A 57,671-nucleotide genomic window follows, 5' to 3' on the forward strand; every position below is an offset into this window, starting at 1 on the left:
ATGCTTTGCCCCCCCCCAGCTCATTACAAGAGGGGGTCTGTGCAGCCCGGGATCGGCCCGGGAAGGGTCGTTCCACCCGCCCCCCTCCGCCTGCGCCCCCCCCCCGTCCGTGCCTCGCGCTCTAGGGAAAACCGGGGCCGTCCGTGGCGAGACTGGGCGGGCGACGGGTCGGACCCGACGTCAGGAGTTCGCGCGCGGCGCCGGACCGGGCGTCCGGCAGGGCCCTTCCCGCACGGCGTTCCCTGGCAGATCCCCGGAGAGGTTGACGTCCCGATGTCGAACGAAGACAAGCTCCGCGACTACCTGAAGCGGGCGATCGCGGACCTCCACGAGACCCGCGAACAGCTCCGCGAGGCGACCGAGCAGCACCGGGAGCCGATCGCCGTGGTCGGCATGGCCTGCCGGCTGCCGGGCGGGGTCGCCTCCCCGGAGGAGCTGTGGGACCTCGTGCGCGACGGCGTCGACGCCGTCTCCGCCTTCCCCGCCGACCGCGGCTGGGAGCTGCCCGAGGGTGCCGTCACCTCCCGCGAGAGCGGGTTCCTGCACGACGCGGGCGAGTTCGACGCCGCCTTCTTCGGCATCTCCCCGCGCGAGGCCCTCGCCATGGACCCCCAGCAGCGGATCCTGCTGGAGACCGCCTGGGAGGCCGTCGAACGCGCCGGCATCGACCCCGGGACGCTGACCGGCACCCCGACCGGCGTGTTCGTCGGCGCCGGGCACGGCGGTTACGACAGCGCCTCCACCGTCGGCGGCCAGGTCGCCGAGACCGCGGCCGGACACCTGCTGACCGGCAACACCGTCAGCGTCGCCTCCGGCCGCATCTCCTACGTCCTCGGCCTCGAGGGCCCGGCCATCACGGTCGACACCGCGTGCTCCTCCTCCCTCGTGGCCCTGCACCTCGCCGTCCAGTCGCTGCGCCGCGGCGAGTGCTCGCTCGCGCTCGCGGGCGGCGTGACGGTGATGTCGAGCCCGCAGATGTTCACCGAGTTCTCCCGGCAGGGCGGCCTCGCCGCCGACGGCCGGTGCAAGCCGTTCGCGGCGGCGGCCGACGGCACCGCGTGGAGCGAGGGCGCGGCCGTCCTCCTGGTCGAGCGGCTGTCCGACGCGCAGCGCCTCGGACACCCGGTGCTGGCCGTCGTGCGCGGCAGCGCCGTCAACCAGGACGGTGCCTCCAACGGGCTGACGGCGCCCAACGGTCCGTCGCAGCAGCGGGTGATCCGGGCCGCCCTGGCCGACGCAGGTCTGTCGCCCGCCGAGGTGGACGTCGTCGAGGCGCACGGCACCGGCACCCGCCTCGGGGACCCGATCGAGGCCCACGCCCTGCTCGCGACCTACGGGCAGGACCGCGAACAGCCCGTCCTCATCGGCGCGTTGAAGTCCAACACCGGCCACACCCAGGCCGCCTCCGGGGTCGCCGGGGTGATCAAGACGGTGCTCTCGATGCGGTACGGCCTGCTGCCGCGCACCCTGCACCTCGATGCCCCGACCCCGCACGTCGACTGGACCTCCGGCGCCGCCGAACTCCTCGGTGAGGCCCGGGAATGGCCCGCCAACCCGTGGCCCCGGCGGGCGGCGGTGTCCTCCTTCGGCGTGAGCGGCACCAACGCGCACGTCGTGCTGGAGGCGGCGCCGGCGGTCGAGCACGACGAGACCGACGGGAACCCCGGGGCGGTCCTGCCGTGGGTGCTGTCCGCGCACGACGAGACGGCCCTGCGGGCCCAGGCCGGCCGCTTGGCCGCCCACCTCCGGACGCGTGGGCCGCTCGACCCGGCCGATGTCGCGTACTCCCTGGCGACCGGCCGGACGGCCATGGCGCGCCGGGCCGTCGTCGTCCCGGCCGACCCGGAGCAGCGCCTGCGCGCCCTGGACGCACTGGCGGCCGGGGGCGGGGTCGCGGGTCTCGTGACGGGCGTGGCGGAGAAGGGGGCGACGGCCTTCCTGTTCTCCGGCCAGGGCTCGCAACGGCTGGGGATGGGGCGGGAGTTGTACGCCCGGTTCCCGGTGTTCGCGGCGGCGTTCGACGAGGTGTGTGCTGGGCTCGATCCGGTCCTGCGTGAGGTGGTGTGGGGTTCGGATGCGGAGCTGCTGAACCGGACCGCGTACGCCCAGGCCGGGTTGTTCGCCGTCGAGGTGGCGCTGTACCGGCTGCTCGAATCGCTGGGCGTGCGCGCGCAGTTCGTGGCCGGGCACTCGATCGGCGAGATCGCGGCGGCGCACGTGGCCGGGGTGTTCACGCTGGCGGACGCCTGCGCGCTGGTGAGCGCCCGTGGCCGGCTGATGCAGGCGCTGCCGGCGGGTGGCACGATGCTCGCCGTGCAGGCCGCGGAAGACGAAGTCCTGCCGCTGCTCACGGACTTCGTCTCGATCGCCGCCGTCAACGGCCCGACCTCCGTCGTCGTCTCCGGCACGGAGGAGGCCGTTGACGCGGTCCGCGCGCACCTCGCCGACCGCCGGACCACTCGGCTGCGCGTCTCCCACGCGTTCCACTCGCCGTTGATGGACCCGATGCTGGCGGACTTCCGCGAGGTCCTCGACGGGCTGACGTTCCACGCTCCTTCGATCCCGCTGGTCTCCAACCTGACCGGCGCCCTCGGCCTCGGCGAGTCCGTCACCACGCCCGAGTACTGGGTGCGCCACGTCCGGGAGGCCGTCCGCTTCGGCGACGGCGTCCGCACGCTGCACGAGGCCGGAGCGACCCGCTTCCTGGAACTCGGCCCGGACGGCGTCCTCACCGCGATGGCGGCCGGGTCGCTGCCCGCCGACGCGCTCCTCGCCGCCGTCCTCCGCAAGGACCGTCCCGAGGAGCCGGCCCTCCTGGAGGCCCTCGCCCGGCTGCACGTGCGCGGCGCGGGCCCGGACTGGGCGACGGTGCTCGCCGGCTCCGGCGGTCGCCGCGTCGACCTGCCCACGTACGCGTTCCAGCGGCAGCGCTACTGGCTGCCCGAGCTCCACCGCCGCGACGCGGGTGCCCCCACCGCCGACCCGGTCGAGGACGCGTTCTGGACCGCCGTCGAGGCCGGCGACCTGCGGGAGGCGTCGGCCGTCCTCGGGATCGCGGAGCAGGACGCCGAGGCCTCGCTGGACCGCCTGCTGCCCGTGCTGGCCTCCTGGCGCGGCCGGCGGCGCCTGCTCGGCACGCTGGACGGGTGGACGTACCGGACGAGCTGGGTGCCGGTGCGCGGCCTCACCGACGCCGTTCCGCCGGGCCGCTGGCTCGCCGTGGTGTCCGAGCAGACGGAGGAGTCGTGGCCCGACGCCGTCCTCGGCGCCCTCGCCGAGCGCGGCCTGCGCATCGAGCGGGTGCCGGGCACCGAGGCCCTGGCCGCGCTGCTCGCGGACGCCTCCGGCGAGCCGCCGGCCGGCGTCCTCTCCTTCCTCGCCGCCGACGGCCGCCCGCACCCCGCCCACCACCTCGTGCCCCGCTACCTGCCCGCCACCGTCGACCTGCTGCGCACCCTGGAGACCGCCGGCGGCACGGCGAGGCTCTGGTGCCTCACCCGGGGCGCCGTCGCCGCCGAGGGCGCGGACGGCGTGAGCGAGCCCGCGCAGGCGCAGCTGTGGGGCCTCGGCCGGGTGGCCGCGCTGGAGCACCCGCAGCGCTGGGGCGGCCTGATCGACCTGCCCGCCACGCCTGACGCCCGCACCGCCGCCCGCCTGGCCGGCCTGCTCGCCCAGACCGCCGAGGACCAGCTCGCCCTGCGCGGTCGCGGCGCCTACGCCCGCCGCCTGACCCGTCGCCACCTCCCGCCGCTGCCCGCGCGCGCGGATGCGCTGCCGCAGCCCGGGTCGGAGGAGCAGGCGGCGGTCGGCGCGGACCGGCTGGACCCGGCGCCCTCGCCGGACGCCCCCGACGGCTGGACCGCTCCCCGGGGCACCCTGCTCGTCACCGGCGGCACCGGCGCCCTCGGCGCCCACGTCGCCCGCTGGCTGGCCCGGGCCGGTGCCGAGCACCTGCTCCTCGTCGGCCGCCGAGGCCCCGAGGCCCCCGGTGCGCGGCAGCTGGCCGACGAACTCGAAGGCCTCGGCGCCCGCGTCACCGTCGCCGCCTGCGACGTCGCCGACCGCGCCGCGCTCGCCGCCCTCCTCGCCGCCGTGCCCGCCGAACAGCCGATCACCGGCGTCGTCCATGCGGCCGGTGTCCTCGACGACGGCGTCCTGGAAAGCCTCACGCCCGACCGCTTCGACGCCGTGCTCCGCGCCAAGGCCGTCTCCGCCCGCAACCTCCACGAGCTGACGGCCGGGCACGACCTCGGCCTGTTCGTCCTGTTCTCCTCGATCACCGGCGTCCTCGGCAACCCCGGCCAGGCCAACTACGCCGCCGCCAACGCCTACCTCGACGCCCTCGCCGAGCACCGCCGAGCCGCCGGACTGCCCGCCACCGCCATCGCCTGGGGCCCCTGGGCCGGAGGCGGCATGGCGGGGGACCACCCGGGCCTCACCGGGCGGATGCGGCGCAGCGGGCTCGCCCCGATGGACCCGGAGCGGGCGGTCGCCGCGCTGCGTCGGGCCCTGCTCGCGGACGCCTCCGGCCTCACCGTGGCCGACGTGGACTGGAGCGCGCTCGCCCCCGTGCTCACCGCCGCCCGTGCGAGCGCGCTGATCGCGGACCTTCCCGAGGTGCGTGGCGCGGTCCACCCGGGCCACGCCACGACGACCACCGACTCCCCGCTGGCCGATCGGCTGCGCGGCCGCGGTGCCGACGAGCAGGAGCGCCTGCTGCTGGAACTCGTCCGCACCGAGGCCGCCGCCGTCCTCGGGCACGCCTCCACCGTGACCGTCGACGCCGCCCGGGCGTTCCGGGACCTCGGGTTCGACTCGCTGACCGCCGTCGAGCTGCGCAACCGCCTCACCGCCGCGACCGGCCTGCGCCTGCCCGCCACCCTGCTGTTCGACCAGCCGACCCCGACCGCCGTCGCCGCGCACCTGCGTGCCGAACTGGCCGGTACGGCCTCGGGCGAGAGGTTCGCGGCCCCGGCGGTCGCCGCCGACGAGCCGATCGCGATCGTCGCGATGGCCTGCCGCTTCCCCGGCGGCGTCGAGTCGCCGGAGGACCTCTGGCGGCTGCTCGCCGAGGGCCGCGACGCGGTGGGCCCGTTCCCGGCCGACCGCGGCTGGGACACCGACCGCCTGCACCACCCCGACCCGGACCACGAGGGCACCAGCTACGTCGCCGAGGGCGCCTTCCTCACCGCCCCCGCCGACTTCGACGCCGCCTTCTTCGGGATCTCCCCGCGCGAGGCCCTCGCGATGGACCCCCAGCAACGGCTCCTGCTGGAGACGGTCTGGGAGGCCGTCGAGCGCTCCGGCATCGACCCCGGCGCCCTGCACGGCTCGCGCACGGGTGTCTTCGTCGGCTCCAACTTCCAGGACTACCACCAGCTGCTCGACCCGGCCCGCGAGGGCGTCGCCGGGCACGTGATGACGGGCAACGCGGCGAGCGTGATCTCCGGCCGCGTCGCCTACACCCTCGGGCTGGAGGGCCCGGCCGTGACGGTCGACACCGCGTGCTCGTCCTCCCTGGTCGCCCTGCACCTGGCCGCCCAGTCGCTGCGCCGCGGCGAGTGCTCGCTGGCGCTCGCGGGCGGCGTGACGGTGATGTCCACCCCGCAGGTGTTCGTCGAGTTCTCGCGCCAGCGCGGCCTGGCCCCCGACGGCCGCTGCAAGCCCTTCGCCGACGCGGCGGACGGCACGGGCTGGGCCGAGGGCGCCGGCGTGCTGCTCGTCGAGCGGCTCTCGGACGCGCGGCGCAACGGGCACCCGGTGCTGGCCGTCGTGCGCGGCAGCGCCGTCAACCAGGACGGCGCCTCCAACGGGCTGACGGCGCCCAACGGCCCCTCGCAGCAGCGGGTGATCCGGGCCGCCCTGGCCGACGCCGGCCTGACGCCGGCCGAGGTGGACGCCGTCGAGGCGCACGGCACCGGCACCCGCCTCGGCGACCCGATCGAGGCCCAGGCGCTCCTCGCCGCCTACGGCCAGGACCGCGAACACCCGCTGCTCCTGGGCTCGGTGAAGTCCAACCTCGGCCACACCCAGGCCGCCGCCGGCGTCGCGGGCGTGATGAAGACCGTGCTCGCGATGCGGCACGGCGAACTCCCCAAGTCCCTGCACATCGACGGGCCGACCGCGCAGGTCGACTGGACCGCCGGCGCGGTCGAGCTGCTGAGCGAGGCCCGCAGCTGGCCGAGGACCGGACGGCCGCCGCGCGCCGGGGTCTCCTCGTTCGGCGTCAGCGGCACCAACGCCCACGTGATCCTCGAAGCTGCCCCCGCGCCCGAGCCGCTGCCCGAGCGCCCGGCCGCCGGCCGCCCGCTGCCCTGGCTGCTCTCCGCCCGGACCCCCGAGGCCGTCCGCGAGCAGGCCCGCCGCCTCGCCGCCCACGTCCGGGCGGCCGAGCCGGCCCTCGACGACGTCGCCCGCTCGCTCGTCACGGCCCGCGCCGCCCTGGAGCACCGGGCCGCCGTCGTCGCCCCCGACCGCGCCGGGCTCCTGGACGGTCTGGACGCGCTCGCCGACGGCCGCGCCACCCCCGCCGTCCTGGAGGGCCGGGCCGCGGGGGAGGGCGCCCCGGTCTTCGTCTTCCCCGGCCAGGGCTCCCAGTGGGCCGGCATGGGCGTCGAACTCCTCGACGCCGCACCGGTCTTCGCGCAGCGCTTCGCCGAGTGCGCGGCGGCGCTGGAGCCGTACACCGACTGGTCGGCGACCGACGTCCTGCGCGGCGCGCCCGGGGCTCCCGGCCTCGACCGGGTCGACGTGGTGCAGCCCGTGCTGTTCGCCGTCATGGTGTCGCTCGCCGACCTGTGGCGCGCGCACGGCGTCGAACCGGCCGCCGTGCTCGGCCACTCCCAGGGCGAGATCGCCGCCGCCTGCGTGGCCGGCGCGCTCACCCTGGACGACGCCGCCCGCGTCGTCGCCCTGCGCAGCCGGGCGATCCGGCGGCTCGCCGGCCTCGGCGGCATGGTCTCGGTGGCCGAGCCGGTCGCCGCCGTCCGCGAGCGCCTCGCCCGCCGGGACGGGCGCATCTCCGTCGCCGCCGTCAACGGCCCCGGCTCGGTGGTGGTCTCGGGCGACCCCGAGGCCCTGGACGAACTGATGGCCGACTGCGAGCGGGACGGCGTCCGGGCCCGCCGCGTCCCCGTCGACTACGCCTCGCACTCCGCGCACGTCGAGCGCATCGAGCACGAGCTGCTCGATCTCCTCGCGCCGATCGCCCCGCGCACCGCCGACGTCCCGTTCTGCTCGACCGTCACCGGCGCCGTGATCGACACCGCCGCGCTGGACGCCGCCTACTGGTACCGCAACCTGCGCCACACCGTGGAGTTCGAGCAGGCCACCCGCACCCTGCTGGCCGCGGGGCACCGGGTGTTCGTCGAGGTCAGCCCGCACCCCGTGGTGACCACCGGCGTCCAGGAGACCATCGACGACAGCGGCCTGCCCGCCGCCGCCCTCGGCACGCTGCGCCGCGACGAGGGCGGTCCCGGCCGCTTCCTGCTCGCCCTCGCCGACGCGCGCAACCACGGTGCCCGGGTGGACTGGGACCTCCTGTTCACCGGCACCGGAGCGCGCGTCACCGAGCTGCCGACGTACCCGTTCCAGCGGCAGCGCTACTGGCCGCGTCCGGGCGGGACGGGCGGCGACGTCACCACGGCGGGCCTGGCCGCCCCCGAGCACCCGCTGCTCGGCGCCGCCGTCGAACTCGCCCAGGGCGGCGGGCTGGTGGCCACCGCCCGCTGGTCGCTGCACACCCACCCGTGGCTCGCCGACCACGCCGTCGCGGGCACCGTCGTGGTGCCCGGCGCCGCGCTGGTCGAGGCGGTCGTCCGGGCCGGCGACGAGCTCGGCTGCGGGCGCGTCGAGGAACTGACCCTGCACGCGCCCGTCCTGCTGCCCGAGCGCGGTGCGCTCCAGGTGCAGATCGAGGTCGGCGCCCCGGACGACACCGGCCGGCGCCCGGTCGCCCTGCACACCCGCCCGGCCGACGCGCAGGCGCCCGAGGGCTGGACCCGGCACGCCGACGGTGCCGTCGCCCCCGCCGGAGCCGAGCCCGCGCCGGCTGCCGCCGCCTGGCCGCCCGCCGGGGCGGAGCCGATCGACGTCGACGGGTTCTACCCGGGCCTGCGCGAGCAGGGCTACGGCTACGGCCCGGTGTTCCAGGGCGTCCGCGCGGCCTGGCGCCTCGGCGACGCCGTCCACGCCGAGGCCGAGCTGCCCGAACCGGCCCGCGCCGACGCCGCCCGCTACGGCCTGCACCCCGCCCTCCTCGACGCCGCCCTGCACCCCGCCGGCCTCGGCCCGCTGGCGGGCCGCCCCGGGCTGCCCTTCGCCTGGTCCGGCGTCACGCTCCACGCCACCGGGGCCACCGCGCTGCGGGTCACGCTCACCCCGGCCGGGCCCGACACGGTGTGCGTCGCGATGGCCGACCCGACCGGCCGCCCGGTGGCCGTCGTCGAGGCGCTGGCCGTGCGCCCGCTCGCCGAGGGTGCCCTCGACCCGGACGCCAGGGTGGCGCGCGAGGCGCTCCTCCACCTGGACTGGCCGGCCCTGCACCTCCCCGAGCCCGGGCCGACCGCCGCCCGCTGGACCGTCCTCGGCGACCCGCCCGCCCACGCGGCGGCCCTCGCCGAGGCGGGTGTCACCCTCGGCGCCGACGCGGACGTCACGCTCGTCGAACTCAGCGGCGCCGAACCACTCGACGCCCTCGACCACGCCCTCGCCGTCCTCCGGACGTGGCTCGCCGACGGCCGTCCCGACGCCACCCTGCTCGTGACCACCCGCCGCGCCGTCGCCGCCGACCCCGCCGAGGACGTCCGCGACCTGCCCGCCGCCGCCGTCCACGGCCTGGTCCGCTCCGCCCAGGGCGAGCACCCCGGCCGCATCGTCCTCGCCGACCTCGACGACGACCCCGCCTCCTGGCGCGCCCTGCCCGCCGCCCTCGCCACCGGCGAACCCCGCCTCGCCCTGCGCCACGGCACCGCCCACGCCCCCCGCCTGGCCCGCGCCCACACCGCCGCGCCGCTGTCGGCGCCCGACGGCCCGTGGCGCCTGGACATCCGTGCCAAGGGCACCGTCGACAACCTCGAACTCCTGCCCGCCCCCGACGCCGCCGCGCCGCTCGCCGAGGGCGAGGTCCGGATCGAGGTCCGCGCCGCCGGCCTCAACTTCCGCGACGTCCTCAACGCCCTCGACATGTACCCGGGCGGCGCCCGCTTCCTCGGCGCCGAGGCCGCCGGCATCGTCCGCGAGGTGGGGCCGGGCGTCACCGGACTCGCCGTCGGCGACCACGTGATGGGCATGGTCACCGGAGGGTTCGGCCCGCTCGCCGTCGCCGACCACCGGGTGCTCGCCCGCGTTCCCCGGGGCTGGACCTTCGCCCAGGCCGCCTCCGTGCCCGTCGTCTTCCTCACCGCCTACTACGCCCTGCGCGACCTCGCGGACCTCCGGGACGGCGAACGCCTCCTCGTCCACGCCGCGACCGGCGGCGTCGGCATGGCCGCCGTCCAGCTCGGCCGCCTCTGGGGCGCCGAGGTCTACGGCACCGCGAGCGAGGCCAAGCAGCACCTGCTGCGCGCAGACGGCCTGCCCGACACCGCCGTCGCCTCCTCCCGCACCCTCGACTTCGAGGAGCGCTTCCGCACCGCCACCGGCGGCGAGGGCGTGGACGTCGTCCTCAACTCCCTCGCGGGGGAGTACGTCGACGCCTCGCTGCGCCTGCTCGGGCCCGGCGGACGGCTGATCGAGATGGGCCGCACCGACGTCCGCGACCCCGCCGAGGTCGCCGCCGCGCACGGCGGCGCCCGCTACCGCGCGTTCGTCCTCCAGGAGGCCGGACCCGAGCGGATCGGCCGGATGCTCGCCGACCTGGTCGAGCTGTTCGAACAGGGCGCCCTGCGGCCCCTGCCGCTCACCTGCTGGGACGTCACCCGCGCCCGCGAGGCCTTCCGGTACATGGCCCAGGCCCGGCACACCGGCAAGATCGTCCTCACCGTCCCGCGCCCCTGGGACCCCGACGGCACCGTCCTGATCACCGGCGGCACCGGCACCCTCGGCGCCGAACTCGCCCGCCACCTGGTCACGACGCGCGGCGTGCGGCACCTGCTGCTCGCCGGCCGCCGCGGCCCCGACGCCCCGGGCGCCGCCGAGCTCGTCGCCGAGCTCGCGGCCCTCGGCGCCGAGGCCCGCGCCGTCGCCTGCGACACCGCCGACCGCGACGCGCTCGCCGCCCTCCTGGCCGCCGTGCCGGCCGAGCACCCGCTGACCGCGGTGGTCCACGCGGCCGGCGTCCTCGACGACGGCGTCGTCGAGGGCCTGACGGCCGACCGGCTCGCCGCCGTGCTGCGCCCCAAGGCCGACGCCGCCCGCCACCTGCACGAGCTCACCCGCGGGCTCGACCTCGCCGAGCTCGTCCTGTTCTCCTCCGCCGCCGGTGTCTTCGGCTCGCCCGGCCAGGGCAACTACGCCGCCGCCAACGCCTGGCTCGACGCCCTGGCCCAGCACCGCCGCGTCGCCGGCCTGCCCACCACCGCCCTCGCCTGGGGCCTGTGGGCGCAGAGCAGCACCATGACCGCCCACCTCGGCGCCACCGACCGGGCCCGCGCCGGGCAGTCCGGCGCGCTCCCCCTCAGCACCCCGGACGGCCTCGCCCTGTTCGACGCGGCCCTCGCCGACCGCCGCGCCCTCCTCGTCCCCGTCCGCCTCGACACCGCCACCCTGCGCTCGCGCGGTGCGGCCGAACTCCCCGCCCTGCTGCGCTCTCTCGTCCGGGCCCCGGCCCGCCGCACCGCGCAGGGGGCCCAGGCCGCCGACGGGCTGCGCGCCCGCCTCGCCGGGCTCACCGCGGCCGACCGTGCCGCGGCGCTGCTCGACCTGGTGAGCGGCTGCACCGCGGCCGTCCTCGGCCACACCTCGGCCGACCAGGTCCACGCCGCACGGCCGTTCCGCGACCTCGGCCTCGACTCCCTGACCGCCGTGGAACTGCGCAACCGCCTCAACGCCGCGACCGGCCTGCGGCTGCCCGCGACCCTCGTGTTCGACCACCCCAGCCCCGGGGCCCTCGCCGGGCACCTGGCCGACGGCCTCGCCGGCACCGGCACGGCGACCGCCGCCGCTGCGCCCCTCCGGACCGCCGACGAGCCGATCGCGATCGTCGGCATGGCCTGCCGCTTCCCCGGCGGCGTCGCGAGCCCCGAGGACCTGTGGGCCCTGCTGTCCGCCGGCACCGACGCGATCGCCCCCTTCCCCGCGGACCGCGGCTGGGACCTCGACAGCCTCTACGAGGGCATCCCCGACCACCCCGACTCCTCCCGCACCCGCGAGGGCGGCTTCCTCGCCGACGCCGCCGGCTTCGACGCCGCCTTCTTCGGCGTCAGCCCCAATGAGGCCCTCGCGATGGACCCGCAGCAGCGACTCCTCCTGGAGACCTCGTGGGAGGCCCTCGAACGCGCCGGGATCGACCCGGGCACGCTGCACGGCAGCCGCACCGGCGTCTTCGCCGGCCTGTCCTCCAGCGACTACCTGGACCGGGTCGCCACCATCCCCGAGGAGGCCGCGCCGTACGTCAGCACCGGCAACGCCGCGAGCGTGATCTCCGGCCGCGTCGCCTACACCCTCGGCCTGGAGGGCCCGGCCGTCACCGTCGACACCGCGTGCTCGTCCTCCCTGGTGGCGCTCCACCTCGCGGTCCGCGCGCTGCGCGGCGGCGAGTGCACGCTCGCCCTCGCGGGCGGCGTCACCGTGATGTCCACGCCGATGATCCCGGTCGACTTCGCCCGCCAGCGCGGCCTCGCCCTCGACGGCCGCTGCAAGCCCTTCGCCGAGGCCGCGGACGGAACCGGCTTCTCCGAAGGCGTCGGCGTGCTGCTCGTCGAGCGGCTCTCGGACGCGCGCCGCAACGGGCACCCGGTGCTGGCCGTCGTGCGCGGCTCGGCCGTCAACCAGGACGGTGCCAGCAACGGGCTCAGCGCCCCGAACGGCCCGTCGCAGCAGCGGGTGATCCGGGCCGCCCTGGCCGACGCCGGTCTGACGCCGGCCGAGGTCGACGCCGTCGAGGCGCACGGCACCGGCACCCGCCTCGGCGACCCGATCGAGGCCCAGGCGCTCCTCGCCGCCTACGGGCAGGAGCGCGAACACCCGCTCCTCGTCGGCTCGGTGAAGTCCAACCTCGGCCACACCCAGGCCGCCGCCGGCGTCGCCGGTGTCATCCGCACCGTCCTCGCCCTGCGGCACGCCGCCCTCCCGCGGAGCCTCCACATCGACCGGCCCACCCCGCACGTGGACTGGACCGAGGGCGCCGTCGACCTGCTCACCGAGGCCCGGGACTGGCCCGCCACCGGACGGCCCCGCCGCGCCGCAGTCTCCTCCTTCGGCCTCAGCGGCACCAACGCCCACGTGATCCTCGAACAGGCCCCGGACCAGGAGCCCACGGTGGCCGGACCGGAGCGCCCGGCCCTGCCCTGGCTGCTCTCCGCCCGCAGCGCCGAGGCCCTGCGCGGCCAGGCCCGCGCGCTGCTCGACCACCTCGCCGTCGGCACCGCCGCGCCGCTCGACCTCGCGCACTCCCTCGCCACCGGCCGCGCCCTGCTGGAGCACCGCGCCGCCGTCCTCGGCACGAGCACCGAAGACCTGCGCGCCGGGCTCGCCGCGCTCGCCGACGGCACGCCCGCAGCCGGTGTCGTCACCGGTCGGCACGGCGCCGGGCGCGACCGGAAGGTCGTCCTGGTCTTCCCCGGCCAGGGCTCGCAGTGGGTCGGCATGGGTGCCGAACTGCTTGACACCGCACCGGAGTTCGCCGAGCGGATCGCCGCCTGCGAGCGGGCCCTGGCGCCCTGGACGGACTGGTCCCTCGAAGCCGTCCTGCGCGGTGCGGCCGACGCGCCGTCACTCGACCGCGTCGACGTCGCCCAGCCCGCGCTGTGGGCCACCATGATCGCGCTCGCCGCCTGCTGGCAGGCCCACGGCGTCACCCCCGCCGCCGTCCTCGGCCACTCCCAGGGCGAGATCGCCGCCGCCTGCGTGGCCGGCGCGCTCTCCCTGGAGGACGGCGCCAAGGTCGTCGCCCTGCGCAGCCAGGCCATCGCCCGCGGCCTCTCCGGCCACGGCGGCATGGTGTCGGTGCCCCTGGCCCACGCCGACGTCCTCGCCCGCATCGAGCCCCACGGCGGCCGGATCTCGGTGGCCGCCGCCAACGGCCCGGCCGGCGTCGTCGTCTCCGGCGAGAACGCGGCCCTCGACGAGCTCCTCGCCGCGTGCGCCCGCGACGGCGTCCGTGCCAAGCGCATCCCCGTCGACTACGCCTCCCACTCCGCGCAGGTCGAACGGATCGAGGAGACCCTGCTCGCCGAACTCACCGGACTCGCCGGACTCGCCGGGCCGACCACGCGCGAGGCCCGCATTCCGTTCTTCTCCACCGTCACCGCCGACTGGCTCGGCGACGCCCCGCTCGACGCCGGCTACTGGTACCGCAACCTGCGGCAGACCGTCCGGCTGGAGGAGTCCGTCCGCGCCCTGCTCGCCCAGGGCCACGACGCCTTCCTCGAATGCAGCCCCCACCCCGTCCTCTCGATGGCCGTCGAGGACACGGCCGCCGACGCCGGGGCCCGGGCCGTCGTGCTCGGCACCGTCCGGCGCGAGGACGGCGGCCCGGTCCGGCTGCTCACCTCCCTCGCCGAGGCCCACGTGCGCGGCGTGCGGATCGACTGGCGGCCCGTCCTCGCCGGCGGCCGGCCCGTCGACCTGCCCACGTACGCCTTCCAGCGCCGCCGCTACTGGCTCGCCCAGGACGCCGCCCGCACCGGCGCGCCCGTCGACCCCTGCGGGCTGGACGCCGTCGTCCGGCTCGCCGACGGCTCGGGGAGCGTCCTGCTCACCGGCCGGATCGGCGTCACGACACACCCGTGGACGGCCGATCACCGCGTGCGCGGAACGGCCGTCGTGCCGGGCACCGCGCTGCTCGACTGGGCGGTGCGGGCCGGCGACGAGGCCGGCTGCCCGGTCGTCGCCGAGCTCACCGAGCTCACCCCGCTGACCCTGCCCGACCGCGGCACCGTCGACCTCCAGCTCACCGTGAGTGCCGCCGACGCCGACGGCCGGCGGACCCTCACCGTCCACGCCCGCCCGACCGGCGCGGCCGACGACGTCCCGTGGACCTGCCACGCCACCGCCACCCTGGCCGCCGGCAGCATCGGCGGCGCGTCCCTGACCGAATGGCCGCCGCCCGGTGCCCAGGCGGTGGAGGCGGCGGACGGCACCGGATACGGTGAGCGCTTCCGCACCGTCCAGGCGCGCTGGCGGCGCGGCGACGAGGTGTTCGCCGAGGTCTCCCTGCCCGAGGAGCACCGCACCGAGACGGCCGGCTTCCGCGTCCACCCCGGCCTGCTCCAGGCCCTGCTCGCCGCCGTCCCGGACGGCACCGGCCCGGCGCAGCCCGCCGACTGGCGCGGCGTCACCGTCCACGCCACCGGCGCCGCGCTGCTCCGCGTCCGGCTCACCCCGGCCGCCGACGGCAGCCACGCGCTGACCGCCGCCGACGCCGACGGCGCCCCCGTGCTCACCGCCGAGGCCGTCACCGTCCGCCCGATCGCGCCCGAGCACCTCGCCCCGGCGGCCGACCCGCTCTACGCCGTCGAGTGGGCCCCCGTTTCCGCCGGAGACCTCACGGACACCGCCGTCCTCGGCGCCGACGACGCCCTCGCCGCCGCCCTCGGCGCCCGCTCCTACGCCGACCTCGCCGAGCTCACCGCCGCCCTCGACGCCGGAGAGCCCGCGCCCGCCACCGTCGTCCACCGCCTCACCGCGGCCGACGACGGCGACCCCGTCACCGGCGCGCACCACGCCGTCCGGGCCGCCCACGACCTCGCCCTCGCCTGGCTCGCCGAACCCCGGCTCGCCGACGCCCGCCTCGCCCTGCTCACCCACGGCGCCGAGACCGCGGCCCCCGCCACCGACGCCACCGTCCTCGCCCAGGCGGCCGCCCACGGCCTCGCCCGCTCCGCCCAGTCCGAGAACCCCGGCCGCTTCCTCCTCCTCGACCTCGACGACGACCCGGCCTCCACCGCCGCCCTGCCCACCGCCCTCGCCGTCCCCGACGAGCCGCGCCTGGCCGTCCGCGCCGGCGCCGTGACGGCTCCCCGGCTGCGCCCGGTGCCGGGCGGCGAGGACGACCGGGCCTGGTCCTGGAATCCGGCCGGCACCGTCCTGATCACCGGCGGCACCGGCACCCTCGGCGCCCTCGTCGCCCGCCACCTCGTCACCGACCACGGCATCCGCCACCTCCTGCTCACCGGCCGCCGCGGCCCCGACGCCCCCGGCGCCGCCGAGCTCCTCGCCGAGCTCGCGGCCCTCGGCGCCGACGTCCGCGTCGCCGCCTGCGACACCGCCGACCGCGCCGCCCTCGACGCGCTCCTCGCCACCATCCCCGCCGAGCACCCGCTCACCGGCGTCGTCCACGCCGCCGGCGTCCTGCGCGACGGCCTGCTCGAAGGCCTGACGGACGAGCAGATCACCGAGGTGCTGCGCCCCAAGGTGGACGCCGGGTGGAACCTCCACGATGCGACCCGGAGCCTGGACCTCTCCGCGTTCGTCCTGTTCTCCTCCTTCGCCGCCACGGCCGGCGGCCCCGGCCAGGCCAACTACGCCGCCGCCAACGCCTTCCTCGACGCCCTCGCCCACCGCCGCCGGGCCGAAGGCCGCCCGGCCGTCTCCCTCGCGTGGGGATACTGGGGAGAATCGAGTGGAATGACGTCCACCCTGGACGCCGTGGACATCGCCCGCTTCGCGCGCTCCGGCATGCTGCCGCTCACGGCCGTCCAGGGCCTCGCCCTGCTCGACGCCGCGAGCGGTGTGGACCGACCGCACCTGGCCCCGATCCGGCTCGACCGGCACGCCCTCGCCACCGCCGGGGCCCCGCCACTGTTCGCCGAACTCGCGCCCCGCCCCGCCACCGCCCGGCGCACCGCCGCGGGGCCGGCCGGGAGCCGGGCGACCGGCGACCGAGGAGTGCTCGACCGGCTGCCCGGCCTCGCCGCCGCCCAGCAGGAGAAGCTGCTGCTGGACGTCGTCGTCGGCCACCTCGCCGCCGTCCTCGGCCACGGCTCGCCCGAGGCCGTCGAACCCGAGCGCGGCTTCCTCGACCTCGGCATGTCCTCCCTGACCGCCGTCGAGCTGCGCAACCGCCTCAACGCCGAATTCGGCCTGCGGCTGCCCACCACGACGATCTTCGACCACCCGTCGCCCACCGCCCTGGCCGGACGCCTGCGCGACCTGGTCGGCGCGCCCACCGGCACCGCGGCACCCGCCGCCCGGCCCGTCTTCGCCGAACTCGACGAGCTGGAGAGCGCGCTCGGCGCCACCGAACTGGACGCCGACTCCCGCACCCGCCTCCTCGCCCGCCTCAAGAGCCTCCAGTGGCGGCTCGACGGCGAGGCCGCGGAGTCGCCCGCGGCCGCCGACGGGCCGGACGACGCGCTCGACGGCACCACGGACGACGAGATGTTCGACCTGATCGACCGCGAACTCGGACTCGCCTGAGGACCGCCCCGGGGCCGGCGCGCCCCGGGGCCGTCCCACGGACCCGTACCACCCTTCCGAACTGCGAGGTTTCCCACCCATGGCCAGCACCTCCGAGGACAAGCTCCGCGACTACCTCAAGAAGGTCACCGCGGACCTGCGGCGCACGAAGCAGCGCCTGGAGTCCGTCGAGGCGAGGGACGCCGAGCCGATCGCGATCATCGGGATGGCCTGCCGCTACCCCGGCGGCGTCCGCACCCCGGAGGACCTCTGGCGGCTCGTCGCCGACGGTGCGGACGCCATCGGCGAGCTCCCCGAGGACCGCGGCTGGGACACCGGGAACCTCTACGACCCCACCCCGGGCACCCCCGGCAAGAGCTACGTGCGCCACGGCGGCTTCCTCGCCGGCGTCGCCGACTTCGACGCCGAGCTGTTCGGCATCGCCCCGCGCGAGGCCCTCGCCATGGACCCCCAGCAGCGCCTCCTCCTCGAGTCCGCCTGGGAGGCCGTCGAGCGCGCCCGCATCGCCCCCGCCGCCCTGCGCGGCAGCGACACCGGCGTGTTCATCGGCGGCGCCGACACCGACTACGGCTCCCTCGCCCGTCAGAGCGAGGAGACCGAGGGCCACCTCCTCACCGGCGGCGCCGTCAGCGTCCTGTCCGGCCGCATCGCCTACACCCTCGGGCTGGAGGGCCCGGCCGTCACCGTCGACACCGCGTGCTCCTCCGCCCTCGTCGCCCTCCACCTCGCGGTCCGCGCGCTGCGCGCCGGCGAGTGCTCGATGGCCGTCGCCGGCGGCGTCGCCGTCATGCCGACCACCCGCCTGTTCACCGAGTTCTCCCGCCAGCGCGGCCTGGCCCCCGACGGCCGCTGCAAGCCCTTCGCGGAGGGCGCGGACGGCACTTCGTGGGCCGAGGGCGTCGGCGTCCTGCTGGTCGAGCGGCTCTCGGACGCCCGGCGCCTGGGGCACGAGGTCCTCGCCGTCGTCCGGGGCACCGCCGTCAACCAGGACGGCGCGAGCAGCCGCCTGACCGCGCCCAACGGCCCCTCGCAGCAGCGCGTCATCCAGGCCGCGCTCGCCAACGCCCGCCTCACCCCCGACCAGGTCGACGCCGTCGAGGCCCACGGCACCGGCACGACCCTCGGCGACCCGATCGAGGCCCAGGCCCTGCTCGCCACCTACGGGCAGGACCGGCCCGCCGACCGGCCGCTCTACCTCGGCGGCGTCAAGTCGAACATCGGCCACGCGCAGGCGGCGGCCGGGGTCGCGGGCGTGATCAAGACCGTCATGGCGCTGCGCGCCGGCCTGCTGCCGGCCACCCTGCACGTCGACGAGCCGTCCTCGCACGTCGACTGGACGGCGGGCGCCGTCGAGCTGCTGACGGAGGCCCGGGACTGGCCGGAGACCGGCCGTCCGCGCCGGGCGGGAGTCTCGGCGTTCGGAATCAGCGGGACCAACGCGCACGTGGTCCTGGAGCAGGCGGACGAGTTCGTCGCGGAGGAGCCCGCGGAAGCCGCTCCGGCGCCGGCCGTCGTGCCGTGGGTGCTCAGCGGCCGGACGCCGGAGGCGCTGCGCGCCCAGGCCGCCCGACTGCGCGAGGCCGCGACGGGCCTGCCGGCCGCGGACGTCGCGGCGGCGCTGGCCACGAGCCGGTCGATGCTCACCCACCGGGCCGTGGTGGTCGGTTCGGACCGGGACGCGCTGCTGCGCGGGCTCGACGCGCTGGCGGCGGGCTCGGGCGGAGTCGTCGAGGGCGCGGTCCGGGGTGGCGGGACGGCGTTCCTGTTCTCGGGGCAGGGGTCGCAGCGGTTGGGGATGGGGCGGGAGTTGTACGCCCGGTTCCCGGTGTTCGCGTCGGCGTTCGATGCCGTGTGCGCGGAGCTGGATCCCGCTCTGCGGGACGTGGTGTGGGGTGACGATGCGGAGCTGCTGAACCGGACGGAGCATGCCCAGGCGGGGTTGTTCGCGGTCGAGGTGGCGTTGTTCCGGCTGCTGGAATCGTTGGGTGTGGTACCGGAGTTCGTGGCGGGGCACTCGATCGGGGAGGTCGCGGCGGCACATGTGGCGGGGGTGTTCTCGCTGGCGGACGCGTGCGCGCTGGTGCGTGCGCGGGGTCGTTTGATGCAGGCGCTGCCGGAGGGCGGTGCGATGCTGGCCGTGCAGGCGAGGGAGGGCGAAGTCCTGCCGTTGCTGGGCGAGTTGGTCTCGATCGCGGCCGTCAACGGCCCGACGTCCGTGGTCGTCTCGGGGGCGGAGGAGGCGGTCTCGGCGATCGAGGCGCACTTTGCCGACCGCCGGACCACGCGGCTGCGGGTCTCGCACGCGTTCCACTCGCCGCTGATGGACCCGATGCTGGAGGACTTCCGCGAGGTCCTGAACGGCCTGACCTACCAGGCCCCTTCGATCCCGCTGGTCTCCAACCTGACCGGCGCCCTGGATGGCGACCTCACGACTCCCGAGTACTGGGTGCGCCACGTCCGCGAGGCCGTCCGCTTCGCCGACGGGGTCCGCACGCTGGAGGCGGCGGGCGTGACGCGTTTCCTGGAGCTCGGCCCCGACGGTGTCCTGACGGCTCTGGCGGCCTCCTCTCTGTCCGACGAGGCCGTGCTCGCCTCGGTCCTCCGCAAGGACCAGGACGAGGACACGAGCGTCCTGACCGCCCTCGCCCGCCTGCACGTCACCGGCGCGCGAGTCGACTGGCCCGCCCTCTTCGCCGGCACTGCCGTCCGCCCGGTCGACCTGCCGACCTACGCCTTCCAGCGCCGCCGCTACTGGCCCGTCACGGCCGCCACGACCGCCGGTGACCTCGGCGCCGCGGGCCTTGACACCGCCGACCACCCGCTGCTCTCCGCCTCACTCGAACTCTCGGACGACGACGGCCTGTTGTTCACCTCCCGGCTCTCCCGGCAGTCGCACCCCTGGCTCGCCGACCACGTCGTGCGCGGCAACGTTCTGCTGCCCGGCACCGCGTTCCTCGAACTGGCCGTCCGCGCCGGGGACGAGGCCGGCTGCGACCGCGTCGAGGAACTCACCCTGGCCGCGCCGCTCGTCCTGCCCGAGCACCAGGGCGTCCAACTGCAGCTGCGCGTCGGCGCGACCGACGAGACCGGCCGGCGCACCTTCACGATCGCCTCCCGGCCCGAAGGCGCCGACGGCCGCGCCTGGGACCAGCACGCGACCGGCGTCCTGGCCGTGGGGGAGACGCGCACCGCGTTCGACACGTCCGTGTGGCCGCCGGCCGGAGCGGAGGCTGTCGACCTCACCGGGCTGTACGAGGGCATGGCCGAGGGCGGCTACGCGTACGGTCCGGTGTTCCAGGGCCTGCGGGCGGCCTGGCGGCGCGGGGACGAGGTCTTCGCCGACGTCGCCCTGCCGGAGGGCACCGAGGGCACGGGCTACGGCCTGCACCCGGCGCTGCTCGACGCCGCCCTGCACGTCACGGCCGTCAACGGGTTGCCGCACGGCGTCGTGCCGTTCTCGTGGGAGGACGTGTCGCTGCACGCCTCCGGCGCGTCCTCGGTGCGCGTGCGCGTGACCCGGACCGGCGAGGAGTCCGTCGCGGTGGCCGTCGCCGACGCCGAGGGCCTGCCGGTGGCGTCCGTGGGGTCGCTCGCCCTGCGCGCGGTGGCGGGCGGGGAGTCGGTGGCGGCCCGGGACGGGCTGTTCCGGGTGGACTGGGTGCCGGTGAAGGCTTCCGTTGCGCCGGAGTTCGTGGTGGTCGGGTCGTTGGCGGAGGTGCCGGAGGCCGTTCCGCCGGTGGTGGTGATCGAGACTGCCGTCGACGAGGTGCACGCGGGGACGGCCCGCGTGCTGGAGCTGGTGCAGGGCTGGCTGGCGGAGGAGCGTTTCGCCGGGTCGCGGCTGGTGTTCGTGACGCGTGGTGTGGTGGCGGGTGAGGACCTGCCGGGTGCTGCGGTGTGGGGTCTGGTGCGGTCGGCGATGTCGGAGGAGCCGGGCCGCTTCGGGTTGGTGGATCTGGCGGGCTCGGAGGAACTGCCCTCCGAGGCCCTGGGATTGGACGAGCCGCAGCTCCTCGTCCGGGACGGCGAGGTCCTCGCGGCGAGGCTCGTGCGCGCAGAGCCGACGGGCGAATCGGTCGGATGGGCCGGCGAGGGTACGGTCCTGATCACCGGCGGTACGGGCGGTCTGGGCCGGGTCATCGCCCGGCACCTGGCCGTCGAGCACGGCGTGCGCGACCTGCTGCTGGTGAGCCGCCGTGGTGCGGACGCCGAGGGCGTCGACGCGCTGCTGGCGGAGCTGGGCGCAGGAGCGACCGTCGAGGCCTGCGACGTGGCCGATCCGGCCGCCGTCGCCGACCTCTTCGCCCGGTACGAGATCCGCGCCGTCGTCCACACGGCCGGCGTGCTCGACGACGGCGTCATCGGCTCCCTGACCGCCGAGCGGGTCTCCGCCGTCCTGCGTCCGAAGACGGACGCCGCCTGGAACCTGCACGAGGCCACGAAGGACCGGGAGTTGGCGGCCTTCGTCCTGTTCTCCTCCGTCTCCGGCGTCTTCGGTGGCCCGGGCCAGGCCGGCTACGCGGCGGGCAACGCCTACCTGGACGCCCTGGCCGTCCACCGCCGCTCGCTCGGCCTGCCCGCCGTCTCGCAGGCCTGGGGCCCGTGGACCCGCGACGGCGGCATGATCGGCACGCTTGCCGAGGTCGACCTGCTCCGGATCGCCCGCTCGGGCATGCCGGAGCTCACCCCGGCCGACGGCGCTGCGCTGTTCGACGCCTCGCTCGCGGCGGGCGAGCCCGCGATCCTGCCGGTCCGGCTGGACCTCGCGGCGCTGCGGGCCCAGGACTCGGTGCCCGCCCTGCTGCGCGGACTGGTGCGCGGACGGGTCCGGCGCGCGGTGGTCGCGGGTTCGGCCGCTTCGGCCGGTCTGGCGCAGCGGCTGTTCGGCCTGGGCGAGGCCGAGCGGCGGGCGACCGTCCTGGAGCTCGTACGCGACCGGATCGCCGCAGTCCTCGGGCACGAGGGCGGCTCGGTCGTCGACCCGTCGCGGGCGTTCCAGGACCTCGGCTTCGACTCGCTGACGGCGGTCGAACTGCGCAACCGGCTGCGGTCGGCGACCGGTCTCCAGCTTCCGGCCACGGTGGTGTTCGACTACCCGACGGCCAACGCGCTGGCCGGCTTCGTCCTGGAGGGCCTGTTCGGCGCCGAGGAGGCCGACGAACTCCCGGCCGCGCTCCCGGTCCTGTCGGACGACCCGGTGGTCATCGTGGGCATGGCCTGCCGCTACCCGGGCGGCGTCGAGTCGCCGGAGGACCTGTGGCGGCTGGTGGCCGACGGCGTCGACGCGGTGTCCGACTTCCCGGTGAACCGCGGCTGGGACCTCGACTCGCTCCACAGCGAGGACCGGTCCGTCCCCGGCACGTCCTACACCCGGCGCGGCGCGTTCCTGCACGACGCCGGGGAGTTCGACCCCGAGTTCTTCGGGATGAGCCCGCGCGAGGCGCTGGCCACCGACGCGCAGCAGCGCCTGCTGCTGGAGACCTCGTGGGAGGCCTTCGAGCGGGCCGGCATCGACCCGGTGTCGCTGCGCGGCAGCCGGACGGGCGTCTTCGCGGGCATCATGTACACCGACTACCGCTCGCTGCTGGACGGCGAGGAGTTCGAGGGCTTCCGGGGCAACGGCAGCGCCCCCAGCGTCGCCTCCGGCCGGGTGTCCTACACCTTCGGCTTCGAGGGGCCGGCGGTGACGGTGGACACGGCGTGCTCGTCGTCGCTGGTGGCGATGCACCTGGCGGCGCAGGCGCTGCGCAGCGGTGAGTGCTCGCTGGCGCTGGCTGGTGGCGTCACGGTGATGTCGACGCCGAACACCTTCGTGGAGTTCTCGCGCCAGGGCGGCCTTTCGGCCGACGGCCGGTGCCGTTCGTTCGCGGACGCGGCGGACGGCGTGGGCTGGGGCGAGGGCGTCGGCGTCGTGGTGCTGGAGCGCCTGTCGGACGCCCGGCGGAACGGGCACCGGGTACTGGCGGTCCTGCGCGGCTCGGCCGTGAACCAGGACGGCGCGTCCAACGGTTTGACGGCGCCGAACGGCCCGTCGCAGCAGCGGGTGATCCGGCAGGCGCTGGCGAGCGCCGGGCTCTCGACGGCCGATGTGGACGCCGTCGAGGCGCACGGCACGGGGACGACGCTGGGCGACCCGATCGAGGCCCAGGCGCTGCTCGCGACGTACGGCCAGGACCGTGAACTGCCGCTGCTGTTGGGCTCGATCAAGTCGAACATCGGGCACGCGCAGGCGGCGGCCGGGGTGGCGGGCGTGATCAAGATGGTGCTGGCGATGCAGCACGGCCTGCTGCCGCGCACGCTGCACGTGGACGCGCCCTCCTCGCACGTCGACTGGACGGCCGGCGCGGTGGAACTGCTGGCCGAGGCCCAGGAGTGGCCGGAGGCCGGCCGTCCGCGCCGGGCGGGCGTGTCGTCCTTCGGGATCAGCGGGACCAACGCGCACGTGATCCTGGAGCAGGGCGAGCCCGAGGTGACGCGGGATACTGCGGAGGCGGCGGGGGCGATGCCCTGGGTGGTGTCCGCGAGGTCCGAGGCTGCGCTGGACGGGCAGGTGGCACGACTGGCCGGGATTGGTGAACTTCCGGCGGTCGATGTGGCGTTCACGCTGGCCGGGCGGACGGTCTTCCCGCACCGGGCGGTGCTCGTGGACGGCGTCGAGGTGGCCCGGGGAGTCGCGGCCGACGGCGGGACGGCGTTCCTGTTCTCGGGGCAGGGGTCGCAGCGGTTGGGGATGGGGCGGGAGTTGTATGCCCGGTTCCCGGTGTTCGCGTCGGCTTTCGACGAGGTGTGCGACGCGCTGGAGCTTTCTGTCCGGGACGTGGTGTGGGGTGACGATGCGGAGCTGCTGAATCAGACGGAGCATGCCCAGGCGGGGTTGTTCGCGGTCGAGGTGGCGTTGTTCCGCCTGCTGGAATCGTTGGGTGTGGTACCGGAGTTCGTGGCCGGACACTCGATCGGTGAGGTGGCGGCGGCGCACGTCGCCGGGGTGTTCTCGCTGGAGGACGCCTGCGCGCTGGTGCGTGCGCGGGGCCGTTTGATGCAGGCGCTGCCGGAGGGCGGTGCGATGCTGGCCGTGCAGGCGACGGAGGACGAAGTCCTTCCGTTGCTGGGTGAGTTGGTGTCGATCGCGGCCGTCAACGGCCCGACGTCCGTGGTCGTCTCGGGCGCGGAGGAGGCCGTCTCGCGGATCGAGGCGCACTTCGCCGACCGCCGGACGACCCGCCTTCGCGTCTCCCACGCCTTCCACTCGCCCTTGATGGACCCGATGCTGGCGGACTTCCGCGAGGTCCTGAACGGCCTGACCTACCAGGCCCCTTCGATCCCGCTGGTCTCCAACCTCACCGGCGCCTTGGACAGCGACTTCACGACCCCCGACTACTGGGTGCGCCACGTCCGCGAGGCCGTCCGCTTCGCCGACGGGATCCGCACGCTGGAGGCGGCGGGCGTGACGCGTTTCCTGGAGCTCGGCCCCGACGGTGTCCTGACGGCTCTGGCGGCCTCCTCCCTGTCCGACGAGGCCGTGCTGGCCTCGGTCCTCCGCAAGGACCAGGACGAGGACACCAGCGTCCTGACCGCCCTCGCCCGCCTGCACGTCACCGGCGCGCGAGTCGACTGGCCCGCCCTCTTCGCCGGGACCGGCGCGCGCTCTGCCAACGTGCCCACCTATGCGTTCCAGCACCGGCACTACTGGCCAGCCGTCACCCTCGCGCGCGGTGGCGACGTCCGGCTCGCGGGACTCGGTGCGGCCGAGCACCCGCTGCTCGGCGCGGCCGTCGAGCTCGTCAACACGGACGGCTACCTGTTCACCGGCCGGTTGTCGGCCGGGTCGCACGGGTGGCTCGCGGACCACGTGGTCATGGGTTCGGTCCTGGTGCCGGGCACGGCGCTGGTCGAGCTGGCCGTGCGCGCCGGGGACGAGGTCGGCTGCGACCTGGTCGAGGAGCTGACGCTGGCCGCGCCGCTGGTCCTGCCCGAGCGGGGCGGCGTGCGCGTGCAGGTGTGGGTCGGTGAGCCGGACGCGGCCGGGCGCCGCGCGCTCACCGTGCACGGCCGGCCGGACGACGCGGACGGGACGGACTGGACCCTGCATGCGACCGGTCTGCTGGGGACGGGCGCGACGCCCGCACCGTTCGAGGCGGCCGTGTGGCCGCCGGCGGGGGCCGAGGCGGTCGACCTGACCGGGCTGTACGAGGGCCTGGCGGAGGCCGGGTTCGGGTACGGCCCGGCGTTCCGGGGGCTCGGTGCGGCCTGGCGGCGCGGGGACGAGGTCTTCGCGGAGGTCACCCTGCCGGAGGGCACGGAGGGTGCGGGCTACGGCCTGCACCCGGCGCTCTTCGACGCGTGCCTCCACGCGTTCGCGCTCACCGGGTCCGACGAGCGCGGTGTGCCGTTCGGGTGGGAGAACGTGGCGTTGCACGCGTCCGGCGCATCGGCGGTCCGGGTGCGGCTGACGCCGGTGGCGGGCGGCGGGGTGTCGCTCGTGATCGCCGATACCGAGGGCCTGCCGGTGGCGTCCGTGGGGTCGCTGGTCGTGCGCGCGGTGGCGGGCGGGGAGTCGGTGGCGGCTCGGGACGCGTTGTTCCGGGTGGACTGGGTGCCGGTGAAGGTGTCCGTCGCGCCGGAGTTCGTGGTGGTCGGGTCGTTGGCGGAGGTGCCGGAGGCCGTTCCGCCGGTGGTGGTGATCGAGACTGCCGTCGACGAGGTGCACGCGGGGACGGCCCGCGTGCTGGAGTTGGTGCAGGGTTGGCTGGCGGAGGAGCGTTTCGCCGGGTCGCGGCTGGTGTTCGTGTCCCGTGGTGTGGTGGCGGGTGAGGACCTGCCGGGCGCTGCGGCGTGGGGTCTTCTCCGCTCGGCGATCACCGAGGAGCCGGGCCGCTTCGGGTTGGTGGATCTGGCGGGCTCGGAGGAACTGCCCTCCGAGGCCTTGGGATCGGACGAGCCGCAGCTGCTCGTCCGCGACGGTGAGGTCCTTGCGGCGCGCCTGGTCCGTACGGAAGCAGTGGCGGATGCGGTGGCGTGGCCGAGTGAGGGTGCGGTCCTGATCACCGGCGGTACGGGCGGTCTGGGCCGGGTCGTGGCCCGGCACCTGGTGGCCGAGCACGGTGTGCGCGACCTGGTGCTGGTGAGCCGTCGCGGTGCGGATGCCGAGGGTGTCGGGGAACTGCTGGCGGAGCTGGGCGCAGGAGCGGTTGTCGAGGCCTGTGACGTGGCCGACGAGGCCGTTGTGGCCGAGCTGTTCGCGCGTCACGACATCCGGGCCGTCGTCCACACGGCCGGCGTGCTCGACGACGGTGTGATCGGCTCGCTGACCGCCGAGCGGGTCTCCGCCGTCCTGCGTCCGAAGGCGGATGCGGCGTGGAACCTGCACCGCGCCGCCACGAACGTCGACGCGTTCGTCCTGTTCTCGTCGATGGCCGGTACGTTCGGCAGCGCCGGGCAGGCCGCCTACGCGGCGGGCAACGCCTACCTGGACGCCCTGGCCGTCCACCGCCGCTCGCAAGGTCTCCCCGCCGTCTCCCTCGCCTGGGGGCCGTGGTCGGACGTAGCCGGCATGACCGGCACCCTCACCGCCGCCGAGGCCGAACGCATCGCCCGGCTCGGCCTCCCGGCCATCGCCCCGGACCAGGGCGTCGCGCTCTTGGACACGGCGCTCGCCGCCGGCCACCCGGCCGTGCTGCCGGTCCGCCTCGACCTCGCGGCGGTGGCCGCGCACGGCGAGGTGCCCGCGCTGCTGCGCGGCCTGGTGCGGAGCCGGGTGCGGCGTGCCGTCGTCGCCGGTTCGGCCGTGTCGGCCGGCCTGGCACAGCGGTTGTCGGGCCTGGGAGCCGACGAGCGCCGGGCGACCGTCCTGGACCTGGTGCGCGACCAGATCGCCCTCGTGCTCGGCCACGAGGCCGGCTCGGCGGTCGACCCGTCGAAGGCGTTCCAGGACCTCGGCTTCGACTCGCTGACGGCGGTCGAGCTGCGCAACCGGCTGCGGACCGTGACCGGTCTCCAGCTCCCGGCCACCGTCGTCTTCGACTACCCGACGGCGAGTGTCCTGGCCGACTTCCTGCTGGAGGGCCTGTTCGGCGCCGAGAGCGTCGTCCACGCCCCCGAGGCGCTGCCGGCGTCGACGGACGACCCGATCGTGATCGTCGGCATGGCCTGCCGCTACCCGGGCGGCGTCGAGTCGCCGGAGGACCTGTGGCGGCTGGTGGCCGACGGCGTCGACGCGGTCTCCGGCTTCCCGACGAACCGTGGCTGGGACGTCGAGACCCTCTACGACCCGGACCCGGAGCACATCGGGACGTCCTACACGCGCTCCGGTGGATTCCTGCACACCGCAGGCGAGTTCGACCACGAGTTCTTCGGGATGAGCCCGCGCGAGGCGCTGGCGACGGACGCGCAGCAGCGCCTGTTGCTGGAGACCTCCTGGGAGGCCTTCGAGCGGGCGGGCATCGACCCGGTGTCGCTGCGCGGCAGCCGGACGGGCGTGTTCGCGGGTGTGATGTACGCGGACTACGCGAGCCTGTTGGGGGGTGGCGAGTTCGAGGGCTACCAGGGCAGTGGCAGCGCGGGAAGCGTGGCCTCGGGCCGCGTCTCCTACACGCTGGGCCTGGAGGGTCCGGCGATGACGGTGGACACGGCGTGCTCGTCGTCGCTGGTGGCGATGCACCTGGCGGCGCAGGCGCTGCGGGGCGGTGAGTGCTCGCTGGCGCTGGCTGGTGGCGTCACGGTGATGTCGACGCCGAACACCTTCGTGGAGTTCTCGCGCCAGGGCGGCCTTTCGGCCGACGGCCGGTGCCGTTCGTTCGCGGACGCGGCGGACGGCGTCGGCTGGGGCGAGGGCGTCGGCATGGTGGTGCTGGAGCGCCTGTCGGACGCCCGCCGGAACGGCCATCGAGTGCTGGCAGCTGTGCGGGGGAGCGCCGTCAACCAGGACGGTGCCTCCAACGGTTTGACGGCGCCGAACGGCCCGTCGCAGCAGCGGGTGATCCGGCAGGCGCTGGCGAGCGCCGGGCTCTCGACGGCCGATGTGGACGCCGTCGAGGCGCACGGCACGGGGACGACGCTGGGCGACCCGATCGAGGCCCAGGCGCTCCTCGCGACGTACGGCCAGGACCGTGAACTGCCGCTTCTGTTGGGCTCGATCAAGTCGAACATCGGCCACTCCCAGGCGGCGGCCGGCGTCGCGGGCGTCATCAAGATGGTGCTCGCGATGCAGCACGGCCTGCTGCCGCGCACCCTGCACGTGGACGCGCCCTCCTCGCACGTCGACTGGACGGCCGGCGCGGTCGAGTTGCTCACCGAGCGCACCGAGTGGCCGGCCACCGGCCACCCGCGCCGCGCGGGCGTGTCGTCCTTCGGGATCAGCGGCACCAACGCGCACGTGATCCTGGAGCAGGCCGAGCCCGAGGTGACGCGGGATACTGCGGAGACGGCCGGGGCGATGCCCTGGGTGGTGTCCGCCAAGTCCGAAGCGGCGCTGGACGCGCAGCTCGCGCGGCTGGCGGAGCTCGACGAACTTCCCGCTGTCGATGTGGCGTTCGCCCTGGCCGGGAGGTCGCTCTTCCCGCACCGGGCAGTGGTCGTCGACGGCGTCGAGGTGGCCCGGGGCACGGCGGCCGACGGCAGGACGGCGTTCCTGTTCTCCGGTCAGGGATCGCAACGGCTGGGGATGGGGCGGGAGTTGTACGCCCGGTTCCCGGTGTTCGCGCGGGCTTTCGACGAGGTGTGCGCGGGGCTGGATCCGGCTTTGCGTGAGGTGGTGTGGGGTTCGGACGCGGAGTTGCTGAACCGGACGGAGCACGCCCAGGCCGGGTTGTTCGCCGTCGAGGTGGCGCTCTACCGCCTCGTAGAGTCGCTGGGCGTGCGGGCGGAGTTCGTGGCGGGGCACTCGATCGGTGAGGTCGCTGCCGCTCACGTCGCCGGGGTGTTCAGTCTGGCCGACGCCGGCACCCTGGTGACCGCCCGAGGCCGGCTGATGCAGGCGCTGCCTTCCGGCGGGGCGATGCTCGCCGTGGAGGCGACGGAGGACGAAGTCCTGCCGCTGCTGTCCGACTGCGTGTCGATCGCCGCGATCAACGGCCCGACATCCGTGGTCGTCTCGGGCGCCGAGGACGCGGTCGCGGCGATCGAGGCTCACTTCGCCGACCGCCGGACGACCCGCCTGCGGGTGTCCCACGCCTTCCACTCGCCCCTGATGGACCCGATGCTGGCGGACTTCCGCGAGGTCCTCGACGGGCTGACGTACCACGCGCCGTCGATCCCGTTGGTCTCCAACCTGACGGGCACGCTGGCCGAAGGTGTCCAGGGGCCCGACTACTGGGTGCGCCACGTCCGCGAGGCCGTCCGCTTCGCCGACGGCGTCCGCACGCTCCACGAGGCCGGCGTCCGCCGCTACCTCGAACTCGGCCCCGACACCGTCCTCACCGCCCTCACCACGAGCGCCCTGCCCGAGGACGCGAACACCGAGGCCATTCCGGCGCTGCGCCGCAACCGGGCCGAGGAGCGCACCCTCGTCGACGCCCTCGCCCGCCTCCACGTCCACGGCGGCAGGGTGGACTGGGCCGCGCTGTTCGCCGGCACCGGCGCCCGGCCCGTCGACCTGCCGACGTACGCCTTCCAGCGCAGCCGCTTCTGGCCCGCGCCCCTGGCCGCCCGCGGCGGTGACGTCCGCTCCGCCGGCCTCGGTGCTACCACGCACCCGATGCTCGGCGCCGCCGTCGACCTGGCCGACGAGGACGGGCTGGTGCTCAGCGGACGCCTGTCGACAGCCGCCTTCCCGTGGCTGGCCGACCACACCGTCCAGGGCGCGGTTCTGGTCCCCGGCGCCGGTCTGCTCGACCTCGCGCTGCGCGCCGCCGCCGAGGTGGGCTGCGATCAGGTGGAGGAACTGACCCTGGCCGCGCCGCTGGTGCTGCCCGAGCAGGGGGCGCTCCAGCTCCAGCTCCGTGTGGGAACGCCGGACGCCGGCGGGAGCCGCGAGCTCACGATCCACTCCCGGCCGGACGGGGATCCGGATGCCGGGTGGGTCCGGCACGCGGCCGGTTCGTTGGCCGTCGGCGGAGCGGTGGCAACGGAGGCCTTCGAGGTGTGGCCGCCGGCCGGCGCGGAGCCGTTGCCGGTGGAGGGTGCGTACGAGCGGATGGCCGAGGCCGGGTTCGGCTACGGTCCGGTGTTCCAGGGCCTGCGGGCGGCCTGGCGGCGCGGTGACGAGCTGTTCGCCGAGGTCGCGCTGCCGGAGGGCGTCGAGGCCGAGGGCTTCGGCGTGCACCCGGCGCTCCTCGACGCGGCCATGCACGTCGCCATCGTGGACGCCGGGAGCGATGACACCGTGGTCCCGTTCGCGTGGACCGGTGCCGCGCTGCGCGCCGTCGGCGCGTCGGCCGTGCGGGTGCGGCTGCTCCGGCTCGACGGTGGCGGGCTGCGGCTCGACCTCGCCGATCCGGCGGGTGAACCGGTGCTGACGGTGGCCTCCGTGAAGGGCCGGGCCGTCTCGGCGGAGCAGCTGGGCTCGACCGACCCGCTCTACGCGGTCGAGTGGTCGGAGCTGCCGGCCGCCCCGGACGCGGGCGCGGGGTGGACGCCCTGGGACGCCCTGCCCGCCGAGGGCCCGGCTCCCGAGACCGTCGTCCTGGACTGCGCGGCCGTGCCCGCCCCGGACGACGACGTTCCGGCGGCCGTGCGCGAGGTGACACGGCACGTGCTGCGCGTGGTGCAGGCGTGGTTGGCGGAGGAGCGGTTCGCGGCGTCGCGTCTGGTGGTCGTGACGCGGGGCGCGGTGGCCGTGGGTGCGGGCTCGGTCGCGGATCTGGCGCAGGCTCCGGTGTGGGGCCTGGTGCGGGCGGCTCAGGCGGAGAACCCGGGTCGGTTCGGTCTGCTGGACACGGACGGCGAGGTGATCGTCACCGCCGAGCCGGAGTCGGCCGTCCGCGGCGCGGCCGTCCTTGTCCCGCGGCTGGTCCGGCTGGCGCAGCCGGAGGGTCCGTTGCCGGTCGGTGCGGATGACACGGTGCTGATCACCGGTGGTACGGGTGGTCTGGGGGCTGTGGTGGCCCGCTGCCTGGTGGTCGAGTGCGGCGTGCGTCGCCTGGTGCTGACGAGCCGTCGTGGTTCGGCAGCGCCGGGTGCGGTGGAGCTGGTGGCGGAGCTGTCCGCCCTCGGTGCTGCCGTCGAGGTCCGGGCGTGTGACATGGCGGACCGGGAGGCGGTGGCGGCGCTGGTCGGTGCGATTCCGGACCTGTCCGCAGTGATCCATGCCGCGGGTGTGGGTGGCAACGGTCTGGTGGGTGCGCTGACCCCGGCCCGGATGGATGCGGTCCTGGCCCCGAAGGCCGATGGTGCGTGGTTCCTTCACGAGCTCACGAGCCACCTCGACCTGGCCGCGTTCGTCCTCTTCTCCTCCGCGGGTGGCCTGGTGCTGACCGCCGGTCAGGGCAACTACGCGGCGGCGAACGTCTTCCTCGACGCCCTCGCCGCCCACCGCCACGCCGCCGGCCTGCCCGCCACCTCGCTGGCCTACGGCCTCTGGGACGTCGGCGCCGGCCTCGGCCGCGACCTCGCGGACGTCGACCGGGCGCGGATGGCCACCCAGGGCGTCCCCGTCCTCGACCACGCGACCGGCCTCGCCCTGTTCGCCGCCGGACTGCGCAGCGGGCGCGCCGCCGTCGTCCCGATCCGGGTCGACGCCGCCGCCCTGCGGGCCCGCACCGACGAGGTCCCCGCGCTCCTGCGTGCCCTCGCCGCCCCGCGCAGGCGCGCCGAGCTGCCCGCGAGCGGCCGCGCGGCCGAGACCGGGCTCGCCCGGCGCCTCGCCGGGCTGAGGGAGAGCGAGGGCCGGCGCCTGGCGCTGGAGCTCGTGCGCGCGGAGGTCGCCGCCGTGCTCGGCCACGCCTCCGCCGAGGCGATCGCGCCCGAGCGCGCGTTCCAGGAGCTCGGCTTCGACTCCCTCGCCGCGACCGACCTGCGCAACCGCCTCAACAAGCGCACCGGCCTGCGCCTGCCCGCCACGCTCGCCTTCGACTTCCCGAACGCCCGGGCCGTCGCCGAGCACCTCGTCGCCCTGGCCGGCGCGGGCACGGTAACGACGCCGACGACCGGCGCCGCCGTCCGCCCCCGCACCGCCGACGAGCCGATCGCGATCGTCGGCATGGCCTGCCGCTACCCCGGCGGCGCGACCACGCCCGAGGAGCTGTGGCGGCTCCTGGCCGACGGCGTCGACACCGTCACCGGGCTGCCGACCGACCGCGGCTGGGACATCGAGCACCTCTACGACCCCGAGCCCGGCAAGGAGGGCCGTAGCTACACCCGTCACGGCAGCTTCCTGCACGAAGCCGGCGACTTCGACCCCGGATTCTTCGGGATCTCCCCGCGTGAGGCCCTCTACATGGACCCGCAGCAGCGGCTCCTGCTGGAGACCTCGTGGGAGGCGCTGGAGCGGGCGGGCATCGACCCACTCTCCCTGCGCGGCAGCCGGACGGGCGTCTTCGCGGGCGTCATGTACCACGACTACGCGCTCAACACGAACCCCTCGGGTACCAGCGGCGGCAGTGTCGTCTCCGGCCGGGTGTCCTACACGCTGGGCCTGGAGGGCCCGGCGGTGACCGTGGACACGGCTTGTTCCTCGTCCCTGGTCGCCCTGCACCTGGCGGTCCAGGCGCTGCGCACCGGGGAGTGCTCGCTGGCCCTCGCGGGCGGCGCGACGGTGATGTCGACGCCGGGCATGTTCATCGAGTTCTCGCGGCAGCGGGGGCTGTCCGCGGACGGCCGGTGCAAGGCGTTCGCGGGCGCGGCGGACGGCGTCGGCTGGTCGGAGGGGGTCGGGGTGCTGCTCGTCGAGCGGCTGTCCGACGCGGAGCGGAACGGCCACCGGGTGCTCGCGGTGATCCGCGGTACGGCCGTCAACCAGGACGGCGCGAGCAACGGCTTCTCGGCGCCGAACGGGCCGTCCCAGCAGCGGGTGATCCGCCAGGCGCTGGCGAGCGCCGGGCTGTCCCCGGCGGACGTGGACGCCGTCGAGGCCCATGGGACGGGGACGACGCTGGGCGACCCGATCGAGGCCCAGGCACTGCTCGCGACGTACGGCCAGGACCGTGAACTCCCGCTGCTGCTGGGCTCGATCAAGTCGAACATCGGGCACGCGCAGGCGGCGGCCGGGGTGGCGGGCGTGATCAAGATGGTGCTGGCGATGCAGCACGGCGTGCTGCCGAAGTCGTTGCACATCGACCGGCCCTCGCCGCACGTCGAGTGGTCGGAGGGCGCGGTCGAGCTGCTGGCCGAGGCCCGGGACTGGCCGGTGACCGGCCGTCCGCGCCGGGCCGGCGTGTCCGCTTTCGGGATCAGCGGGACCAACGCCCACGTGATCGTGGAGCAGGGCCCCGAGTCCGTCACCGCACCTACCGCCGGCGGGCGGGAGTTGGGCACGCTGCCGTGGCTGCTCGCCGCCGCGACGCCGGAGGCCCTGCGGGTGCAGGCCGAGCGGCTCGCGACCTTCGTCGGCACGCGGCCGGAACTCGACGCTCTGGACGTCGCGCACTCGCTGGTCGCGACGCGTCCGGCGCTGGAGCACCGGGCGGTGCTGCTCGGCGCTGACCGGGACAAGCTGCTGGCCGGGCTGGACGCGCTGAGCCGGGGCGAACTCGCCCCGGGTGCGGCCACCGGGTCCGCCCGGGCGGGCGGGGCGACGGCGTTCCTGTTCTCCGGTCAGGGTTCGCAACGGCTGGGGATGGGGCGGGAGTTGTACGCCCGGTTCCCGGTGTCCGCGCGGGCTTTCGACGAGGTGTGCGCGGGGCTGGATCCGGCTTTGCGTGAGGTGGTGTGGGGTTCGGATGCGGAGTTGCTGAACCGGACGGAGTACGCCCAGGCCGGGTTGTTCGCGGTCGAGGTGGCGTTGTTCCGGCTGCTGGAATCGTTGGGTGTGGTACCGGAGTTCGTGGCGGGGCACTCGATCGGTGAGGTCGCTGCCGCTCACGTCGCCGGAGTGTTCAGTCTGGCCGACGCCTGCGCCCTGGTGACCGCCCGAGGCCGCCTGATGCAGGCGCTGCCTTCGGGCGGGGCGATGCTCGCCGTGCGGGCGACGGAGGACGAAGTTCTGCCTCTGCTGTCCGACTCGGCGTCGATCGCCGCTGTCAACGGCCCGACGTCCGTGGTCGTCTCGGGCGCGGAGGAGGCGGTCTCGGCGATCGGGGCGCACTTCGCCGACCGCCGCTCGACCCGGCTTCGCGTCTCGCACGCGTTCCACTCGCCGTTGATGGACCCGATGCTGGAGGACTTCCGCGAGGTCCTCGACGGGCTGACGTACCACGCTCCTTCGATCCCGTTGGTCTCCAACCTCACCGGTGCCCTGGACAGCGACGTCACGACCCCCGACTACTGGGTGCGTCACGTCCGCGAGGCCGTCCGCTTCGCCGACGGCGTCCGCACGCTCCACGAGGCCGGCGTCCGCCGCTACCTCGAACTCGGCCCCGACACCGTCCTCACCGCCCTGGTGCAGGGCGTCCTGGACGACCCGACCGCTGCCGGCACCTGCGTCGTGCCCGCCCTGCACGCGGACCGCGACGAGGAGGCGGGCCTGGTCGGCGCGCTCGGCCGGCTGCACACGGCCGGGACCGAGGTGGACTGGTCCGTCCTCTTCGCCGGCACCGGAGCCCGGACGGTGGACCTGCCCACCTACGCGTTCCAGCGCCGCCGTTACTGGCTCGACGCGACGGCCCCGCTCGGCGACCTGGGCGCGGTCGGCGTCGACGCCTTCGAGCACCCGCTGCTCGGCGCGGCGGTCGACCTGTCCGACACCGACGGTTTCCTCCTCACGGGTCGGGTGTCGCTGGACTCGCACCCGTGGTTGGCCGACCACCAGGTCCTGGACACCGTCCTGGTGCCGGGCGCGGCGCTGGTCGAGCTCGCGCTACGTGCCGCCGTCGAGGCGGGCTGTGAGCTGGTGGAGGACCTGACCCTGGCCGCACCGCTGGTGCTGCCCGAGCGCGGGGCCGTCCAACTGCACGTGCGGGTCGGTGGCCCGGACGCCTCGGACCGGCGTGCGGTCACCATCCACTCCCGGCCGGACGGGGATCCGGACGCCGGATGGGTCCGGCACGCGGCCGGCTCGCTGGCCGCTTCCGGAGCCCCCGAGGCCGGAGCGTTCGACGCTGTCGTCTGGCCGCCGGTCGGCGCGGAGCCGCTGCCGGTGGAGGGTGCGTACGAGCGGATGGCCGAGACGGGGTTCCGCTACGGACCGGTGTTCCAGGGCCTGCGGGCGGCCTGGCGGCGCGGCGACGAGCTGTTCGCCGAGGTCGCCCTGCCGGAGGGCGTCGAGGCCGAGGGCTTCGGCGTGCACCCGGCGCTCCTCGACGCGGCCATGCACGCCGCGATCCTGGCCGCCGGCGGGCGGGAGACGATGATCCCGTTCGCGTGGACCGGCGTGACCCTGTCCGTCGTCGGCGCCTCCGCGGTGCGGGTGCGGATCGTCCGGCTCGGCGACGGCGGGCTGCGGCTCGACCTCGCCGACCCTGCGGGCGGGCCGGTGCTGACGGTGGCCTCGATGGTCGGCCGGGCGGTGTCGGCGGAGCAGCTGGGCCCGGTCGACCCGCTCTACGGGATCGAGTGGGAGGAGCTGTCGAACGCGCCTGCCGCAGAGGGCACCTGGGCTCGATGGGAGGACGTGTCGAACTCCGGGGAGCCGACGCCCGAGGTGGTCGTCCTCGACTGCGGTGCCTTCGCGGACCCCGAGGACATCCCGAGCGGTGTCCGCGCGAGCGTCCACGCCGTACTGGAAGTCCTGCAGACCTGGCTCGCGGAGGAGCGTTTCGCGGCGTCGCGTCTGGTGGTCGTGACGCGGGGTGCGGTCGCGGTGGGTGAGGGCGAGGCGGTGGATCTGGCGCAGGCTCCGGTGTGGGGTCTGGTGCGGGCGGCTCAGGCGGAGAACCCGGGCCGGTTCGCCCTGCTGGACACGGACGGGGAGGTGATCGTCACTGCTGAGCCGGAGGCGGCCGTTCGTGCCGGGGCCGTTCGTGTTCCGCGGCTGGGGCGTCTCCCGTATCCGGAGGGTCCGTTGCCGGTCGGTGCGGACGACACGGTGCTGGTCACCGGTGGCACGGGCGGACTGGGCGCGGTCGTGGCACGGTACCTGGTCGGCGAGTGCGGTGTGCGCCGCCTGGTGCTGACGAGCCGTCGTGGCCCGGAGGCGCCTGGTTCGGCGGAGCTGGTGGCGGAGCTGTCCGCCCTGGGGGCTGTCGCTGACGTGCGTGCCTGTGACCTGGCCGACCGCGACGCGGTCGCGGCGCTCGTCGAGGCGGTCCCTGGCCTGTCGGCCGTGATCCACGCCGCCGGTGTCGGTGACAACGCCCTGGTCGGCGCGCTGACCCCCGAGCGCGTGGACGCCGTCCTGGCGCCGAAGGTCGACGGCGCCTGGTACCTGCACGAGTTGACCGGTCATCTCGACCTGACCGCCTTCGTGATGTTCTCCTCCGCGGGTGGCCTGGTGCTGACCGCGGGCCAGGGCAACTACGCGGCGGCGAACGTCTTCCTCGACGCCCTCGCCGCCCACCGCCACGCCGCCGGCCTGCCCGCCACCTCGATGGCCTACGGCCTGTGGGACGTCGGCGCCGGCCTCGGCGAGCAGCTCCTGGAGCTCAACCGCAACCGCATGGCCGCCCAGGGCGTCCCACCGCTCACCCGGGAGTCCGGTCTGGCCCTGTTCGCCGCCGGTCTGCGCAGCGAGCGCCCCACCGTCGTCCCGATCCGGGTCGACGCGGCCGCCCTGCGCGCCCGCACCGACGAGGTCCCCGCGCTCCTGCGTGCCCTCGTTCCGGCCGCCCGCCGCACGGCGGCGCACGCCCCGGCGCCGGCCGGCGGCCTCGCGGGCCGCCTCGCCGGGCTGACGGAGGCGGAGCAGCGGCGCATCGTCCTGGACCTCGTCCGGGACCGGGTGGCCGGGCTGCTCGGCCACGAGTCGGGCGACGCGATCGAGCCGGACCGTGCGTTCCAGGAGCTCGGCTTCGACTCCCTCGCCGCGACCGACCTGCGCAACCGCCTCAACAGCCTCACCGGCCTGCGCCTGCCCGCGACACTTGCCTTCGACCACCCGAACGCCGAGGCGGTGGCGGACCTCATCGTCACCGAACTAGGGGTGCGGACGGCCGCCGCGAGCGGTGAGGCGTCCCGTGCCGAGGCCGACCTGCGTGCGGCGCTGCGGTCGATCCCGACCCGCCGCCTCCGGGACGCCGGCCTGGTCGACACCCTGCTCGACCTCGCCGGCGACCGGGTCGGGGTGGGCGCCGCCGGGACGGACGCTCCGTCGCCGACCGAGGGCCGTCACGACCCGATCGCCATCGTCGGCATGGCCTGCCGCTACCCGGGCGGGGTGACCACGCCCGAGGAGCTCTGGCAGGTGGTGACGTCCGGCGTGGACGCCATCTCCCCGTTCCCCGCCGACCGCGGCTGGGACCTCTCCACACTGCGCACCGAGGACTCCACCCACACCCACGCCGGCGGGTTCCTCGACGGCGCCGGGGACTTCGACCCGGGCTTCTTCGGGATCTCCCCCCGCGAGGCCCTCGCCATGGACCCTCAGCAACGGCTCACGCTGGAGCTCGCCTGGGAGGCCCTGGAGCGTGCCGGCATCGACCCCGGCGGCCTGCGCGGCACCCGCACCGGCGTCTTCACCGGCGTGATGTACCACGACTACCCGGGCAGCGACGGCAACGGCAGCGTGGTGGCCGGCCGCGTCTCGTACGAACTCGGGCTGGAGGGCCCGGCCGTCGCCGTCGACACCGCCTGCTCCTCCTCCCTGGTCGCCCTGCACCTGGCCGCCCAGGCACTGCGCCAGGGCGACTGCTCGCTCGCGATCACCGGCGGCGTGACGGTCATGGCCACACCCGGCGTGTTCGCCGAGTTCGGCCGGCAGGGGGCGCTCGCGCCCGACGGGCGGTGCAAGTCGTTCGCGACCGCCGCCGACGGCACGGGCTTCGCGGAGGGCGCGGGCTTCCTGGTCGTCGAACGGCTGTCGGACGCGCTGCGCAACGGGCACCCGGTGCTCGCGCTCGTGCGCGGCAGCGCGGTGAACCAGGACGGTGCGTCGAACGGGCTGACGGCGCCGAACGGTCCGTCGCAGCAGCGGGTGATCCGGCAGGCGCTCGCCAACGCCCGCCTCGGGGCCGATCAGGTCGACGTGGTCGAGGCGCACGGCACGGGCACGACGCTGGGCGACCCGATCGAGGCCCAGGCGCTGCTCGCGACCTACGGGCAGGACCGCGAACGGCCGCTGCTCCTGGGCTCGATCAAGTCGAACATCGGGCACACCCAGGCCGCGGCCGGCGTCGCCGGCGTGATCAAGATGGTGCTCGCGATGCACAACGGCGAGCTGCCGTCGACGCTGCACGTGGACGAGCCGAGTGCGAACGTGGACTGGTCGGCGGGGGCCGTCCGGCTCCTGACCGAGCCCCGGCCGTGGGCCCCGGGCGACCGGCCGCGCCGGGCCGGCGTCTCGTCCTTCGGCATCAGCGGGACCAACGCCCACGTGATCATCGAGGAGGCCCCGGCAGCCGTCCCGTCCCCGGAGGAGCCGGAGAAGCCGGAGGAGCCGGAGGTCGAGCCGGGAGTCGTGCCGTGGCTGCTGTCCGCCGCGACCCCGGAGGCCCTGCGGGCACAGGCGGGCCGCCTGCTCGCCGTCGCCGACGAGGCCCGGCCGGTGGACATCGCGTACTCGCTGGCGACGACCCGCGCGGCGCTCGAACACCGCGCGGCCGTGGTCGGCGACGGGAGCGAACAACTCCTGGCCGGCCTGCGGGCGGTGGCGGACGGCGAGGCGCCGACCGGCGTCGCGCGCAGCGGACGGACGGCGTTCCTCTTCTCGGGTCAGGGCTCGCAACGGCTGGGGATGGGACGGGAGTTGTACGCCCGGTTCCCGGCGTTCGCCCGGGCTTTCGACGAGGTGTGCGCGGAACTGGACCCGGCCCTGCGCGAGGTGGTGTGGGGTTCGGACGCGGAGCTGCTGAACCGGACCGCGTACGCTCAGGCCGCACTGTTCGCGGTGGAGGTGGCACTGTACCGGCTCGTCGAATCGCTGGGCGTCCGGGCCGAGTTCCTGGCCGGGCATTCGATCGGTGAGGTGGCCGCGGCGCACGTCGCGGGGGTGTTCGACCTGGCCGACGCCTGCACGCTGGTGAACGCTCGTGGCCGGCTGATGCAGGCCCTGCCTGGGGGCGGCGCGATGCTCGCCGTCCAGGCGACGGAGGGCGAGGTCCTGCCGCTGCTGGGCGAGCAGGTGTCGATCGCCGCGATCAACGGTCCGCGCTCGATCGTCGTCTCGGGAGCCGAGGACGCCGTCACGGCGATCGAGGCGCACTTCGCCGATCGGCGCACGACGCGCCTGCGGGTCTCCCACGCCTTCCACTCGCCGCTGATGGACCCGATGCTGGCGGACTTCCGTTCCGTACTCGACGGCCTGAGCTACCACGCGCCGTCGATCCCGCTGGTCTCCAACCTGACCGGCGCGCCGGCGGAAGGGATCCAGGGGCCCGAGTACTGGGTCCGTCACGTCCGCGAGGCCGTCCGCTTCGCCGACGGCGTCCGAACGCTGGAAGCCGCCGGCGTCCGCCGCTTCCTCGAACTCGGCCCCGACGCCGTCCTCACCGCGCTCGCCGTGAGCGCGCTGCCCGACAGCGAGGCCGAGGCCGTTCCGGCGCTGCGCCGCGGCCGCGCCGAGGAACGGACCGTCGTCGAGGCACTCGCCCGCCTGCACGTGCTCGGCGTCCCGGTGGACTGGTCCGCCTTCCACGCCGGCGCGGGCGGCCGCCGGATCGACCTGCCGACGTACGCCTTCCAGCACCGCCGCTTCTGGACCGACACCCCGGCGCCCTTCCCGACGGCCGAGTCCGCCGGGCTCCGCAACGCCGACCACCCGCTGCTCAGCGGTTCGCTCGAACTGGCGGGCACCGAGGGGTTGGTGTTCACCGGCAGGCTGTCGGCCCGCTCGCACGGGTGGCTGGCGGACCACGTCGTCCTGGGCTCGGTCCTGGTGCCGGGCACGGCGCTGGTGGAACTGGCCGTGCGCGCCGGGGACGAGGTCGGCTGCGACCTGGTCGAGGAGCTGACCATGGCTGCGCCGCTGGTCCTGCCCGAGGACGGCGCCGTCCGGATCCAGGTGCGTCTGGCCGAGCCGGACGACGCCGGACGCCGTGCGATCGGCATCCACTCCACGGCGGACACCGGCCCGGAGCCGGTCTGGACCCTGCACGCGAGCGGCGTGCTGGGCTCGGGCGCGGCACCGGCGGAGTTCGACGCCTCGGTGTGGCCGCCGGCCGGTGCCGAGGAGGTCGACGCGGCCGGGCTGTACGAGGGCCTGGCGGAGGCCGGGTTCGGGTACGGCCCGGCGTTCCAGGGGGTGCGGGCAGCCTGGCGGCGCGGAGAGGAGCTCTTCGCGGAGGTCGCCCTGCCGGAGGGCACCGACGGCAGCGGCTTCGGCCTGCACCCGGCGCTGTTCGATGCCTGCCTTCACGCCTTCGCCCTGGTGGGCTCCGGCGGGGGCGGCGGCGTGCCGTTCGTGTGGGAGGACGTCGTGCTGCACGCCTCCGGCGCGTCGTCGGTGCGGGTGCGGCTGACGCGGTCGGCCTCGGGCGCGCTCGCGGTGGCCGTGGCCGACACCGACGGCAGGCCGGTGGCCTCGGTCGGCGCACTGACGGTGCGTCCGATCGCGGCCGAGCAGCTCGCGACCGGTACGAAGACGGGCCGGGACGCGTTGTTCCGGGTGGACTGGGTGCCGGTGAAGGTGTCCGCCGCGCCGGAGTTCGTGGTGGTCGGGTCGTTGGCGGAGGTGCCGGAGGCCGTTCCGCCGGTGGTGGTGGTCGAGACGGTCGCGGACGAGGTGCACGCGGGGACGGCCCGGGTGTTGGAGCTGGTGCAGGGTTGGCTGGCGGAGGAGCGTTTCGCCGGGTCGCGGCTGGTGTTCGTGTCCCGCGGTGTGGTGGCGGGTGAGGACCTGCCGGGTGCTGCGGTGTGGGGTCTGGTGCGGTCGGCGATGTCGGAGGAGCCGGGCCGGTTCGGTCTGGTGGATCTGGCGGGCTCGGAGGAGCTGCCGTCGGAGGTCCTGGGCCTGGACGAGCCGCAGTTGCTCGTCCGGGACGGTGAGGTCCTCGCGGCGCGCCTTGCCCGGATGGAGACGCCGGTCGAACCGGTGGCGTGGCCGGCCGAGGGCACGGTTCTGATCACCGGTGGCACGGGCGGCCTCGGCCGGCTCGTGGCCCGGCACCTGGTGGCCGAGCACGGGGTGCGCGATCTGCTGCTGGTGAGCCGCCGTGGTGCGGATGCCGAGGGCGTCGACGCGCTGCTGGCGGAGCTCGGGGCCGGGGCGAAGGTCGAGGCGTGCGATGTCGCCGACCCGGCGGCGGTGGCGGACCTGTTCGCCCGGCACGGGATCCGTGCGGTCGTCCACACGGCCGGCGTGCTCGACGACGGCGTGATCGGGTCCCTGACCGCCGAGCGCGTTTCGGCTGTCCTGCGCCCGAAGGCGGACGCGGCGTGGAACCTCCACATGGCCGCCGGGAACGTCGCGGCCTTCGTCCTGTTCTCCTCCGTCGCCGGTACGTTCGGCAGCGCGGGGCAGGCCGCCTACGCGGCGGGCAACGCCTACCTGGACGCCCTGGCCGTCCACCGCCGCTCGCAAGGTCTCCCCGCCGTCTCCCTCGCCTGGGGGCCGTGGTCGGACGTGGCCGGCATGACCGGCACCCTCACCACCGCCGAGCGCGAGCGGATGACCCGCGCCGGCGTGCCTCCGCTCGACCCGGAGCGCGGACTGGCCCTGTTCGACGCGGTCGCCACCGGCGCCGAGCCGGCCGTCCTGCCCGCCCGGCTCGACCTGCCCGCCCTGCGCGACCGGGGCGACGTCCCCGCCCTCCTGCGCGGCCTGATCAGGACCCCCGCCCGCCGGGCGGCCGCGACTCCCGCAGCGGTCGACCTGACCCGGCGGCTGTCGGGCCTGGGCGGTGACGCGCGGCACGAGGCCGTCCTGGACCTGGTGCGCGACCAGATCGCGCTCGTGCTCGGCCACGGGGAGCGCTCGACGGTGGAGCCGTCGAAGGCCTTCCAGGACCTCGGCTTCGACTCGCTGACGGCGGTCGAGCTGCGTAACCGGCTGCGGACCGTGACCGGTCTCCAGCTCCCGGCCACCGTCGTCTTCGACTACCCGACCGCCCGCGCGCTCGCCGGGTTCCTGCTGGAGGGCCTGTTCGGCGCCGCCGAGACGACGGACCTCGCGCCGGCGGTCCCGTCCCTCCCGTCCGACGACCCGATCGTGCTGATCGGGATGGCCTGCCGCTACCCCGGCGGCGTGGCGTCGCCGGAGGACCTGTGGCGGCTGCTGGCCGACGGGGTGGACGCGGTTTCGGAGTTCCCGGCCGACCGCGGCTGGGACGTCGAGGCCCTCTACGACCCGGACCCGGACCACAGCGGCACGTCCTACACCCGCACGGGCGGGTTCCTGCGGGAGGCGGCGGCGTTCGACGCGGCGTTCTTCGGGATGAGCCCGCGCGAGGCCCTCGCGACCGACGCGCAGCAGCGCTTGCTGCTGGAAACCTCCTGGGAGGCCTTCGAGCGGGCCGGCATCGACCCGACGACGCTGCGCGGCAGCCGGACGGGCGTCTTCGCGGGCGTCATGTACGCCGACTACGCGAACCTGCTCGGCGGCGGTGAGTTCGAGGGCCACCAGGGCAGCGGCAGCGCCGGCAGCGTGGCGTCCGGCCGGGTGTCCTACACCCTCGGCCTCGAAGGCCCGGCGGTCACGGTCGACACGGCCTGCTCGTCGTCCCTCGTCGCGATGCACCTGGCGGCGCAGGCCCTGCGCAGCGGTGAGTGCACGCTGGCGCTGGCCGGTGGTGTCACGGTGATGTCCACTCCGGCGACCTTCGTCGAGTTCTCCCGCCAGCGCGGCCTCGCCGCCGACGGCCGCAGCAAGGCCTTCGCCGAGGCGGCGGACGGCGTCGGCTGGGGCGAGGGCGTCGGCATGGTGGTGCTGGAGCGCCTGTCGGACGCCCGCCGCAACGGGCACACCGTCCTCGCGGTCCTGCGGGGGAGCGCGGTGAACCAGGACGGCGCGTCGAACGGGCTCACCGCGCCGAACGGGCCTTCGCAGCAGCGGGTGATCCGCCAGGCTCTCGCGAGCGCCGGGCTGTCCTGTGCCGAGGTCGACGCCGTCGAGGCGCACGGCACCGGGACGACGCTGGGTGACCCGATCGAGGCACAGGCGCTCCTCGCCACGTACGGCCAGGACCGCGAATTGCCCCTGCTGTTGGGCTCGATCAAGTCGAACATCGGCCACTCCCAGGCGGCGGCCGGCGTCGCGGGCGTGATCAAGATGGTGCTGGCGATGCAGCACGGCGTGCTGCCGCAGTCCCTGCACATCGACCAGCCCTCCACCCACGTCGACTGGACGGTCGGCGCCGTCGAACTGCTCACCGAGCGCACGGACTGGCCGGCCACCGGCCACCCGCGCCGCGCGGGTGTCTCCTCCTTCGGGATCAGCGGCACCAACGCGCACGTCATCCTGGAGCTGCCCGAATCGGCGGAGGCGGAGCACGAGTCCGCACCCGGCCTGGTGCCCTGGGTGGTGTCCGCCAAGTCGGAGGCGGCGCTCGACGCGCAGCTCGCCCGGCTCACGTATGCCGGTGAACTGCCCTCCGCCGACGTGGCGTTCACCCTGGCCGGGCGGTCGGCGCTGCCGCACCGCACGGTGCTCGTGGACGGCGTGGAGCTGGCCCGGGGCGCGGCGGCCGACGGCAGGACGGCGTTCCTGTTCTCGGGGCAGGGGTCGCAACGGCTGGGGATGGGGCGGGAGTTGTATGCCCGGTTCCCGGTGTTCGCGTCGGCTTTCGATGCGGTGTGTGCGGAGCTGGATCCCGCTCTGCGGGAGGTGGTGTGGGGTGACGATGCGGAGCTGCTGAACCGGACGGAGTTCGCCCAGGCGGGGTTGTTCGCGGTCGAGGTGGCGTTGTTCCGGTTGGTCGAATCGTTGGGTGTGGTGCCGGAGTTCGTGGCGGGGCACTCGATCGGTGAGGTGGCGGCGGCACATGTGGCAGGGGTGTTCTCGCTGGCGGACGCGTGCGCGCTGGTGCGTGCGCGGGGTCGTTTGATGCAGGCGCTGCCGGAGGGTGGTGCGATGCTGGCCGTGCGGGCAGCGGAGGACGAAGTCCTGCCGTTGCTGGGCGAGTTGGTGTCGATCGCCGCTGTCAACGGCCCGACGTCCGTGGTCGTTTCGGGTGCCGAGGACGCCGTCGCGGCGATCGAGGCGCACTTCGCCGACCGCCGGACGACCCGCCTTCGCGTCTCCCACGCCTTCCATTCGCCGCTGATGGACCCGATGCTGGCGGACTTCCGCGAGGTCCTCGACGGGCTGACCTACCACGCGCCGTCGATCCCGTTGGTCTCCAACCTCACCGGCGCCTTGGACGGGGACGTCACGACCCCCGACTACTGGGTGCGTCACGTCCGCGAGGCCGTCCGCTTCGCCGACGGCGTCCGTACGCTCCACGAGGCCGGCGTCCGCCGCTACCTCGAACTCGGCCCCGACACCGTCCTCACCACCCTCGCCGCGAGCGTGTTGCCCGAGGACGCCGACACCGTGGCCGCCCCGGCGCTCCGTAAGGACCGCTCCGAGGAGGCGAGCCTCCTCCAGGCCCTCGCGGGCCTCCACGTCCACGGCGCGAAGGTCGACTGGCGGGCCCTGCTCGGCGGCGCCGGCCGGCACCTCGCCGCACTGCCGACCTACCCGTTCGAGCACCGGGACTACTGGCCGAGCGGCCTGCCCGCCGGCCGCGGCGCCGAGTCCGCCGGGCTCAGGAATGCCGAACACCCGCTGCTCACCGGCTCATTGGAACTGGCCGACAGTGATGGCCTCCTGTTCACCGGCCGCCTGTCGGCGCGATCCCACCCGTGGGCGGCGGATCACGTCGTCCTGGGTTCGGTCCTGGTGCCGGGCACGGCGCTGGTCGAGCTGGCGGTGCGCGCGGGAGACGAGGTCGGCTGCGACGTCGTCGAGGAGCTGACACTGGCCGCGCCGCTGGTCCTCCCGGGGACGGGCACCGTCCAGCTCCAGGTCGTCGTCGGCACGCCGGACGACGCGGGCCGCCGGCCCGTGAGCGTGCACTCCCGGACCGGCGCGGGCGGCCCCCACCCGTGGACGCTGCACGCCAGCGGCGTGCTCGGCACCGGCGCGACGCCGACGGCCTTCGACGCCTCGGCATGGCCGCCGGCCGACGCCGAGCAGGTCGACCTGACCGGCCTCTACGACGGCCTGGCGGAGGCCGGGTTCGGGTACGGCCCGGCGTTCCGGGGCCTCCGCGCGGTCTGGCGGCGCGGCGACGAGCTCTTCGCCGACGTCGCCCTTCCCGAGGGTGTCGAGGGCGGCGCCTACGGTCTGCACCCGGCCCTGTTCGACGCCTGTCTGCACACGCTCGCCGTGGGCGGCGGGCTCGGTGAGGGCGGTGCCGGGGTGCCGTTCGCGTGGGAGGACGTCGCGCTGCACGCCTCCGGCGCGTCGGCCCTGCGGATCCGGCTGGCGCCGTCGGCGTCCGGCGGGCTGGCGCTCGCCGCGGCCGACCCGGAGGGCCGGCCGGTCGCCTCGGTGGGCTCGCTCAGCGTTCGGCCGATCGCCGCCGAGCAGCTCGGCGCGGCCGCGCGCCCGGCGGGCCACGACGCGCTGTTCCGCCTCGACTGGGTGCCGGTGCAGGTTCCCGCCGACGCGGACGCGGCGGTCGTCTCCGTCGAGCCGACCGCGCAGGCGCTGGCCTCGCTCGCCGCGAGGTCCGACGTGCCGCCGGTGGTGGTGGCCGAACTCCCCGTCGGTGGGGTCGATTCGGTGCACGCCACGGTGGCCTCCGTCCTGGAGCTGGTTCAGGCTTGGCTCGCGGAGGACGCGTTCGCGGCCTCGCGGCTCGTGTTCCTCACACGGGGTGCGGTGTCCGGCGACGACCTTGCCGGTGCGGCGGCCTGGGGCCTCGTCCGCTCGGCGGCCTCGGAGGAGCCCGGCCGGTTCGGGCTGCTCGACCTGGCCACCGCCGCGACGCAGTTCCGGACCGACGCGGTCACCGTCGACGAGCCGCAACTGCTGCTGCGGGACGACGAGTTGTTCGCCGCCCGGCTCGTGCGCCAGGAGCTAGCGGCCGAGGCCCCGAGCTGGCCCACCGAGGGCGCGGTGCTGATCACCGGCGGTACCGGCGGCCTGGGCCGCCTGGTGGCCCGGCACCTCGCCGCCGAGCACGGCGTGCCCAGCTTGCTGCTGGTCAGCCGCAGCGGCGCCGCCGCCGACGGCGTGGCCGAGCTGGTCGCCGAACTGGCCGACCTCGGCGCCGAGACGGCCGTCGAAGCCTGCGACGTCGCCGACGAGGCCGCCGTCACCGGGCTGTTCGCCCGCCACGACATCCGCGCGGTGGTGCACACCGCGGGCGTCCTGGACGACGGGACGATCGGTTCGCTCACGCCCGAGCGCATCGGTGCCGTCCTGCGTCCGAAGGCGGACGCGGCGTGGAACCTCCATCGGGCAGCGGAACGCGTCGAGGCCTTCGTCCTGTTCTCCTCGGCGGCCGGCACGCTCGGCAACCCCGGCCAGGGCAACTACGCGGCGGCCAACGCCTTCCTGGACGCCCTGGCGGTCCACCGCCGCTCGCTCGGCCTCCCGGCCGTCTCCCTGGCGTGGGGGCCGTGGACCGGCAGCAGCGGCATGACCGGCACCCTCACCGAGGCGGAGGCCGAACGACTGGCCCGGGCCGGAATGCCGCCGCTGACGCCGGAACTGGGCCTCGCCCTGTTCGACGCGACCACGGCCGGCCCGGCACCCGCCGTCCTGCCGCTCCGCCTCGACCCGGCCGCCCTGGTCCGGCGCGGTGACGTCCCCCCGCTCCTGCGGGGCCTGGTGCGTGTGCCGGTCCGGCGCGGCTCGGCCGCGGGAGCGGACGGCGGGGCGGCCGGCGGCGCCGCGTTCGTGCGCCGATTGTCCGAACTGCCGGGCGGCGAACGGCGCGAGGCGCTGCTGGAGGCGGTCCGCCGTCAGGTCGCCGCGGTCCTCGGCCACACCGACGCCTCCGGGGTGGACCCGCAGCGGGCCTTCCAGGACCTCGGCCTCGACTCCCTCACAGCGGTCGAACTGCGCAACCGGCTGGGAGCGCTGGTGGCCCTGCGGCTACCGGCCACCCTGGTCTTCGACCACCCGACGGTGGCGGAACTGACCGACCACCTCTTCGACCGCCTGGGCCTCCGGCCCGCGGCGACGGAGGGCCCGGCCGCACTGCTGGCCGAACTCGACCGGCTGGAGCTGGCGTTCGGCACGGCGGAGGCGGGCGTCCCGGACGACGACCTGTTCGCCCAGGTCACCGCCCGCCTGGAGGTCCTGCGGACCAAGTGGCTCGCCTCCAGGGCCGCCGACTCCGAGGCCGAGGCCTTCGACTTCGCGTCGGCGTCGGACGACGAGATGTTCGACCTCCTGGACAACGAGCTGGGGCTGTCCGACTGACCCGCCCGTCCCGACGTCGCGGGGGCCCGGATCCCGGGCTCCCGCGACGCTGCGCGCTCGTACGCCCAGCTGTTCGCCATCAACGTCCGCGGGCCTGCCGCGCGTCTGCCGGCAGGCCCGATCCGTCGACAACGAACCACCGGAGCGTCCAACCATCCTCGCGGACGCCATCCTCGCGGACGAGAGTTCTGGGCTCTTGACTAGCCGCCGCGGCCGTACCGTCGGCGGTGGTGTGCGGCGGCTAGGCGCCGCGCCGTGGGGCCGGGGAGGCTACGGATGGGAACGACGATGCTCGGGAACCTGATCGACGAGGCCGTGCTGACACTCGAGAGCACCGTGCGGGCCGGCGCACGGCGGGAGGTGGAGGAGCTGGCCGCGCGCGTGCTCGGTGTGGAGCCGAGCGGGCTGGATCCTCGGCAGGAGCTCGACGCGAGAGAGGTACGGCGCTTGGGGGACCTCGTCGGCAGGAGAGCCGAGGGCGTGCCGCTCGGCCACCTGACCGGGCGCGCCGTGTTCGGCGGCCTCGACCTCCTCGTCGGGCCGGGCGTGTTCGTGCCGCGGGTGCACAGCGAGCTCGTGCTGGCGGCCGGTCTGGAGGCCCTCGTCGATAGGCAGGCGCCGACGGTGGTCGACCTGTGCGCCGGCTCGGGCGCGATCGGCCTGGCCCTCGCGCACGCCCGGCCGGACGCCCGGGTACACGCCGTCGAGTTCGACCCGATCGCCGCGGACTTCGCCCGCCGCAATGCGGCCCGGCGCGCGGCCCTGGGGGACACGGTGATCACCGTCCACGAGGGCCCGGCGGCCCGGGCGGGCACCCTCACCGGGCTGACCGCCGAGGTCGACCTGGTGCTCGCGAACCCGCCCTTCATGCCGGACGCGGCCGACGTGCCGGACGAGTTCGGCCGCTACCAGCCCCGCCAGGCCGTCTTCGGCGGCGTGGACGGCCTGCGGGTCGTGCGCCAGGTGGTGGAGGCGGCGGCCGGGATGCTGCGGCCGGGCGGCGCCCTGGTGGTCGAGCACGGCCACCTGCACGGGGCGACGGTGCCGGCGCTGCTGCGGGAGTGCGGGCGTTTCGCCGAGGTGGTGTGCCGTCCCGACCAGGACGGCTGGCCCCTGTACTCGTCGGCCGTCCGCACCACCACCTGAGGACGCCGACCGCCGGACTCGCTGATCGGCACGGGGCGGAGGTGGTGGCACACCGGCTGGACGCGTCGGCGGTCCGGGGCCGGGCCGCCGGCGCGCGGCCGGTGCCGGAGGAGGCCCAGGTGGCGGTCGTGGTGGCGGTCGTGGTGGCGGTGCGATCGCGTCCGTGCGGTCGGGTCCCCGCATCGACTCGCCGCGCTGGAGGTCGGAACAGCGGTCTTCGGGCCTGGTGACCCGATCGTCCGACGCGCGGGCCTTCGCCCTGCGGGAAGCGGCCGCCGCGACCACGTCGGGAGGACAGGGCAGACAGGTGCGGTGCGCAGGAGGTCGGTCATCCCGATGTCCCGCGCACCGCACCGGCCGCGGAGCTCAGCGCGGAGCGATCGGCCTGCGGAAGCCCGTGGCCGCCAGCCACGCGCCGATGGCCGCGACGGCCGTGCCGAGCAGCAGGGCGGGCACGGCCGTTCCCGTGCCCGGGAGGCCCAGGGCGAGGGCTCGGGTCGAGTCGATGGCGTACGTCAGGGGGTTGACGTGGGCGACTGCGGCCAGCCAGTCGGGGAGGTCGGCGGTCGGGACGTAGGCGCTGGAGGCGAACATCAGGGGGAGGACGGCGATGATCGCCAGGTTCTGGATCGGTTCGGCACGGCGCAGCCAGGCGGCCGCCGCGATGAAGAGCCAGCCGAGGGCCCAGCTCATGAACAGCGTCAGCCCGATCGAGGCGGCGACCGCGCCGGCGCCGCCGCGCGGGTGGTAGCCGAGGACGAGCATGCCGAGCGCCAGGATGATCAGCGCCTGGACGGCGGCGCGCACGAGCGTGGTGAGGCTGCGGGCGACGAGCAGGGAGCTCGGGGCGACGGGCAGGCAGCGCAGGCGGGCGACGATGCCGTTCTGGAGGTCTTCGACGAGGCCGACGCCGGACTGGACGGCGGACTGTACGGCGTTGTCGACGAGGACGGCGGGCAGGACGAAGTCCAGGTAGGTGACGTCCGGCGGGAAGTGCGGTGGAAGTCCCATCCGGCTGAACACCTGGGAGAGCACGACGAGCGTGATGACGGGCTGGAGCAGGCCGAAGAGCAGCACCGCCGGATCGGTGACGAGCGCGCGCAGCGACCGGCCGGTGAGGATGCGGATCTGGGTGGGCCGTGAACTGCCGCGCCAGACGGGCGCGCTGACCGTGGCGGCGCGGGTCGGTCGGTCGGTGTCGAGCGTGGTGGTCACTGCTGGGATCCTTCCGGGCTGTCCGGGCTGTCCGGGCTGTCCGGGTCGGCCAGGTCGTCGAGGCTGTCGAGGCCGGCGGAGCGATGGGCCAGGGCGAGGTAGACGTCGTCCAGGCCGGGTTCGCCGAAGGTGAGCTCGGCGGCCTCGACCCCGACCCCGTCCAGCGCCCGGACGACGGCGGCGATGTCGCGGGTGGCCTCGATCGGGACGACCAGGGCGGCGCCCTCGCGCCCGGCGACCGGGGCGAGCCCGGCACGGCGCAGCGCGTCGGCGGCGCGCTCCAGGTCGTTCCCGGGCGCGCTCCCGCCGGGCCCGTCGAGGACGACGGTGACGGTGCGCCTGCCCACTCGGGACTTGAGCTCGGCCGGAGTGCCGTGGGCGACGACGCTGCCGCCGGAGAGCACGGTGATGGCGTCGGCGAGCCGGTCCGCCTCGTCGAGGTACTGGGTGGTGAGCAGGACGGTGGTGCCCTCGGCGACGAGGCCCTCCACGATCTCCCAGAGACCGAGCCGGCTCACCGGGTCGAGCCCGGTGGTGGGTTCGTCGAGGAACACCACCTCGGGCCGGCCGACCAGGCTCGCGGCCAGGTCGAGGCGCCGGCGCAGGCCGCCGGAGTAGCCACGGGCCGGACGGTCGGCGACGTGCCCGAGGTCGAAGAGGTCGAGGAGTTCGTCGGCGCGGGTGCGGGCGGCGCGGCGCCCGGCGCCCAGCAGGCCGGCGAGCAGGAGGAGGTTGTCGCGGCCGCTGAGCCGTCCGTCGACGGTGGCGTACTGGCCGGTGAGGCCGATCCGGCGGCGGACCTCGGCGGGGCGGCGGAGGACGTCGAACCCGGCCACGCTGGCCCGGCCGGTGGTGGGCGCGAGGGCGGTGGTGAGGACGCCGACGAGGGTGGTCTTGCCGGCGCCGTTGTGGCCGAGCAGGGCGAGGACGCTGCCGCGCGGGACGGCGAGGCTGACCGAGTCGAGCGCGCGGACGTCGCCGAAGGTCATGCCGACGTCGACCGCCTCGATCACGAGGTCGTCGGCGGCCGCGGTGGGCGGTGGCGGTGCGGTGCGGGCGGGCATGATCGGGTCTCCGTAGGGGAATCGGCAGGGCACGCGGGGCTTTCGGGGCACGGGTTCGGTCGACGGAGCCGGTCCGCGGAGTAGGTCCCGGAATAGGTCCCCGAGCGGCTCCGCGGCGTCAGTCCACGGCGTCCATCAGGCGGAAGAGTTCCTCGTCGGTGGCCTCGTCGAGGTCGGGCCCGGGAGCCGGGCGGGCCGGTCCGGCGGTTGTGGCGCAGCGCCGGGCGAGGTCGCGCAGCCGGGCGGCGGTGGCCGGGTCGAGTGCGGTGCCGGCGGCGAGCAGCGCCGCGAGGCGGTCGACCAGGTCGGCGGCGGCGGGTTCGGGAGCGGCGCCCGGGGCGGGCCGGTCTCGGAGGGCCGCGATGGCGCGGACCACGGAGACCGGTGAGGGGTGGTCGAAGACGAGGGTCGCCGGGAGGGGCGTGCCGGTGGCGGTGGCGATGCGTTCGCGCAGTTCGACGGCGTTGACGGAGTTGACGCCGAGGTCGGAGAACGCGTGGGTGGCCTCGAGGTCGTCGGGGCCGCGCCCGAGCACGGCGGCGGTCTCGGCGAGGACGAGTTCGAGGAGCAGGGCGTCGCGCTCCTCGGGGCTCGCCGTGGCGAGCCGGCCGTCGCGCAGCGGTGCGGTGGCGAGGACGGCCGCGGTCGGCGGTGTCGGCGCGGCGGGCGCGAGCCAGTACGTCTGCCGCTGGAACGCGTACGTCGGCAGCGGCACGGGCCGGGCGCCCGGCAGGACGGCCTCCCAGTCCACCGGTACGCCGTGCAGGTGGAGACGTCCGACGGCGACCAGCAGGGCGCGCGCCTCGTCCGTCCGGTCCGCCGAGCCGGTCGTGGTGACGGCGGCCGGCGCGCCGGCGTCCGCGCCGGCCAGGCACTCCCCGAGCACGGGGGCGAGCGCGGAGGCGGGACCGAGTTCGAGGTAGGCGTCGGCGTGCTCGGCTCCCAACCGCGAGACGGCGTCCCGGAAGCGGACCGGCTCCCGGGCCTGCCGCACCCAGTGGCCGGGGTCGCGGGCCTCCTCGGCGGTCAGCGGTCGGCCGGTGACGCCGGAGACCAGCGCCATGGCGGGTGGGGCGAAGGACAACCCCTCCAGCACGTCACGGAATTCCGCCAGCATCGGCTCCAGCAGCGGCGAGTGGAAGGCGTGCGAGACGCGCAGCCGCGCCGTCCGCCGGTCGGCGAAGTGGGCCCCGACCGCCGCCACCGCCTCCTCGGTGCCCGAGACGACGACGGACGAGGGGCCGTTGACGGCCGCCAGCGAGACGAACTCGCCCAGCAGCGGCAGGACTTCGTCCTCCGATGCCCGGACTGCGAGCATCGCGCCACCGGCCGGGAGGGCCTGCATGAGCCGGCCCCGGGCGGCGATCAGGGTGCACGCGTCCGGCAGGGACAGCACCCCGGCGACGTGCGCGGCGGCGATCTCGCCGACCGAGTGCCCGGCCAGCAGGTCGGGGCGTACGCCCCAGGACTCCAACAGCCGGTGGAGGGCGACCTCGTGGGCGAACAGCGCGGGCTGGGCGAACTCCGTTCGATCCAGGAGGTCTGCCGGGTCCTCCCACAGCACGGAACGCAGCGGCCGCTCCAGCAGCGGGTCCAGGAAGCCGCACACCTCGTCCAGGGCCGCTGCGAACTCGGGGAAGGAGGCGGCGAGTTCGCGCCCCATGCCGGGACGCTGGCTGCCCTGCCCGGCGAAGACGAAGGCGAGCCGCCCGCCGCCGTCACGCCGCCCGGTCACCGGGGCGACCGGCGACGGTTCCCCGGCGGCGAAGTGCTCCAGCGCGTCGACGAGTTCGCCGCGTTCGGCGCCGGCCAGCACGGCGCGGTGGGTGTGGACGGCCCGGGTGCCGGCGAGCGCGAGGGCGACGTCGGGCAAGGCGTACGAGGGGTGGGCGGCGAGGTGCTCGGCCAGCCGCCCGGCCTGGGCCCGCAGGGCCGGCTCACCGCGGGCGGACAGCAGCAGCGGCACCGGACGGTCAGCGGTGCAGGGCGGCACCGGACGGTCAGTGGTGCAGGGTGCCGCCGGGCGTGCTGCCGCCACCGGTGCCTCCTCCAGCACCACGTGCGCGTTCGTCCCGCTGATCCCGAACGACGACACCCCCGCCCGCCGCACCCGCCCGTCCTCCCGGTGCCACGGCTGCGCCTGCGTCAGCAGCCGCACGGCGCCGGAGGACCAGTCGACCCGACCGGTCGGCCGGGTGACGTGCAGGGTCCGCGGCAGTAGACCGTGTCGCATCGCCTGCACCGTCTTGATCACCCCGGCCACCCCGGCGGCCGCCTGGGTGTGCCCGATGTTCGACTTGACGGACCCGAGCCACAGCGGCCGGTCCGCCGGGCGCGCGCCGGCGTGGACGGCGAGGAGCGCCTGTGCCTCGATCGGGTCGCCGAGCGAGGTTCCGGTGCCGTGCGCCTCGACGGCGTCGACGTCGCCGGGCACGAGCCCCGCGTCGGCGAGGGCGCGACGGATGACGCGTTGCTGGGCGGGGCCGTTGGGCGCGGTGATGCCGTTCGAGGCGCCGTCCTGGTTGACGGCCGAGCCGCGGACGAGGGCGAGCACCGGGTGCCCGTTGCGGCGCGCGTCGCTCAGCCGCTCCAGCACGAGCAGGCCGGCGCCCTCCGCCCACGCCGCGCCGTCGGCGTCGTCGGAGAAGGACTTGCAGCGACCGTCGGCCGCGAGCCCGCGCAACCGCGAGAACTCGACGAACGACGTCGGCGTGGCCATCACCGCGACGCCGCCGGCCAGCGCGAGCGAGGACTCGCCCGAGCGCAGCGAGCGGCACGCGAGGTGCAGGGCGACGAGCGAGGAGGAGCACGCGGTGTCGACGGCGAGTGCCGGGCCCTCCAGGCCGAAGCAGTAGGAGATCCGCCCGGCCAGCGCGCTGCCGGCGGTGCCGATCCCGAGCAGGCCCTCCAACTCCGCCGGGGCGCCGACGCCGTAGTCGTGGTACATCGCCCCGGTGAAGACGCCGGTGCGGCTGCCCCGCAGCCCGTTCGGGTCGATCCCGGCGTGTTCCAGCGCCTCCCAGGCGGTCTCCAGGAGCAGCCGCTGCTGAGGGTCGGCGGCCAGGGCCTCGCGCGGGGAGAAGCCGAAGAAGGCGGCGTCGAACCGGCCCGCGCCGTCCAGGAACCCGCCCCGGCGGACGTAGGAGGTGCCGGGGTGCTCGGGATCGTCGTCGAAGAGGCCGTCGAGGTCCCAGCCGCGGTCGGCGGGGAACGCGGAGTCGGTGTGGGTGCCGTCGGCGACGAGCGCCCAGAGGTCGTCGGGGGAGGAGACGCCGCCCGGCAGTCGACAGGCCATGCCGACGATGGCGATCGGTTCGTCGGAGGAGGCGTCGTGCGGGTCCTCCTCCCGGTCGGACACCGCGCCCGACAGCAACGCGGCGACGGCCGCGGGAGTCGGGTGGTCGAAGCCGAGACTCACCGGCAGCGCACGGCCGGTCGCCTCCGCCAGCAGGTTGCGCAGCCGGATGGTGCGCACCGAGTCCAGCCCGTACGCGCGGAACGCCGTGCCGACGCCGATCGGCTCGTCCGCCGGGCCGCGGTCCATGACCTCGGCCGCGCACGAGCGCACGAGGTCCAGCGCGTCGCGGTAGTCCATGGCGTGGGAAGCCTGAACGACCGCCGCCCCGGCCACCAGCTCCTCCAGCGACCGCCGGTGCAGCTTCCCGGCCGGGGTGCGCGGGAGGTCGTCGACGGTCACCAGCTCCAGCGGCACCTTGTACTCGGCGACCTCGCGCTCCCGCAGGAAGGCGGTCACCGCGCGCAGGCCGATCGCCGGGTCCGCGGCGCGGGTCAGCACCAGGCACGGGATCTCGCCGAGCCGAGCGTCCGCCCGTCCGACGACGGCGAGCGGGCCGATGCCCGGCATCGCCGCCAGGAGCTCCTGGATTTCGGTCGCGTCGAACTTCCGCCCGCCCACGTTGATCAGCTCGGCCGCGCGTCCGTGGAAGCGCAGCAGGCCGTCCGCCCCGAGGCTCGCCCGGTCGCCCGTGCGCAGCCAGCCGTCCGGCGTGACGGCCGCTGCGGTGAGGTCGGGCTCGCGGTAGTAGCCGCGGAACATGCTCGGACTGCGGTACTGGAGGTCGCCCGGCTCGCCCGTCGGCAGTTCGCGCCCGTCGTCGCCGACGACCCGCACGCGGGCCCCGCTGGTCGGTCGGCCCACGCTGCGCACGGCGGCGCCGGCCGGATCGGTGGTGGAGGTCCGGGTGCCGGTGCCCAGTTCGGACATGCCCCAGACGACGACGAGTTCGCCGCCGAGCACCGCCCGGACGTCGGTCGCCAGCGCGGCGGGGATCGCCGCCCCGGCGGTGCGCACCTCGCACGGCCGGAATCCGGCCGGCTGCCCGCTCCGGGCCAGGGTGGCGACCACGTCGTGGAGTTGGGCCGGGACGGCGAAGACGGCGCTCGGGGCGGTGGCGCGGGCGAGGGCGAGGAAGCGCTCCGGGTCCCAGCCGTTCAGGAGCACCTGGCGGCAGGCCCGGAACAGGGCGGTGTGCAGCGACTGCAGGCCGAACAGGTGGGTGAGCGGGCAGGCCGTCAGGATCGCCTCCGCGAAGGCCGGACCGCCTTCGTCGGCGACGGACGCCGTGTTGGAGAGCAGCCCGTCGTGGCTGTGCAGGCAGATCTTGGGCCGGGCCGAGGTGGTGCCGGAGGACGGGACGAGGACCAGTGGGTCCTCGGGCCGGACGTCCACGGGGTGCGGGGCGTGACCCGCCCACTCGGCGGTGAGGCGCTCCAGCGCGTGCACGCCCCCCGCGGTCGGTGCCTCGTCCCCGGCGACCAGCACCGCCCGGAGGGACGCCACGGTCGCCAGGAGTTCGACCGCCGTGGCCGCCGCCTCAGCCGGGAGGAGCACGGCGACCGGATCCACCCGGGCCAGCAGTGCGCGTACGTCCGCGGCGCCGTGCCCCGCGTGGACGGGCAGCAGGACGGCGCCCGCGGCGGCGACGGCGACGTGTGCCGTCTGGTACTCCCGGCAGTTGGGGAGCTGGACGGCGACGACGTCCCCGGGCGCGACGCCGAGCTCCTGGAGGGCCCGGGCCAGGGCGGCGGCGTCGTCCGCCCACTGGCGCCAGGTCACCTCCCGGTCACCGTCGACCAGGGCGACGGCGTCGGGCGCCCGGCGGACCGCCGCCGCGAACACGGCGGGCAGGGTGTGGCCGCCGAGCGCCCCGGGGGAGCCGGCGGCCGGATCGATCGCGTAGTCATCGCTGTGGACGGGCACCTTCGCTCCTGACGGGGTCGCCGGCCGGCCGCACCGGCCGTGCTCAGCCTGGGTTTCGGGAGGGACCGCGCTCTCCGGGGCGTCGTGCTCCGGGCCCTCCTGGCCGGAGCCCGTCGGCCGGGCGCGCGGCTCCGGGCGCCCGGCCTGGCATGCGGAGGATCCGGAGAGCGGACCCTCAGCTCGGGACGGCGGCCGGGAACGAGCCGGACGGACGGCGCCGACGCATCGCGGCCGCCGGGCTCTCCAGCGGCAGCTCGGCGTCGAGTAGCGCGAGCAGCGGGCGGGCCTTGACCGCCGTCTCCTCGAACTCGCCCTCGGCGTCGGACAGCGCGATGATCGCCCCGCCGACCCCGTAGCGCAGCCGTCCGCCGCTGAGCACGGCGGTGCGGATCACGATGCTCAGGTCGGCCGCGCCGCTGAGCGAGAAGTAGCCGATCGCCCCGGAGTAGATGCCGCGCGGTCCGTTCTCCAGCCGGTCGATGATCTGCATCGTGCGCAGCTTGGGCGTGCCCGTCATCGAGCCGCCGGGGAACGCCGACCGGACGCCGTCGACGGCGCTGCACTCGGGGCGCAGCCGGGCCCGAACGGTGCTGACGAGCTGGTGCACGGTGGCGTACGTCTCGACGTCGAACAGGGGGTCGGCGACGACGGAGCCGGTCCGGGCGCAGCGGCCGAGGTCGTGCCGGACGAGGTCGACGACCATCAGGTTCTCGGCCCGGTCCTTCTCGCTGGTGGCGAGGTCGGCGGCGAGCAGGGCGTCCTCCTCGCCGGTGGCGCCGCGCGGTCGGGTGCCCTTGATGGGCTTCGACTCCATGAGGCCGTCCGGGCCGATCCGCAGGAAGCGCTCCGGGGAGGAGCTGAGCACGGCGAGGTCACCGAAGGAGAGGAAGGCGGCGAACGGGGCGGGGCTGATCCGCCGCAGCGCGCGGTAGGCCTGCCACGGGTCGAGGTCGGCGGGCGCGTCGATCATGTTGGTGAGGCAGACCTCGTAGGTCTCGCCGGCCGTGATCTCGTCCTGGCAGGCGTCGATGAGCTCGAGGTACGCCTCGCGCGGGTGTCGCAGCCGCAGCCGGGCGTCGGCGCCGGGCGGGGTGTGGGCGGGCGGGTCGGTGTGCGGGGCCGGGCCGGTGAGCAGGGCGGCGGTGTCGTCCAGCCAGACGCGGGCGGAGACGTCCCGGCCGTCCTCGGCGAGGGCGAGCAGGTGGGTGGTGCCGGTGTGGTGGTCGAGGACGACGGCTCGGTCGGCGAAGACCATGACGGCGTCCGGGTCGGGCGAGCGGTGGGCGCGTTCGCCGCCGCACTCGGCCTTGAGTTCGTAGCCGAGGCAGCCGACCCAGCCGAGCGCGAAGTCGAACGGCAGCTCGGGCAGGTCGACGTCGACCGTGCGCAGGTCGGCGTCGAGCCAGGTCAGGAACTCGCCCTGGACGACCTGCGTGGTGCCGCCGGCGGTCACCGTGACGGTGCCGCGCTGGACGTCCGCGGTGGCGACGCGGGCGAGCGGCCCGGCGGCGTTGCCCATCACCGAGACCTGCCCGAGGCGGCCGCCGGGCAGGCTGCTGTCGAGCCAGAAGGGATGACCGCCTGCGCGGAACACGTGGTCGAAGACGGTCTCGGCCTCCCAGCCGGTGTCGACCCGGCGGGTCAGGACGGCGAGGCGCCGGGTGGTCGGCCGCCGCGCGGCCCGGGGTGCGGGTACCGGGCGGGGCGAGGTGCGCGGGCGGGGCGCCGTGCCGCGGCGCCGGCGCCCGTGCTGCTCGGTGAGGTGGCGGAAGTTCGACAGCAGCCGCAGGCCGGCCTCGGTGCCGATCGACTCGGGATGGAACTGCACCCCCCACAGGGGGAGTTCCCGGTGGCGCAGGGCCATGACCACGCCGTCGTCGGTGGCCCAGGCGATCGGTTCCAGGGCGGGCGGGAGCGAGGTGACCGCCAGGGAGTGGTAGCGGACCACCTCCAGCGGGTTCGGCAGGTGGTGGAAGAGACCGGTCCCGGTGTGCCGCACGGCCGAGGTGCGCCCGTGCCGGGGTGCGGGCGC

Annotated in this window: 7 protein-coding genes (1 of these 7 running past the window's edge); 3 read left to right on the forward strand and 4 right to left on the reverse strand. The window is 75.8% G+C overall.

The features are described from left to right. The first annotated feature begins 273 nt into the window (after positions 1–273). The 3 genes from ACZ4W5_RS19150 (at position 274) to ACZ4W5_RS19160 (ending at position 48,139) form a co-directional block, all read left to right on the forward strand. Positions 274–16,518, forward strand: coding sequence for a type I polyketide synthase (locus ACZ4W5_RS19150; protein WP_465655688.1), 16,245 nt, complete (start codon positions 274–276; stop codon positions 16,516–16,518). A gap of 79 nt (positions 16,519–16,597) precedes the next feature. Further along, positions 16,598–46,993: an SDR family NAD(P)-dependent oxidoreductase gene (locus ACZ4W5_RS19155; protein ID WP_465655689.1), complete on the forward strand. Its 30,396-nt coding sequence runs from the start codon at positions 16,598–16,600 to the stop codon at positions 46,991–46,993. 276 nt (positions 46,994–47,269) lie between these two features. Next, entirely contained in the window at positions 47,270–48,139 is an 870-nt protein-coding gene (locus ACZ4W5_RS19160; RefSeq protein ID WP_465655691.1) for a N5-glutamine methyltransferase family protein, read from the forward strand. A 366-nt stretch (positions 48,140–48,505) separates the two neighbouring features. Here the strand turns inward: ACZ4W5_RS19160 and ACZ4W5_RS19165 are convergent, their stop codons facing one another. From ACZ4W5_RS19165 to pabB, 4 genes are all read right to left on the reverse strand, one after another. Continuing rightward, the gene (locus ACZ4W5_RS19165) at positions 48,506–49,354 is read right to left on the reverse strand and encodes an ABC transporter permease (RefSeq protein ID WP_465655693.1); all 849 of its coding nucleotides are present in this window, start codon (positions 49,352–49,354) and stop codon (positions 48,506–48,508) included. Further along, positions 49,351–50,418: an ATP-binding cassette domain-containing protein gene (locus ACZ4W5_RS19170; protein WP_465655694.1), complete on the reverse strand. Its 1,068-nt coding sequence runs from the start codon at positions 50,416–50,418 to the stop codon at positions 49,351–49,353. The genes ACZ4W5_RS19165 and ACZ4W5_RS19170 overlap by 4 nt, the downstream gene beginning before the upstream one ends. A 118-nt stretch (positions 50,419–50,536) precedes the next feature. After that, a complete protein-coding gene (locus ACZ4W5_RS19175; RefSeq protein WP_465655695.1) occupies positions 50,537–55,639 on the reverse strand; it encodes a type I polyketide synthase in 5,103 nt (1,700 codons plus the stop codon). Between the two features lie 175 nt (positions 55,640–55,814). After that, positions 55,815–57,671 carry the 3' portion of an aminodeoxychorismate synthase component I gene (pabB, locus tag ACZ4W5_RS19180; protein WP_465655696.1) on the reverse strand. Its footprint extends 294 nt past the window's final position, so 1,857 of the gene's 2,151 nt are visible here — the last part of the coding sequence; its start codon lies off the right edge, out of view — the gene reads right to left on this strand; the stop codon is at positions 55,815–55,817.

The organism is Kitasatospora sp. NPDC029367 (assembly GCF_055569135.1).

Coding starts and splice junctions, on each gene's coding strand:
- ACZ4W5_RS19150 (WP_465655688.1), top strand. CDS start 274: ATGTCGAACGAAGACAAGCTCCGCGACTACCTGAAGCGGGCGATCGCG.
- ACZ4W5_RS19155 (WP_465655689.1), top strand. CDS start 16,598: ATGGCCAGCACCTCCGAGGACAAGCTCCGCGACTACCTCAAGAAGGTC.
- ACZ4W5_RS19160 (WP_465655691.1), top strand. CDS start 47,270: ATGGGAACGACGATGCTCGGGAACCTGATCGACGAGGCCGTGCTGACA.
- ACZ4W5_RS19170 (WP_465655694.1), bottom strand. CDS start 50,418: ATGCCCGCCCGCACCGCACCGCCACCGCCCACCGCGGCCGCCGACGAC.